The organism is Kitasatospora sp. GP82 (genome assembly GCF_029892105.1).
GTDB lineage: Bacteria > Actinomycetota > Actinomycetes > Streptomycetales > Streptomycetaceae > Kitasatospora.
Genome location: NZ_JARZAJ010000017.1, coordinates 1 through 57671, shown reverse-complemented (window position 1 = coordinate 57671; position 57671 = coordinate 1). Strand labels below are relative to the sequence as shown.

The following is a 57671-nucleotide window of genomic DNA, read 5'->3' as shown; positions in this document are numbered from 1 at the left end:
CTCAACCGCGTGCGGGGCGGTGGTGGGGAGGCAGTTTCACGAGCGCATCCGGACGACTACGGAGCGTGGCGGTCCGTTACCGGCAGGCAGGTGACACGGTTGGGTGGCCGGGCTCGGTACCATCGACACGCGCAGCAGAGTGCTGTCGCACACAGATGTCAGGAGAGACCGGTGACGGACGTCCGGGTAATCATCAACCGCGAACCCGATCGGGAAGAGCGCGTGGTGACCACGGGCACTACGGCCGCTGATCTCTTCGCCGACGACCGCTCGATCATCGCGGCCCGGGTCGCGGGCCAGCTGAAGGACCTCGCGTACGCCGTCCAGGACGGCGACGAGGTCGAGCCGGTCGCGATCGGCAGCAAGGACGGTCTGGACATCCTGCGGCACTCGACCGCGCATGTGATGGCGCAGGCCGTGCAGGAGGTCTTCCCCGAGGCCAAGCTGGGCATCGGCCCGCCGATCAAGGACGGCTTCTACTACGACTTCGACGTCGAGAAGCCGTTCCACCCCGAGGACCTCAAGGTCATCGAGAAGAAGATGCAGGAGATCATCAAGCGCGGGCAGAGGTTCTCCCGCCGGGTGGTCACCGACGAGGCCGCCCGCGAGGAGCTGGCCGGCGAGCCGTTCAAGCTGGAGCTGATCGGTCTCAAGGGCTCCGCCGCCACCGCCGGTGAGGGTGCCAGCGTCGAGGTCGGCGTCGGCGAACTGACCATCTACGACAACCTGGACGCCAAGACGGGCGAGCAGTGCTGGGGCGACCTCTGCCGTGGGCCGCACCTGCCCACCACCCGGAACATCCCGGCGTTCAAGCTGATGCGCTCGGCCGCCGCCTACTGGCGCGGCAGCGAGAAGAACCCGCAGCTGCAGCGGATCTACGGCACCGCCTGGCCGACCAAGGACGAGCTCAAGGCCCACCTCGACTTCCTTGAGGAGGCGGCCAAGCGCGACCACCGCAAGCTCGGCACCGAGCTCGACCTCTTCTCCATCCCGGAGGAGATCGGCTCCGGCCTCGCCGTCTTCCACCCCAAGGGTGGCATCATGCGCCGGGTCATGGAGGACTACTCGCGCAAGCGGCACGAGGAGGCGGGCTACGAGTTCGTCTACACCCCGCACGCCACCAAGGGCAGCCTCTTCGAGCTCTCCGGCCACCTGGACTGGTACGCCGACGGCATGTACCCGCCCATGCAGCTCGACGGTGAGACGGACTACTACCTCAAGCCGATGAACTGCCCGATGCACAACCTGATCTACCGCTCGCGCGGTCGGTCGTACCGCGAACTGCCGCTGCGGCTCTTCGAGTTCGGGACGGTCTACCGGTACGAGAAGTCGGGTGTGGTGCACGGCCTGACCCGCGCGCGCGGCTTCACCCAGGACGACGCGCACATCTACTGCACCCACGAGCAGATGCACGACGAGCTGGACTCGCTGCTCACCTTCGTGCTCAACCTGCTGCGCGACTACGGGCTGACCGACTTCTACCTGGAGCTGTCGACTCGCGACCCGGAGAAGTACATCGGCTCCGACGAGGACTGGGAGATCGCCACCGAGACCCTGCGGGCCGCCGCCGAGAAGCAGGGGCTTGAGCTGGTGCTCGACCCGGCCGGCGCCGCCTTCTACGGTCCGAAGATCTCGGTGCAGGCGCGCGACGCCATCGGCCGGACCTGGCAGATGTCGACCATCCAGGTCGACTTCCAGCTCCCGAACCGTTTCGACCTGGAGTTCCAGGGCGCGGACGGCAACCGCCAGCGTCCGGTCATGATCCACCGTGCGCTGTTCGGCTCGATCGAGCGCTTCTTCGCGGTGCTGCTGGAGCACTACGCGGGTGCGATGCCGCCGTGGCTCTCCCCGGTCACCGTGGTCGGTATTCCGATCACCGACGAGCACGTGCCGTACCTGCGCGAGGTCGCGGCCGAGCTGAAGAAGCACGGCATCCGGGTCGAGGTGGACTCGTCGGACGACCGCATGCAGAAGAAGATCCGCAACGCGCAGAAGCAGAAGATCCCGTTCATGCTGATCGCGGGCAACGACGACGTCGAGGCCGGTGCCGTCTCCTTCCGCTACCGCAACGGTGAGCAGAAGAACGGGGTGCCGGTCGCCGAGGCCGTGGCCGAGATCGTGGACGCCGTGGAGCGCCGCATCCAGGTGTGACGCACGGCAACGGTGCGGGGCAGGCTCTTCACGAGTCTGCCCCGCACTGCTCTGCGGGGTTGCTCGGGCGAATATGCTGATCAGCATGACGAGTGAGCCGGAACTGCAGCAGGGCGTCGGCGAGCCGGACGGTTTCCGGCGCCTGTGGACCCCCCATCGGATGGCGTACATCCAGGGCGAGAACAAGCCCACCGGACCGGCGCCCGACGACGGTTGCCCGTTCTGCTCCATCCCGTCGCTGAGCGACGAGGACGGGCTGATCATCGCCCGGGGTCGGGCCGTGTTCGCCGTGCTCAACCTCTACCCGTACAACGGTGGCCACTTGATGGTCGTCCCGTACCGGCACGTCGCCGACTACACCGATCTCGACGAGGCGGAGACGGCCGAACTCGCCGACTACACCAAGCGTGCGATGACCGCGCTGCGTGCCGCCTCGGGGGCGCACGGCTTCAACATCGGGATGAACCAGGGCACGGCGGCGGGTGCGGGCATCGCCGCCCATCTGCACCAGCATGTGGTCCCGCGCTGGGGCGGGGACACCAACTTCATGCCCGTCGTGGGTCACACCAAGGTGCTGCCGCAGCTGCTCGCGGACACCCGCAAGATGCTTGCCGAGGTCTGGCCGCAGGGCTGAACCCGGGGAGCGACGGGAAGCCGAAGGGCCCGTACCGGTGGTCTCCGGTACGGGCCCTTCGCGGCCCGGGATCAGCCCGCGTCGTAGACGTCGGCCTTGAACGGGCGGACGCCCTGCATCTCGGACTTGAGGATGCCGCCCCGGTTGGTGAAGCGGTCGACGTTGATGTCGTGCTCCTCCAGGAACTCGACGGTGGCGGCCAGGACCGCGTTGACCACCGGGGTGGCGCCGTAGATGACGTCGTCCGACTTGAAGCGGCTGGTCCACGTCCGGTCGGCCCAGGCCGCCCGGAGGGAGAACGGCTCCGGCAGGCCGACCTTGCCGCCCAGCCAGGTGAGCAGGGTGGGCAGTTTCATGAACGGTGCGCGGACGGCCTGACGGACCACCTCGTCGTTGTTGACGATGGGCAGTTGGACCGTCCGCTCCTCCCAGAACTTGCCCGTCTTGGCGACGGTGATCTCCTTGGGCTTGGGCTTGGCGCTGAAGAGCCCGTTGAGCGGGCCCAGGGCGTAGCCGGCCACCGAGACCCGCAGGGTGTTGCTGAGTACGGTGACGCCGACCACCATGGTGGCCACCAACTGGCCCTTGTGCAGCACGATCTGGGTGGCCAGGCGGTGCCGGGTGTCGGTGCCGAGGGCCTGCCGGTTGGCGATGGTCTGGATGGCGAAGTCGCGCATCCGGTAGCCGTCCATCTCGGCGCCGCCCGGGCGGCCGATCTCGTCTGCGCCCTCGGGGATGTCCACCACGACCCACTGCCGGATGGCCACGTGCTGCATACCGCCGTCGGCGATCTCGCTGCGGCCGAGGCCGCCCAGGCGGTCGGAGATGCGGCGGGTGAGGTCCCAGGGGTGGAAGGTACGGAAGTCGGTGTGGCCCTCGGCCGGGCGCAGGTCCTCGACGACCTCCCAGACGCCCCAGCGCATTCCGGCGCCGAGGATGCCCTTCGACCCGGCGTAGTGCTGGACGTTGGTGTCCTGCTCGGCCGTCAGGCGGTCCAGCTGGGCACGGAGCTCGCTGGCCTTCTTGTCCATGTCGTCACGGGGGACGGCCTTGGGTACCGTCGCCGCTATCGCGCTGCCCTCGACCAGGGCGCCCCAACGGGCCCGCAGGTCCTCGGTGCTGCGCAGGCAGATCCGCTTGGCGACGAACCAGCCGGCCACCGGTGCCAGCATCATCACCCGGAAATACACCGCCCACAGCCCGCTCACCGGCGGCCGCAGGGCGAACAGCAGAGCCACCGCGCCGACGACCAGCAGGGCCAGGGTGCCGTAGAAGCCCTCACGGGCCGGGTTCTGCTTCTTCAGCCAGGCGCGGCCCTGGAAGGCGGCCAGCCACAGCAGCGCTCCCGGCAGGAAGAGCAGCCCGCTGAGCAGGGTGACCAGGGTGAGCCTGCGGTCCCGGGCGTTGCGCAGCTCCTCGGCGGCGAGGCAGTGCTCGACCACCATGCGGGTGTCCGTGCCGAAGGAGGGGACCAGCGGGTTGCGCTTGGCGGCCAGTGTCCGGTCGATCACGGCCCGGCTGAAGGCTTCGCCGACACTTGGCTGGAAAAGAGCGAACCGACCCTTCTTGATCTTCAGGCCTTCGAGCTTCTCCAGGTCGTTGAAGTCGCTGTCGCGGTAGGCCGCCGAGGAGAGCAGTTGGGTGACTGCCGTCTGCGGTCCGACGTCCGTGCGGGGTATCTGTGCGCCCGGGGTCATGTCCAGCTTGGTCACGGCGGTGCCCCCTCCTCCCCTTGTCAGCCGCAGGGTACCGTGCCGCCGCCCTGCCGCGTGGATGATCGTCCGAACAGCCGTCACATCTGGCCAGGCGGTCGCGCTCCCCGCTATGGTGCCCACTTTCGGGCTGCTTTGATCCCATCAGTCTCGGCAGCGAGCCCGGTACGCGGCCCGGCGGCCGGATGAGGCAGGATCGAAGCATGGCTGAGGACACTGCCAAGGGCATCGCGAAGGACCCGGTACTGATCTTCGACGGGGACTGCGCCTTCTGTACGACCTGCAAGAACGCGGCCGAGCGCTACCTGCGCGCGAGCCTGGCCTCGGGCGGCTGGGAGGCGGAGCCGTTCCAGTTCGCCGATCTGGCGGCGCTGGACACGCGGGCCGGCGGCCGTGGTCTGGTGACCCGGGAGCGGGCCGAGCGGGAGGTCCTCTGGGTCACGCCCGGCGGACAGGTGTACGGCGGGGCGCAGGCCGCGGCTCGGCTGCTGATGCGCTCGGGGGGTGCCTGGGCCTACCTCGGTGGCCTGCTGGCGCTCCCGCCGGTCCGTCCGCTGGCGGCGGCGGTCTACCGGCTGATCGCCAAGAACCGCCACCGCATGCCCGGAGGGACCCCGGCCTGCGCGCTGCCGCAGCGCTAGACCTCGAACGGGTGGGTCAGTCGCACTCCCCAGGGGCTCGGGGAACTGCGCGAAACGGAAGGTGACCGCGTTCAGGTGAGCTCGGTGGGCCAGTTGCACCTCGTGACCTACCGGTGGGGCAGTGCACCTTGCCCTACGGAGGTCGGTGCGGCATCGGCGTCTTCCGTTTCGCGCAGTTCCCCGCGCCCCCCAAAAGCTCGCGCTTGCCCCGGAGGGTCTGAACGCTCGCGCTTGCCCCTGGAGGGTCAGGAGGCGTGTTCGTACTGGGCGGCGAGGTTGGCGGGCATTGGGGCGTGGCGGACGTAGGTGCGGGAGAAGTGGCCGGTGCCGTGTGAGAGGGAGCGCAACTCGACGGGGTAGTGGGCGAGTTCGAGTTCGGGGACTTCGGCGCGGACCAGGCTGAGGCCGGGGCCGCCGGGTTCGGTGCCGAGTACGTGGCCGCGCCGGGCGGAGAGGTCGCTGAGGACGGCGCCCTGATACTCGTCGGGGAGCAGGATCTGGATCTCGTCCACGGGTTCGAGCAGTCGGACGGTGGCGTGGGCGGCAGCCTCCCGCAGGGCGAGGGCTCCGGCGGTCTGGAACGCGGCGTCGGAGGAGTCGACGGAGTGCGCCTTGCCGTCGGTGAGGGTGACCCGCACGTCGACCATGGGGTATCCGGCCAGTACGCCGTGGGCGAGTTGGGCCCGGACCCCCTTTTCCACCGCGGGGATGAAGTTGCGCGGTACGGCGCCGCCGACGACCTTGTCGACGAACTCGAAGCCGCCGCCGGGCAGTGGTTCCACGGTGAGGTCGCAGATGGCGAACTGGCCGTGCCCGCCCGACTGTTTGACGTGCCGTCCGTGGCCGCTGGCCGCGGTGGCGAAGGTCTCGCGGAGCGCGACCTGGTACTCGACGGTGTCGAGGTTGACGCCGTAGCGGGTGCGCAGCCGGTCCAGGACGACGGCCTGGTGGGCCTCGCCGGTGCACCAGAGGACGAGTTGGTGGGTGTCGGGGTTCTGCTCGACGCGCAGTGCCGGGTCCTGGGCGGTCAGTCTGGCGAGGCTCTGGGCGAGCCGGTCCTCGTCGCCCTTGCTGTGGGCGGCGACGGCGATGGGGAGCAGCGGTTCGGGCAGCGGCCAGGGGTCGAGGACGCGCTGTTCGCCGGAGAGGGTGTCGCCGGTGCGGGCGGCGGCGAGTTTGGCGAGGCACACGAGGTCGCCGGGGAGGGCGTACGGGACGGGGCGTTGCTGTTTCCCGAAGGGGGAGCTGAGGGCGGTGACGCGCTCGTCGGGATGGCCGGCGAGGTGGAGGGTGGTGTCGGGGCGCAGGGTGCCGGAGAAGACTCTGGCCAGGCTGAGGCGCCCGACGTAGGGGTCCTCGCCGGTGTGCAGGATCTGGGCGGTGACGGGGGCCCCCGGGTCGCAGGGCGGGAGGTCGTCCTGGCGTTCCTCGGGGGTGGGCAGGATCTCGGTGATGAGGTCGAGCAGTTCGGTGGCGCCGACGGCGGGACCTGCCGGGTCGAGCGGGGGAGCGGTGGCGAGCACGGGGTGCAGTGTGCTCTGGAGGACTTCACGGCGAAGCGCTTCGGTGAGCGAGGCGGGGTCGAGGTCCTCTCCGGCGACGTAGCGTTCGAGCAGGGTGTCGTCCTCGCCGGCGATGGCCTCGACCAGTCGGCCGCGGGCTTCGTCGGCGCCGGGCACCTCGCCGCTCTCGCCGTAGCGGCGGCCGGTGAGCAGTTCGAGCGAACCGTGCGGGTGGCCGTCGCGCAGGATCGGCAGGTGGAGCGGGAGGACGGTGTCGGGGTGGCCGTCGCCGAAGGCGTCCTGGCAGGCGGCCAGGGTCTCGCCGAGGCTGACCCGGGCGGCGTTGAGGTGGGTGAGAACGATCACGGTGGGCAGCCCGGCGGCGCGGCACTCGCGCCAGAGGGAGAGGGCGGGCACACCGATCGGTTCGGCGGCGGAGAGGACGAAGACGGCTGCCTCCGCGGCGCGCAGTCCGGCCCGGAGATCGCCGGCGAAGTCGGCGTAGCCGGGGGTGTCCAGCAGGTTGATCTTGGTGTCGCGCCAGGAGAGCGGGAGCAGCGAGAGCTGGACGGAGCGCTGCTGCTGGTGCTCGATCTCCTCGTAGTCGCTGACGGTTGTGCCCTCCGGCACGGTGCCCGCCCTGGTGAGGGCGCCCGAGGCGAGAGCGAGGGATTCGGCCAGTGTGGTCTTGCCGGCGCCGCTGGGTCCGACCAGGGCGACGTTGCGCAGCTGGGCGGGTCTTTCGACGGTGGGCGCCGGTGCGTGCGGGGTTCCTCGGTCCGCCATGGCGTGCCTCCTGATACTCACTCGCGGGGGCGGCAGTTACGCCTCGTGTGCGTGGAAGTGCCCTGAGTGGTGGCCAGTTGGGCCGATTGCCGGCTCGCAGGCGTGGGGCGGCGGAGTGTGCGAGCGGCCTGGATACCATTGTCGAGCCGGGTGGGTCGATCCGCTCGGCCGCCCGGCGACTCACTGAGGCCGCGGGTGGACACCGGTGAGATCGGGGCGGTCCGGAAGGCCATGCTCAACAAGTACGCACGTGCCTTCTTCACACGTGTCCTGACGCCGTTCGCCGCGCTACTGCTGCGCTGGGGGGTGAGCCCGGACGCCGTGACGCTGATCGGTACGGCGGGTTCGGTCGCCGGTGCGCTGCTCTTCTTCCCCCGGGGAGAGTTCTTCTGGGGCACCATCACGATCACCCTCTTCATCTTCTCGGACCTGGTGGACGGAAACATGGCCCGCCAGGCCGGCAGTTCCAGCAAGTGGGGTGCCTTCCTGGACTCGACGCTGGACCGGGTCGCCGATGCGGCGATCTTCGGTGGCCTGGCGCTCTGGTACGCGGGCAAGGGCGACGACAACCTCCTCTGCGCGGTGGCGGTGTTCTGCCTGGCGAGCGGCCAGGTGGTCTCGTACACCAAGGCGAGGGCGGAGAGCCTGGGGCTGCCCTGCAATGTGTCGGGAGTGGTGGAGCGGGCCGAGCGCCTGGTGATCAGCCTGGTCGCGGCGGGCGTGGCGGGGCTGCACACCTTCGGGGTGCCCTATGTGGAGTGGCTGCTGCCGGTGGCGCTCTGGCTGGTCGCGGTGGGCAGTCTGATCACGGTGCTCCAGCGGATGCTGACCGTGCGCCGGGAGGCCATGGAGTCGATCGAGTCGCAGGGGCCCCGGTGAACGCGGAAACGGCGGCCGCGCCGAGCACCCCGAGCCTGAAGGACCGGGCGGCCGACGGTGCGTACGCGCTGGGCTGGGCGGCTCTGAAGTACCTGCCGGAGCCGGTGGCCCGCGGCCTGTTCAACCGGATCGCGGACACCGCCTGGCGGCGGCGCGGCAAGCGGGTCCGGCAGCTGGAGGCCAACCTGGCCCGGGTGCACCCGGACGCGGACGAGGCCCGGCTGCGCGAGCTGTCCCGGGCCGGGATGCGCTCCTATCTGCGGTACTGGATGGAGTCCTTCCGGCTGCCGACCTGGAGCCGCGACCGGATCGCCGAGACCATGCAGGTCAAGGGCATCGAGCAGGTGACCGGGGAGATCGACCGCGGACGCGGTGTGGTGATAGCGCTGCCGCACATGGGCAACTGGGATCTCGCGGGTGCCTGGATCGCCTCCACGGGGTACCCGTTCACCACGGTCGCCGAGCGGCTCAAGCCGGAGTCCCTCTTCGACCGCTTCGTGGCGTACCGCGAGGGCCTGGGCATGGAGGTGCTGCCGCTGACCGGAGGCCAGGTCTCGGTGGTCGGCACGCTGGCTCGGCGGCTTCGCGCGGGCAAGCTGGTCTGCCTGGTGGGCGACCGCGATCTGTCCGAGGCCGGACTGCCGGTGGACTTCTTCGGTGAGCAGACCCGGATGCCCGCAGGACCCGCCGCGCTCGCGCTGCGCACCGGCGCGGCGCTGCACCCGGCGACCCTCTGGTACGACGGCCCCTCGCTGCGGGTGGTGGTGCACCCAGAGGTGCCGGTGCCCGAGGAGGGCGACCACAACGCCAAGGCCGTCGCCATGACGCAGGCGATGGCCGACGTCTGGGCGGACGGCATCCGTGAGCACGCCGAGGACTGGCACATGCTGCAGAAGTTCTGGCTGTCCGACCTCGCTCGGCGCCACGATGCCTGAGGGGGCCGGGATGAAGATCGGAATCGTCTGCCCGTACGACTGGGACGTTCCCGGCGGGGTGCAGTTCCACATCCGCGACCTGGCCGAGCACCTGATCGGCCTGGGTCACGAGGTCTCGGTGCTCGCCCCGGCGGAGGACGAGTCGGCCCTGCCGCCGTACGTGGTCTCGGCCGGCCGGGCCGTCGCGGTGCCCTACAACGGCTCGGTGGCCCGGCTCAGCTTCGGCATCCTCTCCGCCGCCCGGGTGCGGCGCTGGCTGAACGAGGGCCGCTTCGACATCCTGCACGTCCACGAGCCGGCCTCGCCGAGCCTGTCGATGCTCGCCGCCTGGTCCGCCTCGGGCCCGATGGTGGGCACCTTCCACACCTCCAACCCGCGCTCGCGCGCCATGATCGCGGCCTCGCCGATCCTCCAGCCGGGGCTGGAGAAGATGAGCGCCCGGATCGCGGTCAGCGAGTACGCCCGCCGCACCCTGGTCGAGCACCTGGGCGGTGACGCCGTGGTGATCCCCAACGGTGTGGACGTGCGGTTCTTCGCCGACGCCGAGCCCGACCCGCGCTGGCAGGGCGGGGCGAGCGAGGGCGAGCCCGGCACGATCGGCTTCATCGGCCGGATCAACGAGCCGCGCAAGGGCCTGCCGACGCTGCTCGCTGCCCTGCCCAAGATTCTCGCCGGGCGTCCGGGCGTCCGGCTGCTGGTGGCGGGCAAGGGCGACGAGGAGGAGGCGGTCGCCGGCCTGCCGGCCGAGGCGCGGCGGCAGGTCGAGTTCCTCGGCATGGTCAGCGACCGGGAGAAGGCCCGACTGCTGCGCAGCGTGGACCTGTACGTGGCGCCGAACACCGGTGGCGAGAGCTTCGGCATCATCCTGGTCGAGGCGATGTCGGCCGGTGCCCCGGTGCTGGCCAGCGACCTGGACGCGTTCCGGCAGGTGCTGGACGGGGGAGACGCCGGCGAGCTCTTTCCGGTCGAGGACTCGGCGGCGCTGGCCGACACGGCGCTGCGTCTGCTGGCCGACCCGGGCCGGCTGGCGGAGCTGCGCAAGGCGGCGTCCCGGCATGTGCGGCGCTTCGACTGGGAGACCGTCGGAGCGGACATCCTCTCGGTGTACGAGACGGTCACCGACGGCATGCCGCCGGTTGCCGAGGACGAGCGGGGCACCTGGCGCGAACGCCTCCGGCTGGGCCGGGACTGAGGCCCACCCCCGATCGCCGGAGGGACTGATCCCCTTCCGCGATCGGGCGCGCGCCGCTGGGCGGTGCCCGGCTGGCCGGGTTCCGCCGCGCCCCTCGTGGCCGTCCGGCCGCGCGCAGTCCTAGGGTGGTGGTCCTGACGACCTGTCACCTGCCACCTGTCCTGGGGGGTTCCATGCCACAGATTTCCGTCGACTACTCGGACGGGGTGCTTCTCGACCCGGCCGAGTTCGTCCGCAACCTGCACTCGCGGGTCGCCAAGCTGATCGACTCGCCGGTGGACGACTGCAAGACCGTCTTCCGTCGGGCCGAGGAGTTCTTCGTCGGGCTCGGCGGCCCGAGGGCCGCCACGGTCTACCTGGAGATCAAGATCCTCTCCGGCCGCAGCCCGGAGGTGAAGAAGCGGCTGGCCGAGGAGGTCCTGACACTGCTGGAGCGTTCCGCCAGGCCCGGGCCGGGGGTGCGTGCGCATCTGGCCGTCAACGTGGTGGAGATGGACCGCGACTTCTACCGGAAGACGTCCCTGTAGCGTTCTGGTCCGTGACTACCTGGATCTGGGCCGCCGCCGCGGTCGTGCTGTTCGCCGTGTACCTGAGCTGGACGGCGGGCCGGCTCGACCGTCTGCACGCCCGGATCGACACGGCGCGGGCCTCGCTGGACGCGCAGCTCGTCCGGCGGGCCTCGGTCGCGCTGGAGCTGGCGACCTCCTCGCTGCTCGACCCCGCTGCCTCGATCCTGCTGTACGAGGCCTCGCACGCCGCCCGGCAGGCCGAGGACGAGCACCGGGAGGTGGCGGAGAGCGAGCTGAGCCTGGCCCTGCGCGCGGTCTTCGCCGAGCCGGAGCAGGTGGCGGCGCTGCTGGCGGCGCCGGGCGGCGAGGAGGCTGTGAGAGACCTCACGGCGGCGGTGCGCCGGGTGCCGATGGCACGGCGGTTCCACAACGACGCCGTCCGGGCGGCGCGCGCGGTGCGTGAGCACCGGCTGGTGCGCTATTTCCGGCTGGCCGGGCGGGCGCCGTTTCCGCTGGCCTTCGAGATGGACGACGAGCCCCCCGTGGCGCTCACGCCGCAGGGCGCTCCCGCGTGACGGCGTTACAGCCTGTTTGTCGTATCTCAGCATTCGGGCTGGACTAGGTGGCGCATGGGCAGGGGGCCGTTCGGGCCTACGATAGGGCGATAGCACTGGTACATCTTCGAGTGAGGTCTCACGTGTCCACCACCCCCATCACCGCAGACCAGCCGCAGATCGGCACCGCCCGCGTCAAGCGTGGCATGGCCGAGCAGCTCAAGGGCGGTGTGATCATGGATGTGGTCAACGCCGAGCAGGCGAAGATCGCCGAGGACGCCGGTGCGGTCGCCGTCATGGCCCTGGAGCGCGTGCCCGCCGACATCCGCAAGGACGGCGGCGTGGCCCGGATGTCCGACCCGAACATGATCGAGGAGATCATCGCGGCCGTCTCCATCCCGGTCATGGCCAAGTCCCGGATCGGTCACTTCGTCGAGGCCCAGGTCCTCCAGTCGCTCGGCGTCGACTACATCGACGAGTCCGAGGTGCTGACCCCGGCCGACGAGGTCAACCACTCCGACAAGTGGGCCTTCACCACCCCCTTCGTCTGTGGTGCCACCAACCTGGGCGAGGCCCTTCGCCGCATCGCCGAGGGCGCGGCCATGATCCGCTCCAAGGGTGAGGCCGGCACCGGCAACGTGGTCGAGGCCGTCCGCCACCTGCGCCAGATCAAGAACGAGATCGCCAAGCTGCGCGGCTTCGACAACAACGAGCTGTACGCCGCCGCCAAGGAGCTGCGCGCTCCGTACGAGCTGGTCAAGGAGGTCGCCGAGCTCGGCAAGCTGCCGGTCGTGCTGTTCTCCGCCGGTGGCGTGGCCACCCCGGCCGACGCCGCGCTGATGCGCCAGCTGGGCGCCGAGGGCGTCTTCGTCGGCTCCGGCATCTTCAAGTCGGGCGACCCGGCCAAGCGTGCCGCCGCGATCGTCAAGGCCACCACCTTCTTCGACGACCCGAAGATCATCGCGGACGCCTCCCGCAACCTGGGCGAGGCCATGGTCGGCATCAACTGCGACACCCTGCCGGAGACCGAGCGGTACGCCAACCGCGGCTGGTAGTCCCGTACGCGCTTTCGGGGCCTGTCTTCAGGCCCCAGGCCCGCCGCGCAGCAGTTGGGGCGCGGCGGGCCGCCGCGCGTATCCGCAGCACAGACTTCAGTGAAGACGAAGCAAGAGGTGGCAACCGTGTCCAGCAGCAACCCCGTCATCGGCGTCCTCGCGCTCCAGGGCGATGTCCGCGAGCACCTGGTGGCGCTGGCAGCCGCCGATGCGATCGCCCGCCCGGTGCGGCGCGCCGAGGAGCTTGCCGAGGTGGACGCGCTGGTGATCCCCGGCGGCGAGTCCACCACCATGTCCAAGCTGGCCCTGCTGTTCGGCGTCATGGACCCGCTGCGCGAGCGGGTGGCCGCCGGGATGCCGGTCTACGGCACCTGCGCGGGAATGATCATGCTCGCGGACAAGATCCTGGACGGCCGGGACGACCAGGAGACCGTCGGCGGCATCGACATGACCGTGCGCCGCAACGCCTTCGGGCGGCAGAACGAGTCCTTCGAGTCCGGGATCGACTTCGCGGGCCTGGCCGGTGAGCCGGTGCAGGGCGTGTTCATCCGCGCCCCCTGGGTCGAGGCGGTCGGTGCGGGCGTCGAGGTGCTGGCCGAGCTGCCGGCCGCCGACGGCCCCGAGAGCCGGATAGTCGCGGTCCGCCAGGGCAACCTGCTCGCCACCTCCTTCCACCCCGAGCTGACCGGTGACCACCGCGTGCACGAGTACTTCGTGCGCATGGTCGAGAGCGCCTGACGCCCGGCGCGCTCTGACCGAGTGCCAGGTGTCGGTTCGGACACCGGTAAGATCTCCTCTGTTCATTTCCATTTGGCGACGTAAAGGAGCTGGCGATGTCCGGCCACTCTAAGTGGGCTACCACCAAGCACAAGAAGGCCGTGATCGACGCCAAGCGCGGCAAGCTCTTCGCCAAGATGATCAAGAACATCGAGGTGGCGGCGCGCACCGGTGGCGGTGACCCGGCAGGTAACCCGACGCTCTACGACGCCATCCAGAAGGCGAAGAAGAGCTCGGTCCCGATCGACAACATCAACCGCGCCGTCAAGCGCGGTTCGGGCGCCGAGGCCGGCGGGGCCGACTACTCGACGATCATGTACGAGGGCTACGGCCCGAACGGTGTCGCGGTCCTCATCGAGTGCCTCACCGACAACCGCAACCGCGCCGCCTCCGACGTGCGCGTGGCGATGACCCGCAACGGCGGCTCGATGGCCGACCCGGGTTCGGTCTCGTACCTGTTCAACCGCAAGGGCGTCGTGATCGTCCCCAAGGCCGACGGCGTGGACGAGGACAAGCTCTTCGAGGTCGTCCTGGACCAGGACCCGGAGGAGATCAACGACCTCGGCGACAGCTTCGAGATCGTCTCCGAGGCGTCCAAGATGGTCGCCGTCCGCACCGCGCTGGTCGATGCGGGCATCGACTACGACTCGGCGGAGGCCAACTTCCTCCCCAGCATGCAGGTCGAGCTGGACGTCGACGGCGCCCGCAAGATCTTCAAGCTGATCGACGCGCTGGAGGACAGCGACGACGTCCAGAACGTCTTCGCCAACTTCGACATCAGCGACGAGGTGGGTGCGCAGCTCGACGCCGAGTGAGTCGGCTGCCTTTCCGGCCCGGTGGTCCCCTGGACTGCCGGGCCGGTGTCGTAGGTCCGCGTGTCGGAGGCGACCGGTAGCCTTCGCAGGTCGGACGAGAGGCGGGGTATTCCGTTGAAGGTGCTGGGTGTGGACCCTGGGCTGACCAGGTGCGGAGTCGGCGTGGTGGACGGTGCGCCGGGCCGCCCGCTGCGGATGCTCGGGGTCGGTGTGGTGCGCACCCCCGCCGAGGCGGAGATCGGGCAGCGGCTGCTGCTGATAGAGCAGGGCCTGGAGCAGTGGCTGGACGAGCACCGGCCCGAACTGGTCGCTGTCGAGCGGGTCTTCGCCCAGCACAACGTCCGTACCGTGATGGGCACCGCCCAGGCCAGCGCGGTCGCGATGCTCTGCGCCACCCGGCGCGGCATCCCCGTCACCCTGCACACCCCCAGCGAGGTCAAGGCCGCCGTCACCGGCTCTGGGCGGGCCGACAAGGCCCAGGTCACCACCATGGTCACCCGTCTGCTGCGGCTGGACGCCCCGCCCAAACCCGCCGACGCGGCCGACGCGCTGGCCCTGGCCATCTGCCACATCTGGCGCGGCGGCGCCCAGGACCGGATCGCCGCAGCGCTCGCCCGCAGCCCCCGTCCGGCTGCCCGTCAGGCCCCGGCCGCCCGGCCGGTCCCGACTGTCAGCCCGGCCCCGACCGTCAACCAGGAGAGCCGTCGATGATCGCCTTCGTCCAGGGCCCGGTCGCCGCCCTCGCCCACGGCACCGCCGTGGTCGAGGTCGGCGGCGTCGGGATGGCCGTCCAGTGCACCCCCGCCACCCTGGCCCGGCTGCGGCTCGGCGAGCACGCCAGACTCGCCACCTCACTGGTCGTCAGGGAGGACTCCCTCACCCTGTACGGCTTCGCGGACGACGACGAGCGGGCCACCTTCGAGATCCTGCAGGCCGCCCCCGGTGTCGGGCCGCGCCTGGCCCAGGCGATGCTCGGGGTGCACAGTCCCGACGCGCTGCGTCTCGCTGTCGCCGGGGGAGACGAGAAGGCGCTGATCGCGGTGCCCGGCATCGGCAAGGCCAAGGCCGCCAAGCTGCTGCTGGAGTACAAGGACAAGCTCGGCGCCCCGCACGGCAGCGTCCCCGCCCAGAAGCCGCTCGCCGCCGGGCCCGCGCCGTGGAGCGAGCAGCTGCACGCCGCTCTGGTCGGCCTCGGCTACGCCCCGCGCGAGGCGGACGACGCGGTCGTCGCCGTCACCCCCGAGGCCGAGGCGCAGGGAGCCACCGACATCGGCGCCCTGCTCAAGGCCGCTCTGCGCACCCTCAACCGCACTCGATAACCGCACTCGATGAAGCATCAGGAGCCCGCCGCGATGAGCCCGTACGACTCCGACCCCGCCGACCGCCTACCGGCTGATCGGGTGCTGGCGGCGGCCGCCGACGGTGAGGACCAGGCGGTCGAGGCGGCGCTGCGCCCCAAGCAGCTGGACGAGTTCATCGGTCAGGAGCGGGTCCGCGAGCAGCTCTCCCTGGTCCTCCAGGCCGCTCGCAAGCGCGGCGCCGCGCCCGACCACGTGCTGCTCAGCGGCCCGCCCGGGCTCGGCAAGACCACCCTGTCCATGATCATCGCAGCCGAGCTGAACGCCCCGATCCGGATCACCTCGGGCCCGGCCATCCAGCACGCGGGCGACCTGGCGGCCATCCTCTCCTCACTCACCGAGGGCGAGGTGCTCTTCCTCGACGAGATCCACCGGATGTCCCGGCCCGCCGAGGAGATGCTCTACATGGCGATGGAGGACTTCCGGGTCGACGTCATCGTCGGCAAGGGGCCCGGCGCCACCGCCATCCCACTGGAGCTGCCCCCCTTCACCCTGGTCGGCGCCACCACCCGGGCCGGTCTGCTGCCCCCGCCGCTGCGCGACCGCTTCGGCTTCACCGGCCATATGGAGTTCTACGCCCCGGCCGAGCTCCAGCGCGTGGTGCACCGCTCGGCCGCCCTGCTGGACGTGGAGATCGACCCGGCCGGTGCCGCCGAGATCGCCGGGCGCTCCCGGGGCACCCCCCGGATCGCCAACCGGCTGCTGCGCCGGGTCCGCGACTACGCCCAGGTCAAGCACGACGGCCAGGTCACCCAGGAGATCGCCGCCCAGGCCCTGCAGGTGTACGAGGTCGACGCGCGCGGGCTCGACCGCCTCGACCGCGCGGTGCTGGACGCGCTGCTGCGCCTGTTCGGCGGCGGCCCGGTCGGCCTGTCCACCCTGGCGGTCGCCGTGGGGGAGGAGGCCGAGACGGTCGAGGAGGTCGCCGAGCCCTTCCTGGTCCGCGAGGGCCTGCTGGCCAGGACACCGCGCGGCCGGATCGCCACCGCCGCCGCCTGGGCGCACCTCGGGCTCACCCCGCCGCAGACGCCGCCGCGCGGCGCGGTGCCGGCCCAGCCCGAACTGTTCAAAGGCGCGAGCGACGCGGGATGACGCGAGCGACGCAGGAGAAGACAGGCCGGTCGGAGGGTCGCCACTTTTGGCGGCAGGATGCGATGCTTGGCGTTGTCCGATCAGAGCGGGTCGCCTAGACTCCGCCGGACCGCCCCTCTCACCTGATGGGCCGACGACCACCACTGGCCGCCCAGGCGGGCGGCCCGTAAAGGACTCTGGCTGCTGTGTTTAACCTCCTTCTTCCCCTCGTCATGCTCGCCGTGCTGTTCATGCTGTTCCGCTCGAACAAGAAGCGGCAGGACCAGGCCTCGCAGATGCGCTCGGCGATGGAGCCCGGATCGGGAGTCCGCACCATCGGTGGTATGTACGCCCTGGTGAAGGCGGTCAACGAGGAGACCGTCGAGCTGGAGATCGCGCCCGGTGTGGTGACCCACTTCGCCAAGAGCGCCGTCGCCGCCGTCCTCGACCCGCAGGAGTACGACGCGATCATCAACGGTCGTCCCGGCGATGACGAGCCCGTCGACGAGTCCGCTGTCGAGGAGGAGGCCGCGGACTCGAAGCCGCTCAGCCTTGACAAGGACGTCCCCGAGGGCGTGTCGGACAAGGGCGGCGCCGACGGCGAGGCTCCTGCGAGCAAGTAACACGATCGGGCGACACCCCGGTCGAAGCGGCACCAGCCGCGAGCCCACAGAGGACCTCAGGGCCGCCGCGCCTCCCGTCCCTGTCCCGCCACAAGCCGGACCGGGCCGGTGGGCGGCGGCATGGACAGGGAGAAACGAGCAAGGTGGCAACACCAAAGTCGCGTCCGCGCGACGGTTACCCGGGACGGGCGCTGGCCCTGATCCTGGCGGTCACCGTCGGACTGGTCGCCCTCATGTTCTGGACGGGCCACAAGACGCCTCGTCTCGGGATCGACCTCGCCGGTGGCACCAGCATCACGCTGACCGCCAAGTCGGAGGACAAGGCCGCGATCAACAAGTCCAACATGGACGTCGCGGTCGGGATCATGGGGAAGCGTGTCAACGCTTTCGGTGTCTCCGAGGCGGAGGTGCAGACGCAGGGCAACGACACGATCATCGTCAACATCCCCAACGGCGGTGACCGGCAGGCCGCGATCGATCAGGTCGGTACCACGGCCAAGCTCTACTTCCGTCCGGTGCTGGCCCTCGCGCCGACGGGCGTGAAGGCTCCCACCCCGTCGGCCACCCCGAGCGCGACCGGCACCGGTTCGCCGTCCGCCGCGCCGTCCTCCTCCGCCGCTGCCGGCAGCGGCTCCGCCTCGCCGTCCGCGAGCGCCAGCAAGGCCGGCCGGGCCGTCAGCGACGCCCTGAAGGCCGACCCGACCGCTTCCGCCTCGGCCGCTGCCTCGTCCAGCGCGGGTGCCACGCCGCCCACCGCTCCGAGCGCGGCTCCGAGCGCCCCGTCCGCGGCCGACATGGCCAACGCGCTCACCCAGGGCACCGTCCCGCCCGAGCTGCAGCAGCAGTTCGCCGCGATGGACTGCTCGGCGCAGACCCAGCAGAAGGACTACCAGACCGACCCGGGCAAGAACTCGGTCGCCTGCAGCTACGACAAGGAGCAGGGCGTCTGGTACAAGTTCGCGCTCGGCCCGGTCGCCGTGAGCGGCGCGGACGTCTCCAAGGCCCAGGCGTACTTCGACACCCAGAACGGGTCCGGCTGGCAGGTCCAGCTGGGCTTCAACAACACCGGTTCCACGGCGTTCGCCTCCACCACCGGCAAGCTGGCCACCCAGGCCTCCCCGGCCAACCAGTTCGCCATCGTGCTGGACGGCAGGGTCGTCTCCCACCCGTACGTCAGCCAGTCGATCGCCGGCGGCAACGCGGTGATCTCCGGCAGCTTCACCCAGGACCAGGCCAAGGGCCTGGCCAACGTGCTGAGCTTCGGCGCCCTGCCGCTCACCTTCGAGAAGAGCGACGTCACCACCGTCTCCCCGCAGCTCGGCGGTGACCAGCTCCAGGCCGGTCTGGTCGCCGGTGCGATCGGCATGCTGCTGGTGGTCCTCTACTCGCTGGTCTACTACCGCGGTCTCGGTCTGATCTCCATCGCCGGTCTGGTCGTCTCCGCGGTGCTCACCTACGCGATCATGTCCCTGCTCGGCGCCGGTATCGGCTTCGCGCTGAACCTGCCCGCCGTCTGCGGCGCCATCGTCGCGATCGGTATCACCGCGGACTCGTTCATCGTGTACTTCGAGCGCATCCGCGACGAGGTCCGCGAGGGCGCCCCGCTGCGCCCGGCCGTCCAGCGCGCCTGGCCGCGGGCCCGCCGCACCATCCTGGTCTCGGACTTCGTGTCCTTCCTCTGTGCCGCCGTGCTGTACGTGGTGTCGGTCGGCAAGGTGCAGGGCTTCGCCTTCACCCTGGGTCTGACCACCCTGCTCGACATCGTGGTGATCTTCCTCTTCACCAAGCCGCTGATCACCCTGCTGGCCCGCCGGAAGTTCTTCTCCGAGGGCCACCCGTGGTCCGGTCTGGACCCGAAGCGTCTGGGCGCCCGCCCGCCGATCCGGGGCAGCCGTCGCCGCTCCGCCACTGCTGCCGCGAAGGAGGCCTGACGCCATGTCACGCTTCGGCAATCTCGGCCACCGTCTCTACCAGGGCGAGGTCAGCTTCGACTTCGTCGGCCGGCGCAAGCTCTGGTACAGCATCTCCGGCGTGATCGTGCTGCTCGCGGCGGTCGGTCTGGCGCTGGGTCTGCATCTGGGCATCGAGTTCAAGGGTGGTTCGGTCTACACCGTCACCAAGCCCGGGCTCACGGTTTCCCAGGCGCAGGACGTCGCCAACAAGATCACCCACGACTCGACCGCACTGGTGCAGTCGACCGGCAAGGGTGAGGTCAAGATCCAGGTCAGCTCCGAGGAGAAGGTCCCCGCGAGCGCCTTCATCGAGGGCCTCTCCAAGGACCTCAACGTCCCGACCCAGGACATCAACGCCCAGGTGATCGGCCCCAGTTGGGGACATGAGATCTCCCAGAAGGCCCTGCTGGGCCTGGTGATCTTCATGGTGCTGGTGACGGTCTACCTGGCCATCGCCTTCGAGTGGCGGATGGCCCTCGCCGCGCTGGTCGCCCTGATCCACGACCTCCTGATCACCATCGGCGTCTACGCCCTGGTCGGCTTCGAGGTCACCCCGGGCACCGTGATCGGCTTCCTGACCATCCTCGGGTACTCGCTCTACGACACGGTCGTCGTCTTCGACACCGTGAAGGAGAACACCAAGGGCATCACCAAGCAGAACAAGCAGACCTTCAGCGAGGCGGCCAACCACGGCCTCAACCAGACCCTGGTGCGGTCCATCAACACCACCGTGGTCGCCCTGCTGCCGGTCGCCGCACTGCTGTTCATCGGTGGCGGCCTGCTCGGTGCCGGCACCCTGAACGACATCTCGCTCGCCCTGTTCATCGGTCTCGCGGCCGGTGCCTACTCCTCCATCTGCGTGGCCACCCCGCTGTACGCGCAGCTCAAGGAGCAGACCCCGGAGATGCGGGCGCTGGCCAAGAAGGTCCTCACCCGCCGCGAGGCCGACGCCAAGGCGGCCGCCGAGGCCCCCGAGGATGCCGCAGCGCAGGCCGTGGAGGACGAAGTGACAGCGGGTATGGTCGGACAGCGCAACCAGCCGACCGGGCGGTCCCGTTCCAAGGGCCGCCCGTCCGGCAAGCACTGATCCCACGCCGTAGAGGAACCCCCGTGACCGTCGCCGACCTTGCCCTTGCCGAGCTGCTGAACAGCAGGATCCGGGACGTTCCCGACTACCCGAAGCCCGGTGTGCTGTTCAAGGACATCGCACCGCTGCTCGCCGACGCGGTGGCCTTCGCGGCACTCACCGACGCACTGGCGGGCCGGGCCAAGGCACTCGGCGCGACCAAGGTGGTCGGTCTGGAGGCGCGGGGGTTCGTGCTGGCAGCCCCGGCCGCCTATGCGGCCGGGCTCGGCTTCGTGCCGATCCGCAAGAAGGGCAAGCTGCCCGGCGAGGTGTACGGCCAGTCGTACGAGCTGGAGTACGGCTCCGCGACGCTGGAGGTCCAGTGCGACGCCTTCGTCCCGGGGGAGAAGGTGCTGGTGGTCGACGACGTCCTGGCCACCGGCGGCACCCTCGGCGCCTCGCTGGACCTGGTCCGGCGCACCGGCGCCGAGCTGGCCGGCGTGGTCGTGCTGATGGAACTGGGCTTCCTGCCCGGCCGTGAGCGGCTCACCGAGCACCTCGGCGGCGCCCCGCTGGAGGCGCTCGTCCTGGTCTGAGAACACCTCGCAGGGGCGGTGATCACTTTCCGTGGTCGCCGCCCCTGCGAGTTTTCCCGGGGTCGAGGGGCTGACCGGTCACCGGCCCAGCAGGACGTCCGGGGTGGCGGGAAGGTCGCGGACTCGGATGCCGGTGGCGTGGTGGACGGCGTTGGTGATGGCGGCGGCGGTGCCGACGATGCCGAGCTCGCCGATGCCCTTGGAGCCCATCGGGTTCAGGTGCGGGTCCTCCTCCTCGATCCAGTACGCCTGAACGTCCGTCACATCCGCATGGACGGCCACCTGGTACGAGGCGAGGTCCCGCTCCGCGTGGTCGCCGAACTCCGGGTCCAGGGTGCTGTGTTCGGACAGTGCCATGGACTGGCCCATGATCATCCCGCCGAGCAGCTGGGCGCGTGCGGTCCGCGGGTTGAGGATGCGCCCGGCGGCGAACACCCCGAGCAGCCGGCGGACCCTGGTCTCGCCGGTGTCCATGTCCACCTGCACCTCGGCGAACTGGGCCCCGAAGGCATGCCGGGCGAAGGACCGGCTCGCCGCGAGGTCCTCCGCGCCCGTGGCCGCCCGGGCCGCCAGCCCACCGGCGGGAACCTCGCCGTGCCGGGCCAGGTCCTCGCGCAGCGCGGTCGCCGCCCGGTGGACGGGCCACCCCCACGAGGCGGTGCCGCTGGAGCCGCCGGCCAGTGAGGCAGGCGGGAGATCGCTGCGCCCGATCTCCACCCCCACCCGGTCGGTGGCGACACCCAGCACGTGCGCGGCGATCTGCGCCAGCACCGTCCTGGCGCCGGTCCCGATGTCGGTGGCGTTGATCAGCACCGTGAAGGAGCCGTCGGCCTCGGCTCGGACCTCCGCACTGGACGGCGCGACGTACACGGGGTAGGTGGAGGCGGCGACCCCGGAGCCGATCAGCAGGCGGCCCCGACTGCGACGGCGCGGCTCGGGGTCCCGTGGGTACCAGCCGAAGCGCCGCGCCCCCTCGCGCAGGCAGTCGGTGAGATGGCGGCTGCTGAACGGCCGGCCGCTGTCGGGTTCGAGCTCGGGCTCGTTGCGCAGGCGCAGCTCGATCGGGTCCAGGCCGCAGGCCTGCGCCAGCTCGTCCATCGCCGACTCCAGGGCGAACATGCCGGGGCACTCGCCGGGCGCCCGCATCCACGACGGGGCGGGGACGTCCTGGCGGACCACGCGATGGGTGGTGCGGCTGTGCGGCGACGCGTACATCACCCGGGCGGGTACGGCGGCCTGCTCGACGAACTCGCTCAGCGTGGAGCTGCGGGTGAGCACCTCGTGGGCCACTCCGTGCAGCCGCCCGTCCGAGCGGGCGGCCAGCCTGACCCGCTGGACGGTCGGCGCCCGGTGGCCGACGACGGCACAGAGCTGCGCGCGGGGAAGGGCCAGCTTGACCGGCCGCCGTACGGTCCTGGCGGCCATCGCGGCGAGGACGGCCTGCGGGCGGGCGGTGCCCTTGGAGCCGAAGCCGCCGCCGACGTGTTCGCTGATCACCAGGATCTGGCTGTGCGGCAGCGCGAACAGGGTGGCCAGTGTCTGCTGGACGCTGTTGCCGCCCTGGCAGGAGTCGTACACCGTGAGCCGGTCGCCGTCCCATACGGCGGTGGCGGCATGGGGTTCCATCGGATGGTTGTGGAGCGGTCCGATCCGGTAGACGGCGTCGGTGCGGACTTCGGCGCTCTCGAAGGCGGTGTCGAAGTCGCCGCGCTCCCGGTCGGCCGGGTACCCGGCGTTCGCCAGCTCGGGTGCGTAGATTCCGGGGTGATCGTCCGTCAGGACGACGTCATGGCGCTCGGACCGGTAGCTGATACGGAGTTCGGCGGCGGCCGTCCTGGCGGCCTCCAACGTCTCGGCGACCACCAGGGCAACGTACTGGCCCCGGTAGGCGACCTGTGGCGACTGCAGCAGGGCGAGGGTGGGATCCTCGGCTTCGGCGAGGGGTGGTGCGTTCAGGTGGGTGAGGACGGCGAGGACCGCCGGATGGGCCAGTGCCTGTCGGTCGTCGATCGCGGTGATCTCGCCGCGCGCCACGGTGGCCGGCACCGGCCAGGCGAAGACGCTTCCGGGTGGCGTGTGGTCGTTGGCGTAGCGGGCCCGGCCGGTCACCTTGTCGCGGCCTTCGAGCCGGGCCAGCGGTGCGCCGAGAGCGGCCTTCGGGTCGGTCATCGGGTCTCCCGTCGCGGTGCCTGCTCGCCGGTGGCCAGGTCGGTCAGCAGGCGGGTGGCCAGATTGCGGGCCAGCGGGACCTTGAAGCCGTTTCCGGGAAGCGGCTCGGCGGCGGTGAGCTCCAGGTCGAGTGCGCGGCCGAAGGCCGCCTCGGTCGCCGGGCCGCCCAGCAGGGCCTGCTCTGCCGTCGTGGCCCGCCAGGGTTTGGCGGCCAGCGCGCCGAGGGCCAGTGCGACGTGGGTGACCCGGCCGTCCTCGACCGCCAGGACGGCGGCGGCCGAGGCGAGGGCGAAGGCGAACGAGGCGCGGTCGCGGACTTTCCGGTACCCCGACCTGGTGTCCGGCGCGGGCGCGGGCAGCCCGACGGAGAGGATCAACTCGCCGGGCAGCAGGCGGTGTTCGTGGTCGGGATGGTTGCCGGGCAGCCGGTGCAGCCGGTTGATGGACAGGGTGCGCGGCCCGGTTGCCGAGAGGGTGTCGACGGTGGCGTCCAGCGCGGCGAGGGCGACCGCCAGATCGGAGGGGTGAGTGGCGACGCAGTGCCCGGAAGCGCCGAGGACGGCCAGGTCCCGGTGGACGCCCGTCCGGGCGGGGCACCCGGTGCCGGGCAGCCGCTTGTTGCAGGGCTTGGTGACGTCCTGGAAGTAGAGGCAGCGGGTCCGTTGCAGCAGGTTCCCGCCGACGGTCGCGGCGTTGCGCAGCTGTCCCGAGGCGCCGGACAGCAGGGCCTGCGACAGCACGGGGTGGTGGGCGCGGACGTACGGGTGGGCGGCGAGGTCGCTGTTGCGTACGCCCGCCCCGATGCACAGGCCGCCGTCGGTCAGCGGCTCGACGGTGGTGAACGGCAGCGCGCCCAGGTCCACCAGCAGATCGGGGGTCTCCACCCCGAGTTTCATCAGGTCGACCAGGTTGGTACCGCCGGCCAGGTAGCGGGCGCCGGGCGACTGGGCGAGCAGGGCCACGGCCGAGGCGGCGTCGGTGGGGCGGTGGTAGGCGAACTCCTTCACGAGGCGGCCTCCATGACGGCGCGTACGATGCCGGGGTAGGCGCCGCACCGGCACAGGTTGCCGCTCATCCGCTCCCGGATCTCCGGTCCGTCGAGGGGCACCGGAGGGTCCTCGGCCGGATCGGTGACCGCGCTCGGCCGGCCCGCCCGCGCCTCCGCCAGCGCACCGACTGCCGAGCAGATCTGGCCGGGTGTGCAGAATCCGCACTGGTAGGCGTCGTGGTCCAGGAAAGCCTGCTGGACGGGGTGCAGCGTGTCGCCCTCGGCCAGTCCCTCGACGGTGGTGACCGAGCGACCGTGCTGGGCGACCGCCAGCAGGAGGCAGCTGTTCATCCGCCGGCCGTCCACCAGTACGGTGCAGGCGCCGCACTGTCCGTGGTCGCAGCCCTTCTTGGCGCCGGTCAGCCCGAGTCGCTCGCGCAGCACGTCCAGCAGGGTGGAGCGGTTGTCCAGCAGCAGCGCATGATCCTCCCCGTTGACCCGCAGCGCGACCTCGGTCGAGAACGTGTACTCCATGGGTGTGGCCCTCCCTCGGCGTCCGGCGGCCGGTGGGGCGTTCCCCGCGGCGGGCGTCACGACACCGCGGCACGGCGGACTTCACCTGACCGGACCCGGGGCCGGGTCCCGGATCGCGGGCCGGGTGGTCGAACGTCCTGATCCCGGGCTCGGTACCATGAAGATTCATCCCTTCCCTCTCGCGCGAAGGGAAGACACCGCGCCCCGAGGAGTGTCCTTGCCCGACGAGGCCCAGCCCACGGCCGAGGCCGCAGCCCCTGACAGCCGGCCCACGCCCTCGGGGGCCAGCCCGGTACGTCCGGGACCGCCCGCTGCATCCAGGCTTCCCTCCTCCGGCGGTATGCGCGCCCGTCTGGCCCGCTTCGGCGGCCAGCGCGGCACGGTGCTCAACCCGGTGCTGGAGCCGCTGTTCCGCACCATCAGGGCCAACGACCCCAAGGCCGACCCGGCGCTGCTGCGCGACATCGAGCGCGCGTACGTCGTGGCCGAGAAGTGGCACCGGGGCCAGAAGCGCAAGAGCGGCGACCCGTACATCACCCACCCGCTCGCCGTGGCCACCATCCTGGCCGAGCTGGGCATGGACGCCCCGACCCTGATGGCCGGGCTGCTGCACGACACCGTCGAGGACACCGACTACGGCCTGGAGACGCTGCGCCGCGACTTCGGCGACTCGGTGGCCCTGCTGGTGGACGGTGTCACCAAGCTGGACCGGGTCAAGTTCGGCGAGGCCGCGCAGGCCGAGACGGTGCGCAAGATGGTCGTCGCGATGGCCAAGGACCCTCGCGTCCTGGTGATCAAGCTCGCCGACCGCCTGCACAACATGCGCACCATGCGCTATCTCAAGCGGGAGAAGCAGGAGAAGAAGGCCCGCGAGACGCTCGAGATCTACGCCCCGCTGGCGCACCGGCTGGGTATGAACACCATCAAGTGGGAGCTGGAGGACCTCGCCTTCGCGATCCTCTACCCCAAGATGTACGACGAGATCGTGCGTCTGGTGGCCGAGCGGGCGCCCAAGCGGGACGAGTACCTGGCCACCGTGATCGACCAGGTGCAGGGCGATCTGAAGGGGGCTCGGATCACCGCCCAGGTGACGGGCCGTCCGAAGCACTACTACTCGGTCTACCAGAAGATGATCGTGCGAGGCCGCGACTTCGCCGAGATCTACGACCTGGTCGGCATCCGGGTCCTGGTCGACACCGTCCGCGACTGCTATGCGGCGCTGGGCACCATCCACGCGCGGTGGAACCCGGTGCCGGGGCGGTTCAAGGACTACATCGCGATGCCGAAGTTCAACATGTACCAGTCGCTGCACACCACGGTGATCGGTCCCGGCGGCAAGCCGGTCGAACTCCAGATCCGCACCTTCGACATGCACCGCAGGGCCGAGTACGGCATCGCCGCCCACTGGAAGTACAAGCAGCGCGCGGTGGCCGGTGCCTCCAAGGTCCGTACCGACACGCCGACCCAGGTGCGCAAGGACGACAAGGCCGGGGCCGTCAACGAGATGGCCTGGCTGCGGCAGCTGCTGGACTGGCAGAAGGAGACCGAGGACCCGAGCGAGTTCCTGGAGTCGCTGCGCTTCGACCTCTCCAACAACGAGGTCTTCGTCTTCACCCCCAAGGGTGATGTCATAGCGCTCCCGGCGGGTGCCACCCCGGTGGACTTCGCCTTCGCGGTGCACACCGAGGTCGGGTACCGCTGCATAGGGGCGCGGGTCAACGGCCGGCTGGTGCCGCTGGAGTCCACCCTGGAGAACGGTGACACCGTCGAGGTGTTCACCTCCAAGGCGGAGAACGCCGGTCCTTCCCGGGACTGGCTGAGCTTCGTCAAGTCGCCGCGCGCCCGGAACAAGATCAAGGCGTGGTTCTCCAAGGAGCGCCGCGAGGAGGCGATCGAGCAGGGCAAGGAGGCCATCGCGCGGGCGATGCGCAAGCAGGGCCTGCCGATCCAGCGCATCCTCACCGGGGACTCGCTGGTCACCCTGGCGCACGAGATGCGCTACCCCGACATCTCCTCGCTCTACGCGGCGATCGGCGAAGGCCATGTCGCGGCGCAGAACATCGTCCAGAAGCTGGTGCAGGCGCTCGGCGGCGAGGAGGGCGCGACCGACGACCTCGCCGAGACCGCCACCCCGACCACCCAGGGCCGGGCCGCCCGCCGTCGGGCCAAGGGCGATCCCGGTGTGATCGTCAAGGGCGTCGAGGACGTCTGGGTCAAGCTCTCCCGCTGCTGCACACCGGTGCCGGGCGACCCCATCGTCGGCTTCGTCACCCGTGGCAACGGTGTCTCGGTGCACCGCTCCGACTGCGTCAACGTCGAGGCGCTGACCCAGCAGCCCGAGCGGATGATCGAGGTCGAGTGGGCCGCCACCCAGTCCTCGGTCTTCCTGGTGGCCATCCAGGTCGAGGCGCTGGACCGCTCGCGCCTGCTCTCGGACGTCACCCGGGTGCTCTCCGACCAGCACGTCAACATCCTGTCGGCGGCGGTCCAGACCTCCCGCGACCGGGTGGCGATGAGCCGCTTCACCTTCGAGATGGGCGACCCGAAGCACCTGGGCCACGTCCTGAAGGCCGTCCGCGGCGTCGAGGGCGTGTACGACGTCTACCGGGTCACCTCAGGTCGGAAGTAGCCCGTCCGAGGTGCATGGGGCCTCCCGTAGCGAGAGGCTGTGATGAACGATCGCAGCGACGGGAGGCCCCATGAACCTCAAGCTGACGACTCTGGCCGTACTCGCCTGTGCCGCTCTGACGGCGGGAACCGTGGGGTGCGGCGATCGCACCCCGGCAGCGGTCGGCATCTCCGCCGCCGCTTCGGCGTCACCCACGCCGAACGGCGTCGAGAAGCTGCCGCCGAAGGACATCGTCACAGCCTCGATCAACGCGCTCAAGCAGGGACAGGCGGCCCACGTCAACGGCCGGCTGGACGACGGCACCGTGGTGGTGACCCTCGACCTGTCGATGGACGTCGCGGGCGACTGCACCGGCTCCGTGGGCGTCACCAGTCTGGGTACCTTCCAGCTGATCAAGGTGGGTGACCAACTCTGGATCAAGCCCGACCAGGCCTTCTGGCAGAACCACGGCGGTGCGGCGGCGTCCGCCCTGATCGGAGACAGATACCTGAAGACCACGAGCGCCAACCCGGACTACGGCGTGCTCGGCTCGGTCTGCGACCTGTCGGCCCTCGCCGACTCGCTGAACCCGCAGGGCGTCTCGCTGAGCGGTGGTCCCCAGAGCACGGTGAACGGCACACCGGCGGCCACGGTGCTGGGTGCCAAGGGGCCGGAGAAGGGCACGCTCGCCGTGGCCATGCTGGGCAGCCCCTACCCGCTGCACTTCGACCGGGCCGGCGGCGTCGGCGGCGAAACACTGGACTTCAAGGACTTCACCGTGCCGGTCTCGCCCACGACCCCCCGCCCGGACCAGAGCATCGACGTCGACCAACTCGGCCAGCTCACCAGCCCCGGCGCCTCTCCGACGAGCGTCTGACCCGGCGCGGGGCTGTGGGGGGTTCGCGCAGTTCCTCGCGCCCCTGAAGGGCGGCCCCTGGTGGGTGGCTGCGCGACGGGCCCCCGACCACGTAGGGGTCGAGGGCCCGTTCGTAGGGGCGCAGGGTCAGCCGCTGAACTCCTGGAGGCTCTTCTGGGCCTGGTCCAGCAGGGCCTGGCGGCCCGCCAGCTCGGACTCCAGCTTGGCCACCTTGTTCGCGTTGCCGGCGGCGCGGGCCTTGTCCAGGTCGCCCTGGATCTTGTCCACGGCGGCCTGGAGCAGACCGGTCATACCGGCCGCACGGGCCTTGGCCTCCGGGTTGGAGCGCTTCCACTCGGCGTCCTCGGCCTCGCGGATGGCCCGCTCGACCGCGTTCAGCCGGCCGTCCAGCTTCGGCCGGGCGTCGCGCGGTACATGGCCGATCGCCTCCCAGCGCTCGCTGATGTCGCGCAGCGCGGCCTTGGCGGTCTTGAGGTCGGTGATCGGCAGGATCGCCTCGGCCTCGACCAGCAGGGTCTCCTTCAGCTTCTGGTTCTCGCCCTGCTCGGCGTCCCGCTCGCTGAAGGCGGCGGCGCGGGCCTGGAAGAAGACGTCCTGCGCGCCCCGGAACCGGGCCCACAGCTCTTCCTCGGCGTCCCGCTGCGCGCGCCCGGCGGCCTTCCACTGCGCCATCAGGTCGCGGTAGGCGGCTGCCGTGTCGCCCCACTCGGTGGAGCTGGAGAGCGCCTCGGCCTCGGCGACCAGCTTCTCCTTGGCCGTACGGGCCGACTCACGCTCCGCGTCCAGGGTCGCGAAGTGCGCCTTGCGGTGCTTGGAGAACACCGAGCGGGCGTGCGAGAAGCGGTGCCACAGCTCGTCGTCGCTCTTGCGGTCCAGACGCGGCAGGCCCTTCCAGGTGTCCACCAGCGCGCGCAGCCGGTCGCCGGCCTCCCGCCACTGGGTGGACTCGGCGAGCTGCTCGGCCTCGGCGACCAGCTTCTCCTTGGACGTGCGGGCGTCGTCCTGCGCCTTGGCGCGGGCGGCCTTGCGCTCCGCCTGCCGGGACTCGATCTCGCCGCTCAGCGTTTCGAGACGCTTGGCGAGCGAGGCCAGGTCGCCGACCGCGTGTGCCTCGACCACCTGCTCGCGCAGGTGCTCCAGCGCGGTCTGGGCGTCCTTGGCGGCCAGGTCGGTCTTGCGGACGCGGTGCTCCAGCAGGCCGATCTCGGCCTCCAGGCCCTGGTACTTGCGCTCGAAGTAGGCGAGGGCCTCGTCGGGGGAGCCCGCCTGCCAGGAGCCGACGACGCGTTCGCCCTCGGCCGTCCTGACGTAGACGGTCCCCTGCTCGTCGACACGGCCCCACGGGTCGCTGCTCACAGCGCCTCCTCCACATGACGTCGCGCCCACGGGAGTGTGGTGCGCGTACGTCGTCCACAGTTGATGTGCGGCGGACCGATGGAGTCCGCCGTCCGAGCCGTCGAGTTGTGCGCCGAGGGTGACGGCCGACGGTCAGGGCACCCTATACAACAGCAACATAGGCGACCAGCGCCGGTGCTGTCCGCATCCGGGCCGGGCGATTTCTGCGGCGCTGCGCCCCGGCCGCTTCCAGACAGGCCGGGGCGCAGCGCCGAGTTGGATCAACTCTTGTCGGTGGTAACGGAGTTGAGGACCACGTTGGCGACCGGTGCGCCATCGCCGCCACCGCCCTGGACACCGCCCGCGGCGATGTTGGTCAGGACGTCGAGACCGCCGGTGATCTTGCCGAACGGGGTGTAGCTCGGGGGCAGCTGGGTGTCCCTGTAGACCAGGAAGAACTGGCTGCCGTTGGTGCCGGGGCCCGAGTTGGCCATCGCCACCGTGCCCGCCGGGTAGGTCGCACCGGTCAGGTTCTCGTCCGCGAACTGGTAGCCGGGGCCGCCCGATCCGCCGGGGTTGGTGGCACTGGCCGTCGGGTCGCCGCACTGGAGCACGTAGATGCCGGCGGTGGTGAGGCGGTGGCACTTGACGTGGTCGAAGTACTTCTCGCCGGACAGGAAGGCGAAGGAGTTGACCGTGTGCGGCGCCTTGGCGGCGTCCAGGTCGATGGTGACCTTGCCGCAGCTGGTGTCCAGCGTGGCGGTGTACTTGGCGTTGGTGTCGATCGACATCGCCGGCTCGGTCTTCCACTGCTTGCCGTTCGGCTGGCCGGGGGCCGGGTCGGTGCAGCCCTTGACCGGCTTCGCCGCAGCGGTGGGGGTCATGGGAGCCGTCGGGGTCGGCGCGGCCTGCGCCGTCTGGTCCTTGGACGTGTTCTTGGCGTCGAAGGCGCCGCCCGCCCAGGCACCGCCCGCAGCGATCACCACGACGGCCACGACGGCGGCGCTGACGATGGCGTTTCGGCGCCTGGCCTTCTGCTGGGCTTCGACCCGGCGCTCCATCTGCCGCTCGTACTTCTCGCGGGCGAGCTGCCGCCGCCGCTGTTCGCTGGTGACCACCGGCCGTGTCTCCTGATGTCGTGCTTGATGATGTCGGGCGTTGGACTTCTCGGGAACGTCGATTCGGATCATCGCACCCAATGGCGGCCAAGTGTAAGGACCTCGTCCGTAAGTACGGGATCAACCGTGAAAGTCGGCGGTCACGATTTCCGCGGCTCCTTGGAGCGACCCGCGCCCGCGACCGCCGGTCGGGCTCGGGGCAGACTCACCGCCATCTGGTTCGCAACCGGTGCCGTGCCGCCGGTAGGCTGCGGTAAGACCAGCGGTGACGACTTGAGTCAGGGGCACCGCCACCCGATTGATAGAGGATCTCGCGTGTTCGTCGCCGGATTTCCAGCCGGAGCCTGGGGCACCAACTGCTACCTGGTCGCCCCGGCGGCCGGCGAGGAGTGCGTGATCGTCGATCCCGGCCACGAGGCGGCCCGGGGCGTCGAGGACCTGATCCGCGAGCACCGGCTCAAGCCGGTCGCGGTGCTGCTCACCCACGGGCACATCGACCATGTCGCCTCGGTGGTGCCGGTCTGCGGCGCCCGGAACGTCCCGGCCTGGATCCACCCCGAGGACCGCTACATGCTCGCCGACCCCGAGCGCGCGCTCGGCCGCTCGCTCGGCCAGCAGCTGATGGGCTCGATCACGGTCGGAGAGCCGGACGACGTACGGGAGTTGAAGGACGGCAGCGTCCTGGAACTGGCCGGTCTGAGGCTCACCGTCGACCATGCCCCCGGCCATACCGGGGGGTCGGTGACCTTCAGGACGCCTTCGCAGAACGACATCCCTCCGGTGCTGTTCTCGGGCGACCTGCTCTTCGCCGGCTCCATCGGGCGCACGGACCTCCCGGGTGGTGACGCCGCGGCGATCATGCAGTCGCTGGCCCGGGTCTGCCTGCCCCTCGACGACGCCACCGTGGTCCTCTCCGGCCACGGCTCCCAGACGACCATCGGCCGTGAGCGCGCCACCAACCCCTACCTCAAGCAGGCGGCTGGAGCGGCGGACGCTCCGGCTGCCCCGCGACGAGGAATGTGACGGAAGAGAAGTTGAGCATCTTCACCGCCCCCAAGGGCACCTACGACCTGCTGCCGCCCAGCTCCGCGACCTTCCTGGCGATCCGCGAGCGTCTCTCGGCGCCGCTGCGCCGGGCCGGTTACGGCTACATCGAGACGCCGGTCTTCGAGGACGTCAAGCTCTTCTCGCGCGGTGTCGGCGAGTCCACCGACATCGTCACCAAGGAGATGTTCTCCCTCACCAAGCGCGGCAAGGAGGACCTCGCGCTGCGCCCCGAGGGCACCGCCTCGGTGGTCCGTGCCGCGCTCCAGGCCAACCTGCACAAGCTGGGCAACCTGCCGGTCAAGCTCTGGTACTCCGGCTCCTTCTACCGCTACGAGCGCCCGCAGGCCGGCCGCTACCGCCAGTTCGCCCAGGTCGGCGCGGAGGCGATCGGCGCCGAGGACCCGGCGCTCGACGCCGAGCTGATCATCCTGGCCGACGACGCCTTCCGCTCGCTGGGCCTGAGCAACTACAGCCTGCTGATCAACAGCCTCGGCGACAAGCAGTGCCGTCCGGTCTACCGCGCCGCCCTGCAGGAGTTCCTGACCGGCCTGGAGCTGGACGAGGACACCCGCCGCCGGGCCGAGATCAACCCGCTGCGCGTCCTGGACGACAAGCGCGATTCGGTGCAGGCCCAGCTGACCGACGCGCCGATGCTGCGCGACTACCTCTGCGAGGACTGCAAGGCCTACGACGAGCAGGTCCGCCAGCTGCTCACCGCTGCCGGGGTGGCCTTCGTGGACGACCCCAAGCTGGTCCGCGGGCTCGACTACTACACCCGCACCACCTTCGAGTTCGTGCACAACGGCCTCGGTGCGCAGTCCGCGATCGGCGGCGGCGGCCGCTACGACGGGCTGTCCGAGATGCTCGGAGGCCCCGCGCTGCCGTCCGTCGGCTGGGGCCTCGGGGTGGACCGCACCTACCTCGCCATGGAGGCCGAGGGCGTCGTCCTCGACCTGCCCGCCAGTACCTCGGTCTACGCCGTGGCGCTCGGCGAGGAGGCCAAGAACGTGCTCTTCGCCAAGGTGATCGAGCTGCGCCGGGCCGGCGTCGCCACCGACCTCGCCTTCGGCGTCAAGGGCATCAAGAACGCGATGAAGTCCGCCGACCGCTCCGGGGCCCGCTTCGCCCTGGTTGCCGGGGACCGAGACCTCGCCGAAGGCGTCGTCCAGCTGAAGGACATGACCACCGGCGAGCAGACCCCCGTCGCCCTCGAAGCACTCGTATCCACCCTGAAGGAGAAGCAGCTGTGATCCGCACGCACGACGCGGGCACGCTCCGCGCGGAGCACGCCGGAACGACCATCACCCTGGCCGGTTGGGTCGCCCGCCGCCGTGACCACGGCGGTGTCGCGTTCATCGACCTGCGCGACGCCTCCGGCACCGTGCAGATCGTGGTCCGCGACCTCGACTCGGTGCACGGCCTGCGCGCCGAGTACTGCGTCAAGGTCGTCGGCGAGGTCCGGGTCCGTCCCGAGGGCAACGAGAACCCGGAGATCCCGACCGGCGCCGTCGAGGTCGTCGTGAGCGAGATCGAGGTGCTCTCCGAGGCCGCCCCGCTGCCGTTCCCGGTCGCCGAGTACGAGCCCGGCACGGTCAACGAGGAGGTGCGGCTGCGCTACCGCTACCTCGACCTGCGCCGTGAGGGCCCGGCCAAGGGCCTGCGCCTGCGCTCCAAGGTCAACAACGTCATCCGCCGGGTGATGGAGGAGAACGACTTCCTCGACATCGAGACGCCGTACCTCACCCGCTCCACCCCCGAGGGCGCCCGCGACTTCCTCGTCCCGGTCCGCCTCCAGCCCGGCCACTGGTACGCGCTGCCGCAGTCGCCCCAGCTGTTCAAGCAGCTGCTGATGGTGGCCGGCATGGAGCGCTACTACCAGATCGCCCGCTGCTTCCGCGACGAGGACTTCCGCGCCGACCGGCAGCCGGAGTTCACCCAGCTGGACATCGAGGCGTCCTTCGTGGACCAGGAGGACATCCTGGCCCTCGGTGAGAAGATCATCGGTGCCATCTGGCGCGAGGTGCACGGCTACGAGATCCCGAACCCGCTGCCCCGGATGACCTACGCGGACGCCATGTCCCGCTACGGCTCCGACAAGCCGGACGTCCGCTTCGGGCAGGAACTCGCCGACCTCACCGAGTACTTCAAGGGCACCGAGTTCCGCGTCTTCCAGGCCCCGTACGTCGGTGCGGTCGTCATGCCCGGCGGCGCCTCGCAGCCGCGCAAGCAGCTGGACGCCTGGCAGGACTGGGCCAAGGCGCGCGGCGCCAGGGGCCTGGCGTACGTCCTGGTGGACGCCGAGACCGGCGAGCTGCGCGGCCCGGTCGCCAAGAACCTCTCCGAGGAGCACCTGGCCGGCCTCGCCGCCGCTGCCGGTGCCAAGCCGGGCGACGCGGTCTTCTTCGCCGCCGGCAAGAAGGCGGCCTCGCAGGAGCTGCTCGGTGCGGCCCGTCTGGAGATCGGCCGCCGCTGCAACCTGATCGACGAGTCGAAGTGGGCCTTCCTCTGGGTGGTCGACTTCCCGATGTTCGAGCCGATCGAGGACGACAAGGGCCAGTTCCAAGGCTGGCACGCGGTGCACCACCCCTTCACCGCGCCGACCGCCGAGTCGCTCGCCACCTTCGACACCGACCCGGGCGGGGCGCTCTCCAACGCCTACGACCTGGTCCTCAACGGCTCGGAGCTGGGCGGCGGTTCGATCCGTATCCACCAGCGGGACGTGCAGAAGCGGGCCTTCGACGCGATCGGGCTCTCCGAGGAGGAGGCCACCTCGCAGTTCGGCTTCCTGCTGGACGCCTTCAACTACGGCCCGCCGCCGCACGGTGGCGTCGCCTTCGGCCTGGACCGGATCGTCACCCTGCTCGGCGGGTACGACACCATCCGGGACGTGATCGCCTTCCCGAAGACCTCCACCGGTGGCGACCCGCTGACCGGCGCCCCGACCCCGATCACCCCGGCGCAGCGCCGGGAGGCCGGTGTCGACGCGCAGCCCCGGACTGCGGGAGAGGCCAAGGTCCGTGAAGAGGCCAAGTCCGAGACCTCGGACGAGGGCTGAGCTCTCCAGAGCGGACCGACGAAGAATAAGTAGCATCACCTTCACGGCCCCGGCCCGGTGTGACGACACCGGGCCGGGGCCGGTCCACAACGGTGTGCGACTCGCGAAGGACCAACCATGACCGTACGTACCAGAGTTGAGCAGCCCTCGGACGCCCGGGCGACCAGACTTGTGCACATGGCCGCCTTCCCGGGCCCGGACGAGGCCGACCTGGTGGACGCGCTGCGCCGTGACCCGTCCTGGGTGGACGAGTTCTCCGTGGTCGCCGTCGCCCCCGTGGACCAGCGCGAACTCGTCGTCGCCCACGCCCTGTTGACGCGCCTTCGGATCGGCCAGGGCCAGGGCCTGGCGCTCGCCCCGGTGGCCGTCGCGCCGGAGTGGCAGCGCAAGGGTGTCGGCAGGCTGGTGGTGCGGGCCGCCCTGGACGCGGCGGACGCGGCGGGGGAGCGGCTGGTGGTGGTACTCGGCGACCCGGACTACTACGGCCGCTTCGGCTTCACCCCCGCGTCCCGGCACGAGGTCACCGGGCCCTTCCCGGTGCGCGACGAGTACTTCCAGGCACTGCCGCTCAGCGCCTACGACGGCAAGCCGCGCGGCCTGTGCCGTTACCCGGCGCCGTTCGACGGCGTCTGAAGCAGCTCATGGGCGCACGGGGAACTGCGGCTTCCAGGTGGGCGCGGAACCGTGGTTTCAAGGGGTGCGGGGAACCGTGCTTCTAAGGGGCGCGGCGAACCGCGCGAACGACCCTGCACCTCCGTAGAGTGCCGGCCGCGCACGCAGTTGATCAAACAGATCCCTGCGCCCCTGGGGGCTGCATGGCTGAGCGCGTGGCCAGCCGCGCAGCGCCGTAGAGGGCCTCAGCCGATCTGGACGGTCTCCTGGCAGCTGCGGATGAACGCCGCCATCGCGGGTGTCACCGGCTGGTCGCGGAGCCAGTACAGGCCGACCTGGCTGGGGCTCAGTCCGCGGACCGGGCGGTACGCCACGTCGGGTCGCGAGGCCAGACGCCGCATCGACTCGGGGGCGAATCCGATGCCCTGCCCGCAGGCCACCGCCGCCAGCCACTCGTCCGCGTTGTGCGCCACCGCGGCGATCCGCGCCGGACGGCCGCCGCGTTCCTGGGCGCCGAGCCAGTAGTCCCGCCAGGCGCCCGACTCCTGCGGGATCGCGACGAAGGGCTCGTCCAGCAGATCGGCGAAGTCCAGGACCTCGTGGGCGGTCAGCGGATGTTCCACCGACAGGGCCGCCCAGCGCTCCTCCGTGCCCAGCTTGGCAGTTGCGAACTCCTCGGCGGTCGAGGACGGGGCATGCCACAGCGCCAGGTCGATGTCCCCGGTGGCCAGCCCAGAGGTGGGGTCGAACCAGTTGTTCTGGCGCATCCGCACCTGCCAGCCCGGCATCCGGCGGCTGAACTCCGCCATGGTGCGCAGGCCCACCAGGTTGATGGTGCTGCCCTCGAAGCCCACCCGCAGCGTGCCGCCCGCCTTGTCCGCCGTCTGCCGGGTGGCCCGCAGTGCGTTCTCCCAGCCCGCCAGCAGTGCCGCCGCGTGTGCGGCGAGCGCGCACCCGGCGGCAGTGGGGGTCACGCCGTCCCGGGAGCGCCGGAAGAGCTGTACGCCGAGCTGGCTCTCCAGTCGTCGGATCTGCTTGGTCAGGGTCGGCTGGGAGATGAACAACCGGGCTGCTGCGGCGGTGAGCTGACCCTCTTCGCAGACCGTCGTGAAGTAGCGCAGCAGCCGGGTGTCGATATCCATGCCCCAAGGCTATGGAAAGGGCTATTGGACCTGGGCGGCGGGGCAGGGCACAGTTGATCATCCGCTGGGCGGGTCGGTACCGGCAGTGCAGGGGGCTGCCGGTCCCACGACCCGCCTGCGGCCCGAGTTCGGCCCGAGGACCGGGCATCCGCACGACCTGCGGGTGCGGTGAAACGCCCGTAGCGTGATTGCTCATCGGCAATCCGGCGAGCGGAGGGCACAGTGGCGGCGGTATCCGGGCGGCTTCCCAGGAAGGCGTACGAGAAGGAACTCCTGAGCCTGCAGAGCGAGTTGGTGAAACTCCAGGAGTGGGTGCGGGCCGAGGGCGTCCGGCTGGTGGTGGTCTTCGAAGGCCGGGACGCGGCCGGCAAGGGCGGCGCGATCAAGCGGGTGGCGGAGTATCTGAACCCGCGTGTCGCCCGGATCGCGGCCCTTCCCGCACCGACCGACCGCCAGCGTGGCCAGTGGTACTTCCAGCGGTACGTCGAGCAGCTGCCCGCAGCCGGTGAGATCGTGCTCTTCGACCGCAGCTGGTACAACCGGGCCGGGGTGGAGAAGGTGATGGGCTTCTGCACCCAGGAGGAGTACTGGCAGTTCGTGCACCAGTGCCCGATCTTCGAGCGGATGCTGATCGAGGCGGACATCCTGCTCCGCAAGTACTGGTTCTCCGTCAGCCTGGAGGAGCAGGAGCGGAGGTTCCGCTCACGCCTGGAGGACCCGATGCGGCAGTGGAAGCTCTCGCCGATGGACACCGAGTCGATCACCCGCTGGGAGGAGTACTCGCGGGCGAAGGACGAGATGTTCGTCTACACCGACATCCCCGAGTCGCCGTGGAACGTGGTGGAGAGCGACGACAAGCGGCGGGCCAGGATCAATATGATCGCCCACCTGCTCTCCACCGTCCCGTACCGGGAGATCGACAAACCGGTGGTCCAGCTGCCGTCCAGGCCGCCGTCCAAGGGGTACCAGCGCCCGCCGCGCGATCTGCAGAAGTACGTGCCCGACCATGCGGCGCGGCTGGAGGAGCCGGCGCGCAAACCCCGCAAACGGCCCTAGCTAGACCGTGTTCAGGGCCCCGCGCACCGGGCAGTGCCGGTCAGGTGGACTGGCCGGCGGCTGCGCCGGTGGCCAGGTCCGGGCCCCAGCGCTCCAGTGACTCCTCCAGGTCGAGCGGGCCCGGACGTACGCCGGAGTCCGCGCTCGGCCAGTCCTCGCGGGGGACGCGCCACATCAGCTCGAACTCGTTGCCGTCGGGGTCCTTGGCGTAGAAGGACTTGGAGACCAGGTGGTTGCTGGCGCCGACCAGGGCGCCGAGCTGGTTCAACTTGACGCCGAGGTCGGCCAGTTCGCCGAGCGTGCCGACCTCCCAGGCCAGGTGGTAGAGGCCGACCCGGCCCTGCTCGGGTCCGGGGGCGTCGGCGCCGAGCGCGAACAGCCCCAGGTCGTGGTCGTTGAGGCTGTCGGGCGCGCTGAGGAAGGCGGCCCGGCCGGGGATCAGGTGGTCGACCCGGAAGCCGAAGACCTCGGTGTAGAACGCCACCGAGCGGTCGATGTCGCGGATCCAGAGCACCGCGTGGTTCAGGCGGCGGACAGGCATGATCGGGTCTCCCGGGGTGGTTCGTGCTGGTGGTGTCCAGCGTACGCCCGCTTCCGTTCAAATTCGAACTAAAGCATCGGGCGAGGCTGTCGGTGCCCTCGCATAGGCTTCACGCGTGGACGAACCGGACCTCTTCACCGCAGCCGCCGAGGAACGTCAGGCCAAGGAGCCCGGCCGGGCCCCGCTCGCCGTGCGGATGCGCCCGCGCACCCTGGACGAGGTCGCCGGCCAGCGTCAGCTGCTCAAGCCCGGCTCGCCGCTGCGCCGCCTGGTCTCCGGTGCCAAAGGGCCCGCCGCCACCAGCTCGGTGATCCTCTGGGGCCCGCCGGGCACCGGCAAGACCACCCTCGCCCACGTCATCAGCCAGGCCGTCGAGGGCCGCTTCGTCGAGCTCTCCGCGATCACCGCCGGAGTGAAGGAAGTCCGGGCCGTGATCGACGGTGCCCGGCGCGCCGTGGGTATGACCGGCCGGGAGACCGTGCTCTTCCTGGACGAGATCCACCGCTTCTCCAAGGCCCAGCAGGACTCCCTGCTGCCCGCCGTGGAGAACCGCTGGGTCACCCTGATCGCCGCCACCACCGAGAACCCCTACTTCTCGGTGATCTCCCCGCTGCTCTCCCGCTCCCTGCTGCTCACTCTCGAATCGCTCACCGACGAGGACATCCGGGCCCTGCTGCGCCGGGCGGTGGCGGACGAGCGCGGCCTCGCGGGCAGTGTCGAGTTGAGCAGCGAGGCCGAGGACCATCTGGTCAGGCTCGCCGGGGGTGACGCCCGCCGGGCGCTCACCACCCTGGAGGCGGCGGCCGGTGCGGCACTGGAGAAGAACGAGGAGACGCTCACCCTCGCCACCACCGAGACGGCCGTCAACCAGGCCGCCGTCCGCTACGACAAGGACGGCGACCAGCACTACGACGTCGCCAGCGCCCTGATCAAGTCGATCCGGGGCAGCGACGTGGACGCCACCCTGCACTACCTGGCCCGGATGATCGAGGCGGGCGAGGACCCGCGCTTCATCGCCCGACGCCTGATGATCTCCGCCAGCGAGGACATCGGCCTGGCCGACCCGACGGCCCTGCCGACCGCCGTCGCCGCCGCCCAGGCGGTGGCGATGATCGGCTTCCCGGAGGCGCGGATCATCCTCTCCCACGCCGCCATCGCCCTCGCGCTGGCGCCCAAGTCCAACGCCGCCTACCTGGCGATCGACGCGGCACTGACCGACGTCCGGCAGGGGCTGGCGGGTGCCGTTCCGCCGCACCTGCGGGACGCGCACTACGGCGGCGCGGGCAAGCTCGGCCACGGCCAGGGCTACCAGTACCCGCACGACCTGCCGGGCGGCATCGCCGCGCAGCAGTACGCGCCGGACTCCGTGCACGGCAGGGAGTACTACCACCCGAGCAGGCACGGCGCCGAGGCGCGCTACGCGGACACCGTCGAGTGGACGAGGGGCAGGCTCAAGGGCGAGTAGGCCGGGCCTGTGCTCTCCGAGGGGTCGGGGTGGCTCCTCGACGGTTCGGTGGGTGGGTGATCGGCGGGTATACTCGGTCGGAGTGCCATGTCTCGGGTACGGCAGCGGGTGTGAATCCGACTGACCGGCCGCACCAGCGGGACAGTGGCCCGAAGCTCCCCTCGTGGGGGTTTCAGGAGCGTTGCGCACCGGTTTCGGTGTCGCGGGCAGCCCACCATCCTGGCGGCGGTGGGCCGTACGTGTGCAAGCACAGTTGTGCCCGGCCTCGGAGAGCGGCTGATCACCCCCGGGTGGTTTTTCTCCGGGTCGCGAGGAGCGACCTCCGTCAACACCTGGTGAAGCCGTATTCGCAAAGCAAGAGAGGTTTGGTTCATGGCGAACCAGAAGCGCCCCAAGGTCAAGATTGCCCGTGCGCTGGGCATCCCGCTGACCCCGAAGTCCGTCAAGTACTTCGAGGCCCGCCCGTACCCGCCCGGCCAGCACGGCCGTGGCCGCAAGCAGAACTCTGACTACAAGGTCCGTCTGACCGAGAAGCAGCGTCTGCGCGCGCAGTACGACCTCAGCGAGAAGCAGATGGCTCGCGCCTTCGACCGTGCCAAGAAGGTCGAGGGCAAGACCGGTGAGGCGCTCATCGCCGAGCTGGAGACCCGTCTCGACGCCATGGTTCTGCGTTCGGGCATCGCCCGTACCATCTACCAGGCCCGCCAGATGGTCGTCCACGGCCACATCGAGGTCAACGGTGGCAAGGTCAACAAGCCGTCGTTCCAGATGAAGCCGGGCTACGTCGTCACCGTGCGCGAGCGCAGCAAGACGAAGACCCCGTTCGAGATCGCCCGTGAGGGTGGCAACGCGGGCGAGGGCCAGACCCCGAAGTACCTCGAGGTCAACCTCAAGGCCCTGGCCTTCCGCCTGGACCGCGCCCCGCAGCGTCGTGAGATCCCCGTGGTCTGCGACGAGCAGCTCGTCGTCGAGTACTACTCGCGCTGACCCGCGAGCGCGGTCCCGATTCGTTCGGGCACTGCGGCACCGAGCCCCCACAGCCTTCGGGCTGTGGGGGCTCACCCCTTTTCAGCGGGCGGGCACCGGCCACGGCGGCACCGGACGCGGGCCCGGCAGCCCGCTTTCGCCAGGAGGGCCCGGAAGTCCGCCGCCGAGCGCCCGGTGGACCGCCGCGTCCAGATCGAGACCGGCCCCCAGCTCGAACGCCTCGGCGAACTCCTGCTCGGTCAGCCCGGCCCTGGCCCGGGCCGCGCACTCGGAAGACGACTGCGGTCAGCTGGACCCACTGCGCTCGTAGCACCTCGTGACTTCCCGGTGAAGCGGTGCAACTTGCTCTGCAATTGGGCCAGTGGGCACTGGTACCTTCCGATTCGCGCAGTTCCCCGTGTCGGCGACGGGTGAATCGAGGTTCTGGATCACTTTCCGTGCTGATATGACGGACCGTCACCGACCGTGGGCGGACCGGGTGCCGGTCACGCGGCAAGGAGCACGCGCTTGCGCAGGAGGTCCAGGCCCGCGCGGCCGAACATCTGCCGCTTCAGCATCTTGATCCGGTTCACCTGCCCCTCCACCGCCCCTGAGCTGAACAACAGACTCAACCCCGACACCACCGCCCCAAGATCAGAACCGATCCCGTTGACGAACGACACCAACGACTTGCGATCACTTTCGATGCTCTCCGGCTCGATCAGTGCCGCATCCGTGATGATCAATGGCCGTGAACAACCTGGATGCTGAGGCAGTCCTGTTCCCGGATCTGGACGACCTGGAGATAGCGAACATCGGGATCGGCGGCGACACCGTGACCGTCGCGGCCTGCGCGTGTGCGCCTGAAGCGCTCTGCCCGGCCTGCGGCGCCAGATCACGTCGGGTCCACAGCCGGTACGAGTGCCGGCTGGCGGACTCGGCAGTCGGTGGCCGACGGGTGGTCGTGAAGCTGCAGGTCCGACGCTTCCGCTGCCCCACGGCATCGTGTCCCCAGGCGACATTCGTCGAGCAGGTCGCCGGGCTCACCTTCCGCCACGGGCGGCGGAGCCTGCGGCTGCACACGATCCTGCAGGCGGTGGCGCTGATGCTGGCCGGCCGAGCCGGCGCCCGACTGTCCGACGCCCTCAGCTCGAAGGTCAGCCGCTCGACCCTGCTGCGGCTGATCCGCGCGATGCCCGACCCGCAGACAACGACACCACGAGTGCTCGGAGTTGACGACTTCGCCCTGCGCAAAGGACACGTCTACGGCACCGTGCTGATCAACATCGAGACCCGCCGTCCGGTCGACCTGCTGCCCGACCACGAGGCCGCCACCCCCGCCCGCTGGCTGACCGAGCACCCCGGCGTCGAGGTCATCCGCCGAGACCGCGCCACTGGCTACGCCGAAGGCGCCCGCCTCGGCGCACCGAACGCGTCCAGGTCGCTGACCGTGGGCACCTGTTCCACAACCTCACCGAAGCCGTGGAACGCTGCGTCACCCGACACCCCACCCAGCTGCGCGAACCCGCCCACGTCCCCACCCCCGAGGAATCCGCGGCAGCCCTCGCCGAACTGGAGAAGATCACCACAACGGCGAAAGCGGACCGGGGCGCCCACCGATACACGGACCGCACCCGCGAGCGGCACCAGGCCGTGCACACTCTCCTCGATCAGGGTCTGTCCGGGCGGGAGATCAGCCGCCGGCTGGGCCTGGCCCGCGGCACAGTGCGCAGGTTCGCCCGCGCCGCCGCCCCCGGCAGGGCGTGTACTCACATCGAGGGGAAGTCCCTTCCCTGCGAACCGATGGTTCGTGGGCGGGATCCTGTCCGCTGCCGCCGCCCTGGGCTGTCGGTACCAGGGATGCCCCGGGCCTTGATGTGGCGGAGTCGGGGAGAAAGTTCAGAGATGAAGCCAAAGCTGGAGGGCGCCGTTTCAGCATGATCGCAGGCGTGTGCTAACGTCTGATCATTGTTATGCATGCATCTGTTCACGGGGGTATCCGATGCAGCTCGTACCAGAAGTCGGCTCTGCCGCATCCTTCGGGCCGGTAGTCGTCCGCCGAGGCGGATGACAAGCCTTCACCGTTCATTCAACAGGGCAGCGGGTCATTTTTCCCGCCCTCCGCAACTGTTTCTTTCGTTGAATCCTGGCGCTGATGCCGGCTGAAATAGCCCGCCAGGGGAGAACGGCTGCCGACTGCCGTGCGCTGTGAGCGCCCGGTTCGGTCGGTGTCGGATCGATTCGTACGTTGCCGCCCTGTGGTCCGTCATTCCCGGTTCTCCGACCCGAACCGGCAGGCGATCCATTCATGCCCGGAGTAATTCAGTCATGCCCGGAGTGATTCAGTGCCATCGTTCTCGATCCTAGTTCCATTTGTGCCGCGACGGCCCGAACAGTTGGCCACATACGCGGCGCTGGTGCATTGGACCCGGGCTGCGCGTCTGTGGCAGGGGCAGTCGCTGGCGGTCGAGGCACACCAGGGATTCGCACATGCGGCGGGTACGGGCTTCGGCGTGCCGACGGGGCTGGGTGTCAGCCTCATGCCGTTGCGTCACCCCTATGAAGCAGCCATGCAGGCCCGCTCGCTGGCGCTCTCCACCGGGCACTCGGTGCTCGCGGGTTTCGGTCCCGGCAGGCCCTCCCTGCAGCGCGCCATGCGCGGTGAGCCCTACGCCAGCCCGCTGACCGCAGCCGAGGAGTACGTCACCATCGTCCGTGGACTGCTGCAGGGCCAACTGCTCGATTTCAGCGGCGAGTACTACCACTGCGAAGGCGCTCTTCCGCCCTCCCCCGCGCCAGAGGTGCAGGTCGGGCTCGGGGTGCTGCGACCGGGCATGGCGCGTCTCGCCGGCCGCGTGGCGGATGCCGCCATCACCTGGCTGACGCCCGCGTCCTATCTGCGGGAGACGGTGCTTCCCGCCCTGCGCGAAGGGGCCGAGGCGGTGGGCCGCCCCCTTCCACGGGTGGTCGCGATGGTGCCGATGGCACTGCCGCTGCCCGATCAGGACGTCGAGGCCGTCGTGGTGGCCAGTAGCGGTTCGCACATGCAGGCGCCGCACTACGCCGACATGCTGAAGCGCGCCGGAATCGACGTCAGCAGCAGCGACCCCCTGGTGAATGCGCGATCCCTGATCGAGGGCGGTGCCTTCCTGATGGGTGAGGTCGATGAGCTCGTGGGGCAGATCAAGACCTTCTGGAATTCCGGCGTGGATGAAGTGGTCATCAATGTGACCGGTGTGGCGAATGTCCGGGGGCCGCAGGCGGCCATGCGTCAGATCAAGACGATCGTCACTGCGCTGAGTGGCATGGAGGAAACGCGATGAGCGGTGAAATGCGCGATCTGATGGCTTGGGCCACCGGCAGCCGGGGCCCGGGCCGGGTCATTGTCCTGGAGGACTTCCGGCATGTCGGGGAGGTGAAGGAAATGGTCGGCGCGGAGTCCGAGGACCGCCACCACCGGATCTTCGCCCCGGGCGACCGGATGGACCTCGGCGAAAATCTGGTCGGCTACGGCGGGTCCTTCCGCGAGTGCAACGCCGAGGCGTCCCTGGGGGACGACTTCTATCTCCAGGTGCAGAATTACAGTATTAGCCAGTACGTTTCAGTGATCGGGCCGACGCTGGCCCGCATTGCGGACGAAGCTGATTTCGAGGTGTGGCTGGGGGACGCCGACACCGCTCGTGAGAAGGGCGAATTCGCCGAGTTCCTGGCGAATCCCGCGCTGCTGCTCGCGGATCTCCCGGGGCTGGGCGCGCCGCTGGACGGAGCCGGCCCACGGCACCGGCTCTACATCCGGGCCGGTGGCGAGGTGACGGTCTCACCGTACGGTTCGGCGCTGGGGAGGTTGGGCGACGACCTGGAGGACCTTGAAGCCGTCTGGCAGCAGGCGAACGCCGCCGGCGTGCACCCCTGTGCCGTCACCCTCGCCACCGCGGTCCCCGAAGCGCGGCGTGCCGCGGCGCTGGAGAGCCGGCCGTGGCTCACCGAGTACCTCCTGGCCGTGGACGCGCTGCGGGACCTGCGATCTCGCGGCGTCCTGCGGGTGCGCGTCTCCGGCTTCGGTGGACGCCTGCGGCCGGAGAACCACATCGCCGAACCGGTTCGGACACCGGCCCGGCACCTGGTGCTGTGGACCGACGAATCCGCCTACCTCTACACCTCCGAGGGATCCCGGCTGTTCGAACTCAACCGTGCTGCGGGGGAACTCGCCGAGTTGCTCCTCTGCCAGGGATCGGTCGAGGCGGCCGCTCAGCACGCCCAGCGGGCCGCGCTCCTGAAGGTGCAGCAGTTCTTCGAGCGGGCGGGGGTCGTCCTGTGAGTGCGGACCTGAGGGCCGCCGTTCCCGGCCAGGCCGGTGCGCTGCTGGCCGAACTCGGCGACAAGGCCGTGCTCCACGACCTGTATGACGAGGCGGGCGCGTCGGTCTACCACGCGATCGCAGGCAGCTCGCCCCTCGAAGTGCGCGAGCTGGTCGGTGCGCTGCGCTCGACCGTCGGCCCCATCCTCGAACTGGCCGCCGGTTCGGGCCGGCTGACGATGCCACTGCTCACCCTGGGGCGCGAGCTGGCCGCCCTCGAACTGGCGCCGGGCATGATCCGGATCCTGGAGGAGCGCCTGCAGACCGTACCCGTCGCGCGACGCAGTCGCTGCACCGTCGTCCCCGGCGACATGAGCGCCTTCGACCTGGGCCGGGAGTTCGGAGCGATCGTGCTCGGTGCAACCTCCGTCTCGCTGTTGGACGCGACCGGCCGGGCCGGCCTCTACCGGTGCGTCCGCCGTCACCTCGCTCCCGGGGGGAAGTTCCTGCTCACCGCGGTGGACGTGCAGGACTTCGGCAGCTCCACCACCGAGCAGGTGATGGACGTCGACGGTGCCGACGGCACCCGGTTCCGCATGTACGAGCACTGGACCGAAGGCGCCGACGTGCGCACGGTCACTGTCTTCCCGCATCCCCTCGAGACGGCGGAGCCTCCGATCACGGTGTGCACCACCCGGATCGGGGTTTTCCCGGTGGCGCAGCTGGAGGCCGAGTTGGCGCAGGCCGGTTTGGTGCTGACGGACTGCCAGCCGCTCCCGCCGACCGGCAGCCACCACCACGACGTGCTGCTCGTCGCGGAGGTCGCCGCATGAACGCCGTGTGGCCCTCTCTGCTCGCCCCGAGCCGGCACGGCCGTGACGAGCTGTGCGCGGTCTCGGCCCATGGGGTGCGGGTGCGCTTCGCGGACGGCCGCGAACTGCTCTGCGGATCCAGCGGCCTGTGGAACACCGCTCTCGGCTACGGCAACGAGGTCATCGCCGACGCCATCGCCCGGGCTGTCCGCGACGCGTCGTACCTGAGTGTGTTCCGCTACGAGAACGCCTATGCCCGCCGGGCCGCCGAGGCACTGGTCGACCTGTGCGGCAGCGACCACTTCAGCCGGGTGCTGTTCTCCACCTCCGGCGGTGCGGCCAACGACCTGGCGATGAAGCTCGCCCGCCAGCTGCACGCCCTGCGCGGCGAGCCGCAGCGAACCCTGGTCGTCGGTCTCCGTACGAGCTACCACGGCCTCACCTTCGGCGGCTTCGCGCTCTCCGGTGGTGACATGGGGCAGCGGATGTACGGGGTGGACCAGCGGCTGATCCGCCACGTCAGTCCCAACGCGGTCGACGAGCTGAACGCGCTGTTCGCCCGTCAGGGCGGGCAGATCGCCGCCGTGGTCGTCGAACCGGTGCTGGGCAACGGAGCGGTGCCGCTCGACGAGGAGTTCCTTGCGGAGCTGCTGCGCCTGCGCGAGCAGCACGGCTTCCTGCTCGTCGCCGACGAGGTCGCCACCGGCTTCGCCCGTACCGGCCCGTACTTCGCCTCCAGCCGGTGGCCCCGGCAGCCGGATCTCCTGATCCTCTCCAAGGCGCTGACCAACGGCACCTGCGCCGCTGCCGCGGTCCTGGTCGCCCGCGGGGTCGACGCGGCCTTCACCGACGCCGACGCGGTGTTCGTCCACGCCGAGACCCAGGCCGGAACTCCGATGACCTGCGCGGCGATTCTGGCGACGCTGGAGGAGATGCGGCGGCTGGACGCGGAGGCACTCAGCCACCGCCTGTCCTCCCGTCTGGACGCGGAGTTGAAGTCCCTCGGTGACCGACTGCCCCTGCTGACCGTGACCGAGGGCGTCGGCTGCTTCCGATACCTCGGCTTTGGTGCGCCTGGCGGCGGGCCCCTGACGGCGGAGAACGTCGCCGACCTGGTGGCGGCCATCCGGGAGGCCGGCGCGATCGTCCACCCCGGCCCGCAGGGCGTCCAGCTCATCCCCGCGCTCATCTACACCGACGAGGACCTGGACGAACTGCTGGACTGCGTCGCCCGCGGCGCCGAGACGTTCTTCGCAGGCCTCGGCACATCGGCGGGAGGCGGCCGGTGACCGGCGGATGGCAGCAGCCCACCCGAGTGCTGTACAGCGCGGCGGAGTTCACCGAGTGGGCGGCCCGGCGGGCCTCCGGGACCTCCACGGTCCTGCTCGTCGACGCCCGTCTCACCGGGAGCGCGATCGCCGCGCTGGTCTCCCGGGCCCTGCCGGTCCACGAGGTGATCCCCCTGGACGGGCCGGGCGCTCTGGAGTCCGTCGCCGAACTCGCCGACCGCCTGCGGCACGGCCCTGGCCGGCTGGTCGCCGCCGTCGGAGGGGGAAGCCTCCTGGACCAGGCGAAGCTGGCGACCGCACTGGCAGGTGACCCCGGTGTGCTTCCCCGGCTGACCGCTCCGCAGCGCAGCGGGCTGCTCCTGCTGCCCGGGGAGAGGGCCCGGCCCCTGCCGCTGCTCGCCGTTCCCACCACGCTCGGCACCGGCGCGGAGGTCAGTCGCGTCGCCTGTCTGCGCACCGCGCAGGGCAAGCGGCTGGTGGCAGGCCGTTCGCTGGCACCGGAGCTTGCCGTGCTCGACCACCTGGCCACGGCCGGGCTGCCCGCCGAACTCGTCGTCGAGGGCGTACTGGAGGCGTTGTTCCGGGTAGCCGGGGTCTACGTGGGCGACCTGCAGGACCGTCCGGTCGAGGACGCGCTCGCCGTGACGGTCGCCGCCCAACTCCTCATCCTGGGCTACCGGGCCGTAGGGGACGGCCCGGGAGACCAGGTCCGCGGAGCGGTGGCCAGGATCAGTGCCCTCACCCACAGCGACTGGCTGCAGCTGGACCGCGATCCCTTCGCCCTGCGGGGCTGGTACATCGCCAACGAGTTGTCCACCGCCCTCGGTGTCCGCAAGATGACGGCCGTCGCGGCCCTGCTCCCGACGCTGTTCCAGCGTACTGCCGCCGGTGATCGGCGACTTGGCTCGGCCGAACGACTCGAACGTCTGTGGAAGGGGCTGCGTTCCGCCGCCCCGCGGCCGCTGCCCGCCGAGCCGTCGGCCGGCATCGCCGCTCTGCTGGAGCACTGGGGCGTCGAGCGCCGTCTGACGGCGCACCCCGCCGACCTGGACGCGATCGCACAGCGCACGGTCCGCGCCTGGGGAGCAGGACTGCCTGCCCTGGGCGGCCTGACGCTCGGAGACGTCCGGGCAGTGCTCGGGGACGCCGTGCGCACACCCGAGCCCGGGGCGCACTGAGCAGCCCGAGCGGCGCACCACGAAAGCTTCCGGTCCACCACCGCGTACGGATGTGGACCGGACGACCCTGACCGTCCCCGACCGTCGGAGAGGAGGAGAACACAATGCAGGAGAACATCAACAGCTCGCTGGAGCTGGAGCTGGGCATGCAGGACCTGGAGCTTGACATGCAGGAGCTCGAGGGCATGGACGCCCCGTTCAACTGGAGCAACGCCGTCTGGAGCGTTGCGACCGTCAGCATCGGCAGCGTCATCGTCGCGACCTGATGGCATGACACCAGGCGGTGCCGGGACGCGGGGAGCCTTCCCCGTATCCCGGCACCCGCTCCTCACCTCGGCTGCGGCCAGGTCCCGGAGCGACGTGAGGGAGAGACCTTGACCAGCGATACCGCCGTTGCCCCGCAGGAGGGGAACGGAACGGACAGCGAGTACATCAGCCGCCCCCGGCTCGCCGACAACGTGTCCGTCCATCCGCCGACCAGCGCGGACGCACCGTGGATCATCCAACGCGGCGAGCACTACCTGCGGGTGGGGGCCGACTTGGCGCACCTGGCCCGGGCCGCCGACGGCACCAGAGGACACGAGGAACTGGCTGCCGTCCTCGGCGCTCGCTGGACCACCGCCGTGGTGGATACCGCTGTGCGCAGACTGATTGTGGCCAAGGTGTTCCACGGCGGTGCCGACACGAATCGCAGTGCGCCCCGGCGGGTTCCCCGCCTGAAGTTCGTACCGCCGCTGACCGTGCAGCTGACCGTCGTCCACCCGCAGCGGCTGCTGTCCGGAGTGCTTCCCGCCATGGCCCTCCTGGGGCTGAAGCGGTGGGGCGTCATCGGCGCGCTCCTGGCCGCCGGCGGCCTGGCTGCGCTGGCGGCGCTCGGCCCCGAACTCTCCGATGTCCTCGGACGACCACTGCCGCTGAGCGTGTACGCCGGCGTCATCGTCGCCATGCTCGTCGCCAGCGCACTGCACGAGCTCGCCCACGCGGCGGTCCTCGCCTACTACGGCGGACGGCCGAGCCGCATGGGCGTGATGCTGTTCTACCTCTCGCCCGCCTTCTTCTGCGACGTCTCCGACGGCTGGCGGCTGTCCCGCAACGAGCAGCGCGTCCGGGTCGCCCTGGCCGGCATCGCCACCCAGTGGGTCATCGCCGGCTCCGCGGCGCTGGCCGCGCTCGTTCCGCCGCCGGGCCGGTGGCAGGACGGGCTGCTGCTGTTCGCCGCGGCAGGCTACCTCGCCGGAACGGTCAACCTGCTGCCGGTGGTCCGACTGGACGGCTACCTGGCCCTGATGAGCCACCTGGACATCCCGCACCTGCGTGACCGGGCGATGACCGACGCCCGCCACCGGATCGCACGACTGCTCTACGGCGGCCGGTACCGACCGGAGCTGCCGCAGCTGCGGTGGGCCTTTCCTTTCGGCCTCGTCTGCATGGCCGCCCCCTTGTTCATCGTGATCCCGGCGCTGGGCACCTTCGCCTCGCTGCTCCAACGGATGGGCACCGCCGGAGCGATCCTGATGGTGTGCGCATCGGGCTACCTGATGTGGCTCCTGGTACGCGGCGCGGTGCGCACGGCCGCCGAAGCCCGCACGGCCGGCGCCACCCGGTGGCGGATCGCCCTGTCGGCCACCGCGTTCACAGCCGCCGTGGTCTGCGCCCTGCTGTTCGTCCGCATCCCCTGCACCGTGGCCGGCGGCTACACCGTACGCGACGACGGGCAGCTGGAACTGCTCCTACCGCCCTCGGCCGACCGTTCCGCCATCCACGCGGGAACGGCCGTACACCTCTACCGCGCCGGGTTGATGCGACACACCACGACGGGCGAGGCCGTGATCGGGTCCGAGCGGAGCACGGCCACCACCGCGCCGCTCTCCGCATTCGCCCCCATGACCAGCACCACCCTGTCGCTGCCCGCCACCGCTTACCCGCTCACCACCACCCGGGCCCCGTCGGACCGCACCGGCAGCGCCCAACTCACGCCGGGGAAAAGCACGCTGGCCCACTGGCTGTACGACACCTATCTGGCTCCCTGCTGGCGCTGAGCCGCTCCGCCACCCGACCTGACCCTGGAAGCACACGGTGTTCCTCCACTACATCCAGCACTGCCAACCGGACAGCCCGTACTTCGACCTCCCGTCACAGGACCATGCGGCGGCCGACTACCCTGCTGCCCGCGAGCCGCTTCCCGACGGCTGGACACGTGAACTCAACCCCCACTGGTCCTTCCACGCCCCCCAGGGCTGCCGGCTTCCGTCGCAGGGGTGGAAGATCCACGTCTCGACGGCGCCGGACCGGGCCGAACCGGTCCTGGCGACCGCCCGCGCCTTCTGCGAGGCCCGGCGGATCCCCTTCAAGTTCATCCGCAACCCCCACATCCTCACGAACCGCAACAGCAAGTACGGCGACCGCAGCAGCAGCGGCAAGTTCATCACCGTCTACCCGCTCGACGAGCAGCAGTTCACGACCACTCTCACCGAACTCGGCGAGCTGCTCGACGGCGAGCCGGGGCCCTACATCCTCAGTGACCTGCGCTGGCGCAACGGCCCCCTGTACGTGCGCTACGGCGGTTTCGTCCTACGGAGCATCACCGACGCACGCGGCCGGCAGATCCCCTGCATCGAGGATCAGGACGGTCGCCTGGTGCCCGACAGGCGCGGCCCCGGCTTCCACCCGCCCGCCTGGGTGACCCTGCCGGAATGCCTCAACGAGGCCGTGGCCGCCCGCAGCGCCGGCACCACCCGCGGTCTGCCCTTCGCGGTGCGCAGGGCCCTGCACTTCTCCAACGGCGGCGGAGTCTACGAGGCGACGGAACTGGCGACCGGTCGCACCGTTCTCGTCAAGGAAGCCCGGCCGCTGGCCGGCCTGGACGCCCAGGGAACGGACGCGGTCACCCGCCTGGAGCAGGAGCGCTGGGCACTGCAGACGCTGGCCGGGATCCCGGCCGTTCCGGAGCTCATCGACTACCGCAAGGGTCACGAGCACTACTACCTCACGCGTGAACTCGTCGACGGGATCGCGCTGAGCCGCGGCGGCGGCATGGTCAATCCATGGGTGGAGGGCACGCTCGACGACCGAAGCGGCCGCCGGTACACCGCCTGGGCGCTCGACATCCTCGAGCAGACCGAGCAGACGATAGACGCCATGCACGACCGCGGCGTCGTCTTCGGTGACCTGCACCCCGGAAACGTTCTCGTCCGGCCCGACGGCACCGTCGCGTTCATCGACCTGGAGACCGCCACTCCGATTGCGGCCGCAGCACCCCAGGTCATCGGTGTCCCCGGGTTCCGCGCCCCGAACCACTACCGCGGTGTGGCGCTGGACCGCTACGCCCTGGGCTGCCTGCGGATAGCCCTCTTCGCTCCGATGACCGCCCTGCTCGACCACTCACCGCAGAAGCTGGACCAGCTCCTTTCCCTCATCACAGCCCGCTTTCCGGTCCCCGACGACTTCGAGCAGCAGGTGCGTCGTGACCTCGGCATCGGGCAGGAAGTCGGACCGACGGTGACCGACCGGACCCGGCAGGCACCCACGGAGCCGTCGGAACCCTCGGCAGCGACCTGGCCCACGCTGCGGGAGGCCATCGTCGGCGGCATCCTGGGCAGTGCGACCCCCGACCGCAGCGACCGCCTCTTCCCCGGGGACATCGAGCAGTTCACCGTCCCGGGCGGCGGAGCAGCCTTCGCCCACGGTGCGGCCGGGGTGCTGTGGGCCCTGGCCGAAACCGGAGTCGACATCCCCGACGCCCACATCCGCTGGCTGGACGACGCGGTTCACGCCATAGCCGAACCACGCCTCGGCTTCTACGACGGCCTCACGGGTATCGCCTTCGCCCTGCACCGGCTCGGCCGCACCGACCGGGCCCGCGAAATCCTCGAACGAGTGGTCACTTCCGGGCTGGACCACCTCGACCACAGCCTGTTCGCCGGACACGCCGGCATCGGACTGGCCCTGCTGCACTTCGCCCGGTGCACCGGCGAGAAGGAACTGTTCGTCCGCGCCCGGGCACTCGGTGACCAGCTGGCCGGCGGCATCACCGGAGCATCACGGCCTGGACTGCTGCACGGACGTTCGGGCGCGGCGCTCTTCCTGCTGCGCCTCGCCGAGGAGACCGGTGACCGCTCCCTGCTGCCGGCCGCCGCCGAGGCCCTCCGCCACGACTTCGCCGACCTCGGCCTCACCGAACCCGGACCCAGATCCGACGAGCCGTCCGAAGCACGGCGGCGTGTGCCGTACCTGGGTGTCGGCAGCGCCGGCCCGGCCCTGGTCGCCGACCGGCTGCTGCCGCACCTGCCCAGCCCCGACCCCCGCCTCACCCGCGCACTGGAACGCAGCCGCACCGCCTTGACCATGGAGTTCCATCCCCGGGCCGGCCTGTTCACCGGTCGTGCCGGCATCGTCGTGGCGCTACGGCAGCTGCATCGCGGCACGGCGGACGACACTGAGGCCCTGCGCCGCCACCTCGCGGCCTTCGACTGGCACGCCGTCCGCACCGGGCAGCACACGGAGTTCTTGGGCGAGCACTCCCTGCGCCGCTCCAACGACTTCGGCACCGGATCCGCCGGGGTGCTCCTCGCCCTCGACGCCGCGCTGGGCGCCGGTAGCACCACCCTGCCGTTTCTGGAGAGCCGCCGATGAACCGCGCCCTCGGGCAGCCGACTCACCGAGCACGGTCCGCGGGGCCGACTCCTCGCTCGCATGGGCTGGCCGCCCGGGCGTGCACCCCGCACCCTGCGGGCCCGCGGCGCCGGGAAGGCCGGTCACCGGGACGTAGGTGACGTCGCGGCGCCGGTAGTACTTGCTGCTGGGACGGCACAGCAGCAGGGCCCCGCGGTTGCCGGCGGCCAGGGAGAGCCCCTCCTGGAGGGTGTGGACGGTCGGACCGGGCGGGATGGGCAGGCCACCGGGGGTGCGGGTGGGGGCCTGGGCCTGGCGCTAGTGGCGGTGTCCTCGGTCTCCTCTGGGGTCTCGGGCACGGGGAGCGTGTTGCGCACCTGCCCGGAGCCCGAGTTGACGTCGAGCCAGACGGCGGTGCCCGCGGCGATGCCGACCTTCAGATCACCGCACGCGGTCCCGAGCACGACCGAACCGCGGGCCACCTGGCCGAGGCGAATGCTGCCGTTGGACGTTGAAGTCCAGATCGGGCAACCGGCCGCCCTTGGCGTGGCCGCAAGCGCCAGTACTCCGACTCAAGACCGAGCCTGTGCTTGCGTCCACGTCTTGCCATCAACACGCCCATCATGATCAAGGGGGTGTTGCGACAAACGCCAGAACCCGCCCGACCCAAAGCGGGTCACGGTTCGGTTCAGCCGCCGCCGACAACGAGTTGCCCCCTGCTCTCCGGTAGCTCCCGTTTCGCGCACGCAGTCGATCGAGCAGCGCCTCGCGCCCTTGAGGCGTACCCGATTGCCCGTGGACGGCCGACCTGTGACCAGGATCTGCCGGAGGAGGAATCCGGTCGGGAAAGTGCATGTGATCACGGTAGGGTTCCCCTTTGAGGAAGTTGCAAGGCGAGGGAGCGCGCAAGGTGTCCGTGGGAGAGCTGGCCGGCCTGTTGGTGGCTGTGTTCTGGGCGGTCCTGGTCACCCTGCTCGCGGTGGTGCTGGTCCGGCTCTCGCGGGTGCTGAAGGAGGCCACCGTTCTGGTCTCCGCCGTGACCGAGCAGGCCGTTCCGCTGCTGGTAGACGCGGGCGCAGCCGTCCGCAGCGCCAACGAGCAGCTGGAGCGGGTGGACGAGATCACCGCCAACGTCCAGGACGCCGCGGCCAACGCCAACGCGCTCTCCTCCACCGTCGCCGCCACCATCGGCGGTCCGCTGGTCAAGGTCGCCGCGTTCAGTTACGGCGTCCGCAAGGCGGTCGGCCGTCAGCAGGCCGGGCCGAGCGTTCCGCAGCAGCCGAGCGAGCGGGAGGAACTGGCCCGGCTGATCCGGGCCGAGGTCCGTGCGGCCACCGCGCCGCGCAGCGGCCTGCTCTCCCGTGTCCGCCGAGCCGTGAGGGGCTGACCATGGTGCGACGTATCTTCTGGATGGCGGTCGGCGCCGGCGCCACCGTCTGGGCCATGAACAAGGCCAACGAGGCCGTCCACCGGCTCACTCCGGACAGCCTGTCGGGCACCGCCGCCCGCAGCGCCCTGCACCTCGGCGACGCGGCCAAGCGCTTCGCCGCCGACGTCCGCGCCGGGATGGCCGAGCGCGAGGAGCAGCTGAAGTCCGACCTCGGCCTCGACGGCACCGCCGTGGTCGAGCCGCCGCGCCGCCGTATCGGCGCCCACCGGGTGACTGACGGTCGAGCGCTGCGCGGCGAGCCCCGGTACCGAGCTATCTCGGCGGCCCCGGGCTCCCCGGCCGCCGCCCTGCCCTCGTCCGACAGTCTTCGCACCACCCCCCAAGGCACCACCCCACAAGCCATTGATGCAACGCCCAGGCGGCTCGAAGAGCTGCCGGGCAGCACACCCAACCGGAAGGACCACTGATGGAGTCGGCAGAGATCCGCCGCCGCTGGCTGCGATTCTTCGAGGAGCGCGGGCACACTGTCGTTCCGTCGGCGTCCCTGGTCGCCGACGACCCCACCCTGCTGCTGGTCAACGCAGGCATGGTGCCCTTCAAGCCGTACTTCCTCGGCGAGGTCAAGCCCAGCTTCACGCGCGCCACCAGCGTGCAGAAGTGCGTCCGCACCCTGGACATCGAAGAGGTCGGCAAGACCACCCGCCACGGGTCCTTCTTCCAGATGTGCGGCAACTTCTCCTTCGGCGACTACTTCAAGGAAGGCGCCATCAAGTTCGCCTGGGAGCTGCTCACCTCTCCCGTCGCGGACGGCGGCTACGGCCTGGAGAAGGAGAAGCTCTGGATCACCGTCTACCAGGACGACGACGAGGCCGAGCAGATCTGGCGTGAGGTCATCGGCGTTCCGTCCGAGCGCATCCAGCGCCTCGGTATGAAGGACAACTTCTGGTCGATGGGCGTCCCCGGCCCCTGCGGCCCGTGCTCGGAGATCAACTACGACCGCGGCCCCGCCTACGGCGAGGAGGGCGGACCCGCCGTCAACGGCGAGCGCTACCTGGAGATCTGGAACCTGGTCTTCATGCAGTACGAGCGCGGCCACGGCGACGGCAAGGACGGCTTCGAGATCCTCGGCGACCTGCCGAGCAAGAACATCGACACCGGTCTCGGCCTGGAGCGCCTCGCCGCGATCCTGCAGGGCGTCGACAACCTCTTCGAGATCGACACCAGCCGCATGATCCTCGACCGGGCCGCCGAGCTCACCGGGCACGCGTACGGCGCGGACCACAAGTCGGACGTCTCGCTGCGCGTGGTCACCGACCACTTCCGCACCGCGATCATGCTGATCGGCGACGGCGTCACCCCCGGCAACGAGGGCCGCGGCTACGTGCTGCGCCGCATCCTGCGCCGCGCCATCCGCAACATGCGCCTGCTGGGCGCCACCGGGCCGGTGGCCAAGGAGCTCGCCGACGTCACCATCAAGGCGATGGGCCCGCAGTACCCGGAGCTGGAGGCGGACCGCAGGCGCATCGAGACCGTCGCGGTCGCCGAGGAGACCACCTTCCTGCAGACCCTGCGCACCGGCACCAACCTGCTGGAGACCGCGGTCACCGAGACCAAGCAGGCCGGCGGCGCGGTGCTCTCCGGTGAGAAGGCCTTCCAGCTGCACGACACCTACGGCTTCCCCATCGACCTCACCCTGGAGATGGCCGAGGAGCAGGGCCTCAAGGTGGACGAGGCCGGCTTCCGCCGCCTGATGCAGGAGCAGCGGGACAAGGCCAAGGCCGACGCCAAGGCCAAGAAGATGGGCCACGCCGACGTCGCCGCCTACCGCGAGGTCGCCGACAAGTCCGGCGCCAGCGTCTTCACCGGCTACACCAACGTCGAGGGCGAGGCCACCGTGGTCGGCCTGCTCGTGGACGGTGTGCCCGCGCCGGCCGCGACCGAGGGCGACGAGGTCGAGATCGTGCTCGACCGCACCCCGTTCTACGCCGAGGGCGGCGGCCAGCTCGCCGACCAGGGCCGGATCCGTCTCGACTCCGGCGCCGTCGTCGAGATCCGCGATGTGCAGCAGCCGGTGCCGGGTGTGACCGTGCACTCCGGTTCGGTGCTCTTCGGCGAGGTCGTGCTCGGTGCCTCCGCGTACGCCACCATCGACGTGGACCGCCGCCGGGCCATCGCCCGTGCGCACTCGGCCACCCACCTGACCCACCAGGCGCTGCGCGACGCGCTCGGCCCGACGGCCGCCCAGGCCGGTTCGGAGAACGCCCCGGGCCGCTTCCGCTTCGACTTCGGTGCCCCCGCGGCCGTGCCCGGCAGCGTGCTCACCGACGTCGAGCAGAAGATCAACGAGGTGCTGACCCGCGAACTGGACGTCACCGCCGAGGTCATGACGATGGACCAGGCCCGCAAGGCCGGCGCCATCGCGATGTTCGGCGAGAAGTACGGCGACTCGGTCCGCGTGGTCACCATCGGCGACTTCTCCAAGGAGCTGTGCGGCGGTACGCACGTCGGCAACACCGCCCAGCTGGGTCTGGTGAAGCTGCTCGGCGAGTCCTCGATCGGCTCCGGCGTGCGCCGGGTCGAGGCGCTGGTCGGTGTGGACGCGTACAAGTTCCTGGCCCGCGAGCACACCGTGGTCTCCCAGCTCACCGAGCTGGTCAAGGGCCGCCCCGAGGAGCTGCCGGAGAAGATCTCGGGCATGCTCGCCAAGCTCAAGGACGCGGAGAAGGAGATCGAGCGCTTCCGCGCCGAGAAGGTCCTCGCGGCCGCCGCCGGTCTGGCCGAGTCGGCCGAGGACGTGCACGGTGTCGCCGTGGTCTCCGCCCGGGTGGCCGACGGCACCGGTGCGGACGAGCTGCGCAAGCTGGTCCTGGACGTCCGCAACCGTCTGGGCTCGCGCCCGGCCGTGGTCGCTGCCTTCACCGTGGCGAACGACCGTCCGCTGACCGTGATCGCCACCAACGAGGACGCCCGCTCACGCGGCGTCAAGGCCGGCGAGCTGGTCAGGACCGCTGCCAAGACCCTCGGCGGCGGCGGTGGTGGCAAGGACGACGTCGCCCAGGGCGGCGGCACCAACCCGGCCGCCGTGGACGAGGCGATCGCCGCCGTCCGCGCCCTGGTCGCGGAGCGCGCCAACTGATGGAAGCCGCACCGATGGACGAGGGGTCCGCGAAGGTCTTCCGGCGGGGCCGCCGGATCGCCGTGGACGTCGGCGACGCCCGGATCGGGGTCGCGTCCTGCGACCCCGACGGGCTGATCGCCACGCCCGTGGAGACGGTCCCCGCCGGGGGCCGGTCCCAGGCGCGGCTCAAGGAGATCGTCGAGGAGTACGACGCGATCGAGGTCGTGGTGGGCCTGCCCCGCTCGCTGAGCGGCAAGGAGGGCCCGGCCGCGGCCAAGGTCCGCGCGTACGCAGGGCGGCTGGCCGCGCTGGTCGCGCCGGTGGCGGTCCGTCTGGTGGACGAGCGGATGACCACGGTCACCGCCGCCCAGGGGCTGCGGGCCTCGGGGCGCAGCTCCAAGAAGGGCCGCTCGGTCATCGACCAGGCGGCGGCGGTGGTCATCCTGCAGAGCGCACTTGAGACCGAGCGGGTGAGTGGCCGTGCCCCGGGAGAGAGCGTCGAGCCGTTGATCTGACCGGCCTGGTCTAGCGTCCCTGAGGGGGCCCGGGGGGGCGCGGGCGCCCCGGGCCCCCCGCCGGAGTGTGCCGGCCGATATGGCCCCCGGACCCAACCGTAAACCACCCCCCGGCTGTCGCCCCGGCACCACCGGGCCCC

The 57671-nt window shown here is 70.7% G+C and carries 50 protein-coding genes; 40 read left to right on the top strand and 10 right to left on the bottom strand.

All coding sequences use genetic code 11. The features are described 5' to 3' along the window. Positions 1 to 171: 171 nt before the first annotated feature. Both thrS and P3T39_RS19510 read left to right on the top strand, forming a co-directional pair. Positions 172 to 2151 carry a threonine--tRNA ligase gene (gene thrS, locus P3T39_RS19515; RefSeq protein ID WP_280699452.1) on the top strand — a complete coding sequence of 660 codons (1980 nt, stop codon included), beginning with the start codon at positions 172 to 174 and terminating at the stop codon, positions 2149 to 2151. A 73-nt stretch (positions 2152 to 2224) separates the two neighbouring features. Further along, positions 2225 to 2785, top strand: a complete 561-nt coding sequence (locus P3T39_RS19510; protein WP_280699449.1) for an HIT domain-containing protein — start codon at positions 2225 to 2227, stop codon at positions 2783 to 2785. Between the two features lie 71 nt (positions 2786 to 2856). On the opposite strand, the gene P3T39_RS19505 is transcribed toward P3T39_RS19510, so the two are convergent. Continuing rightward, positions 2857 to 4497, bottom strand: coding sequence for a hypothetical protein (locus tag P3T39_RS19505; protein WP_280699448.1), 1641 nt, complete (start codon positions 4495 to 4497; stop codon positions 2857 to 2859). A gap of 203 nt (positions 4498 to 4700) precedes the next feature. On the opposite strand from P3T39_RS19505, the gene P3T39_RS19500 reads away from it, so the two are divergent. After that, complete coding sequence (locus P3T39_RS19500; RefSeq protein WP_280699446.1) at positions 4701 to 5138, top strand: DUF393 domain-containing protein; 438 nt, start codon at positions 4701 to 4703, stop codon at positions 5136 to 5138. A 245-nt stretch (positions 5139 to 5383) separates the two neighbouring features. On the opposite strand, the gene P3T39_RS19495 is transcribed toward P3T39_RS19500, so the two are convergent. Next, entirely contained in the window at positions 5384 to 7426 is a 2043-nt protein-coding gene (locus P3T39_RS19495; protein ID WP_280699444.1) for an elongation factor G-like protein EF-G2, read from the bottom strand. Positions 7427 to 7657: 231 nt separating this feature from the next. Here P3T39_RS19495 and pgsA point away from each other — a divergent pair, with 231 nt between their 5' ends. From pgsA to P3T39_RS19420, 15 genes are all read left to right on the top strand, one after another. Next, positions 7658 to 8305, top strand: a complete 648-nt coding sequence (gene pgsA / locus P3T39_RS19490; protein WP_280699692.1) for a phosphatidylinositol phosphate synthase — start codon at positions 7658 to 7660, stop codon at positions 8303 to 8305. Between the two features lie 35 nt (positions 8306 to 8340). Beyond that, entirely contained in the window at positions 8341 to 9240 is a 900-nt protein-coding gene (locus tag P3T39_RS19485) for a phosphatidylinositol mannoside acyltransferase (protein WP_280699690.1), read from the top strand. A gap of 10 nt (positions 9241 to 9250) precedes the next feature. Continuing rightward, positions 9251 to 10432: a glycosyltransferase family 4 protein gene (locus P3T39_RS19480; RefSeq protein ID WP_280699442.1), complete on the top strand. Its 1182-nt coding sequence runs from the start codon at positions 9251 to 9253 to the stop codon at positions 10430 to 10432. Between the two features lie 173 nt (positions 10433 to 10605). After that, the gene (locus P3T39_RS19475) at positions 10606 to 10959 is read left to right on the top strand and encodes an isomerase (protein ID WP_280699439.1); all 354 of its coding nucleotides are present in this window, start codon (positions 10606 to 10608) and stop codon (positions 10957 to 10959) included. An 11-nt stretch (positions 10960 to 10970) separates the two neighbouring features. Beyond that, the gene (locus P3T39_RS19470) at positions 10971 to 11516 is read left to right on the top strand and encodes a hypothetical protein (protein ID WP_280699437.1); all 546 of its coding nucleotides are present in this window, start codon (positions 10971 to 10973) and stop codon (positions 11514 to 11516) included. A 122-nt stretch (positions 11517 to 11638) separates the two neighbouring features. Further along, entirely contained in the window at positions 11639 to 12550 is a 912-nt protein-coding gene (gene pdxS, locus P3T39_RS19465) for a pyridoxal 5'-phosphate synthase lyase subunit PdxS (protein WP_280699435.1), read from the top strand. 126 nt (positions 12551 to 12676) lie between these two features. Next, complete coding sequence (gene pdxT, locus P3T39_RS19460; RefSeq protein WP_280699432.1) at positions 12677 to 13288, top strand: pyridoxal 5'-phosphate synthase glutaminase subunit PdxT; 612 nt, start codon at positions 12677 to 12679, stop codon at positions 13286 to 13288. 95 nt (positions 13289 to 13383) lie between these two features. After that, a complete protein-coding gene (locus tag P3T39_RS19455) occupies positions 13384 to 14142 on the top strand; it encodes a YebC/PmpR family DNA-binding transcriptional regulator (RefSeq protein ID WP_280699430.1) in 759 nt (252 codons plus the stop codon). A 114-nt stretch (positions 14143 to 14256) separates the two neighbouring features. Continuing rightward, the gene (ruvC, locus tag P3T39_RS19450; protein ID WP_280699429.1) at positions 14257 to 14853 is read left to right on the top strand and encodes a crossover junction endodeoxyribonuclease RuvC; all 597 of its coding nucleotides are present in this window, start codon (positions 14257 to 14259) and stop codon (positions 14851 to 14853) included. Continuing rightward, on the top strand, positions 14850 to 15461 hold the full coding sequence (gene ruvA / locus P3T39_RS19445; RefSeq protein ID WP_280699427.1) for a Holliday junction branch migration protein RuvA: 612 nt from the start codon (positions 14850 to 14852) through the stop codon (positions 15459 to 15461). The genes ruvC and ruvA overlap by 4 nt, the downstream gene beginning before the upstream one ends. A gap of 33 nt (positions 15462 to 15494) precedes the next feature. Then, positions 15495 to 16592: a Holliday junction branch migration DNA helicase RuvB gene (gene ruvB, locus P3T39_RS19440; RefSeq protein WP_280699688.1), complete on the top strand. Its 1098-nt coding sequence runs from the start codon at positions 15495 to 15497 to the stop codon at positions 16590 to 16592. 185 nt (positions 16593 to 16777) lie between these two features. Then, the gene (gene yajC / locus P3T39_RS19435) at positions 16778 to 17194 is read left to right on the top strand and encodes a preprotein translocase subunit YajC (RefSeq protein WP_280699425.1); all 417 of its coding nucleotides are present in this window, start codon (positions 16778 to 16780) and stop codon (positions 17192 to 17194) included. A gap of 233 nt (positions 17195 to 17427) precedes the next feature. Further along, a complete protein-coding gene (gene secD / locus P3T39_RS19430) occupies positions 17428 to 19125 on the top strand; it encodes a protein translocase subunit SecD (protein WP_280699687.1) in 1698 nt (565 codons plus the stop codon). A 4-nt stretch (positions 19126 to 19129) separates the two neighbouring features. After that, entirely contained in the window at positions 19130 to 20233 is a 1104-nt protein-coding gene (gene secF / locus P3T39_RS19425) for a protein translocase subunit SecF (RefSeq protein WP_280699423.1), read from the top strand. 23 nt (positions 20234 to 20256) lie between these two features. Further along, the gene (locus P3T39_RS19420) at positions 20257 to 20808 is read left to right on the top strand and encodes an adenine phosphoribosyltransferase (protein WP_280699421.1); all 552 of its coding nucleotides are present in this window, start codon (positions 20257 to 20259) and stop codon (positions 20806 to 20808) included. Positions 20809 to 20886: 78 nt separating this feature from the next. On the opposite strand, the gene P3T39_RS19415 is transcribed toward P3T39_RS19420, so the two are convergent. Genes P3T39_RS19415 through P3T39_RS19405 form a run of 3 tightly spaced genes read right to left on the bottom strand, consistent with a single transcriptional unit; the run spans position 20887 to position 24499 of the window. Next, positions 20887 to 22977, bottom strand: coding sequence for a xanthine dehydrogenase family protein molybdopterin-binding subunit (locus P3T39_RS19415; RefSeq protein WP_280699419.1), 2091 nt, complete (start codon positions 22975 to 22977; stop codon positions 20887 to 20889). Beyond that, positions 22974 to 23984, bottom strand: a complete 1011-nt coding sequence (locus tag P3T39_RS19410; RefSeq protein WP_280699417.1) for an FAD binding domain-containing protein — start codon at positions 23982 to 23984, stop codon at positions 22974 to 22976. The genes P3T39_RS19415 and P3T39_RS19410 overlap by 4 nt, the downstream gene beginning before the upstream one ends. Further along, positions 23981 to 24499 carry a 2Fe-2S iron-sulfur cluster-binding protein gene (locus tag P3T39_RS19405; RefSeq protein WP_280699414.1) on the bottom strand — a complete coding sequence of 173 codons (519 nt, stop codon included), beginning with the start codon at positions 24497 to 24499 and terminating at the stop codon, positions 23981 to 23983. The genes P3T39_RS19410 and P3T39_RS19405 overlap by 4 nt, the downstream gene beginning before the upstream one ends. Positions 24500 to 24656: 157 nt before the next feature. Here P3T39_RS19405 and P3T39_RS19400 point away from each other — a divergent pair, with 157 nt between their 5' ends. Both P3T39_RS19400 and P3T39_RS19395 read left to right on the top strand, forming a co-directional pair. Continuing rightward, positions 24657 to 27128 (top strand): bifunctional (p)ppGpp synthetase/guanosine-3',5'-bis(diphosphate) 3'-pyrophosphohydrolase, encoded by a 2472-nt coding sequence (locus P3T39_RS19400; protein ID WP_348534360.1) that lies wholly within the window; start codon positions 24657 to 24659, stop codon positions 27126 to 27128. 70 nt (positions 27129 to 27198) lie between these two features. Beyond that, entirely contained in the window at positions 27199 to 27984 is a 786-nt protein-coding gene (locus tag P3T39_RS19395; protein ID WP_280699411.1) for a hypothetical protein, read from the top strand. Positions 27985 to 28110: 126 nt separating this feature from the next. Here P3T39_RS19395 and P3T39_RS19390 read toward each other — a convergent pair whose 3' ends face one another. Together P3T39_RS19390 and P3T39_RS19385 are read right to left on the bottom strand one after the other, a co-directional pair. After that, entirely contained in the window at positions 28111 to 29340 is a 1230-nt protein-coding gene (locus P3T39_RS19390; protein ID WP_280699409.1) for a DUF349 domain-containing protein, read from the bottom strand. A 260-nt stretch (positions 29341 to 29600) separates the two neighbouring features. Further along, positions 29601 to 30437: a peptidylprolyl isomerase gene (locus P3T39_RS19385; protein WP_280699407.1), complete on the bottom strand. Its 837-nt coding sequence runs from the start codon at positions 30435 to 30437 to the stop codon at positions 29601 to 29603. A 315-nt stretch (positions 30438 to 30752) separates the two neighbouring features. On the opposite strand from P3T39_RS19385, the gene P3T39_RS19380 reads away from it, so the two are divergent. The 4 genes from P3T39_RS19380 to P3T39_RS19365 all read left to right on the top strand — a co-directional run bounded on the left by P3T39_RS19380 (position 30753) and on the right by P3T39_RS19365 (position 35172). Then, on the top strand, positions 30753 to 31460 hold the full coding sequence (locus P3T39_RS19380) for an MBL fold metallo-hydrolase (protein WP_280699405.1): 708 nt from the start codon (positions 30753 to 30755) through the stop codon (positions 31458 to 31460). 11 nt (positions 31461 to 31471) lie between these two features. Continuing rightward, positions 31472 to 32734: a histidine--tRNA ligase gene (hisS, locus tag P3T39_RS19375; protein ID WP_280699403.1), complete on the top strand. Its 1263-nt coding sequence runs from the start codon at positions 31472 to 31474 to the stop codon at positions 32732 to 32734. Next, complete coding sequence (gene aspS / locus P3T39_RS19370; RefSeq protein WP_280699401.1) at positions 32731 to 34539, top strand: aspartate--tRNA ligase; 1809 nt, start codon at positions 32731 to 32733, stop codon at positions 34537 to 34539. The genes hisS and aspS overlap by 4 nt, the downstream gene beginning before the upstream one ends. Positions 34540 to 34656: 117 nt before the next feature. Further along, on the top strand, positions 34657 to 35172 hold the full coding sequence (locus tag P3T39_RS19365; RefSeq protein WP_280699399.1) for an N-acetyltransferase: 516 nt from the start codon (positions 34657 to 34659) through the stop codon (positions 35170 to 35172). A gap of 224 nt (positions 35173 to 35396) precedes the next feature. On the opposite strand, the gene P3T39_RS19360 is transcribed toward P3T39_RS19365, so the two are convergent. Next, positions 35397 to 36293: a LysR family transcriptional regulator gene (locus P3T39_RS19360; RefSeq protein WP_280699397.1), complete on the bottom strand. Its 897-nt coding sequence runs from the start codon at positions 36291 to 36293 to the stop codon at positions 35397 to 35399. 222 nt (positions 36294 to 36515) lie between these two features. Between P3T39_RS19360 and ppk2 the strand changes: the two genes are divergently transcribed. Further along, positions 36516 to 37349 carry a polyphosphate kinase 2 gene (ppk2, locus tag P3T39_RS19355; protein WP_280699395.1) on the top strand — a complete coding sequence of 278 codons (834 nt, stop codon included), beginning with the start codon at positions 36516 to 36518 and terminating at the stop codon, positions 37347 to 37349. A gap of 40 nt (positions 37350 to 37389) precedes the next feature. Here ppk2 and P3T39_RS19350 read toward each other — a convergent pair whose 3' ends face one another. Then, positions 37390 to 37890 carry a VOC family protein gene (locus P3T39_RS19350; RefSeq protein WP_280699393.1) on the bottom strand — a complete coding sequence of 167 codons (501 nt, stop codon included), beginning with the start codon at positions 37888 to 37890 and terminating at the stop codon, positions 37390 to 37392. A gap of 115 nt (positions 37891 to 38005) precedes the next feature. Here P3T39_RS19350 and P3T39_RS19345 point away from each other — a divergent pair, with 115 nt between their 5' ends. Beyond that, complete coding sequence (locus P3T39_RS19345; RefSeq protein WP_280699391.1) at positions 38006 to 39355, top strand: replication-associated recombination protein A; 1350 nt, start codon at positions 38006 to 38008, stop codon at positions 39353 to 39355. 372 nt (positions 39356 to 39727) lie between these two features. Beyond that, complete coding sequence (gene rpsD, locus P3T39_RS19340; protein ID WP_280699389.1) at positions 39728 to 40342, top strand: 30S ribosomal protein S4; 615 nt, start codon at positions 39728 to 39730, stop codon at positions 40340 to 40342. A 485-nt stretch (positions 40343 to 40827) separates the two neighbouring features. Here the strand turns inward: rpsD and P3T39_RS19335 are convergent, their stop codons facing one another. Continuing rightward, a complete protein-coding gene (locus tag P3T39_RS19335) occupies positions 40828 to 41067 on the bottom strand; it encodes a hypothetical protein (RefSeq protein ID WP_280699707.1) in 240 nt (79 codons plus the stop codon). Positions 41068 to 41072: 5 nt separating this feature from the next. On the opposite strand from P3T39_RS19335, the gene P3T39_RS37595 reads away from it, so the two are divergent. The 13 genes from P3T39_RS37595 (at position 41073) to ruvX (ending at position 57531) form a co-directional block, all read left to right on the top strand. Further along, positions 41073 to 42197 (top strand): ISL3 family transposase, encoded by a 1125-nt coding sequence (locus tag P3T39_RS37595; RefSeq protein ID WP_348534359.1) that lies wholly within the window; start codon positions 41073 to 41075, stop codon positions 42195 to 42197. Positions 42198 to 42717: 520 nt separating this feature from the next. After that, on the top strand, positions 42718 to 43644 hold the full coding sequence (locus P3T39_RS19320; protein WP_280699387.1) for an LLM class flavin-dependent oxidoreductase: 927 nt from the start codon (positions 42718 to 42720) through the stop codon (positions 43642 to 43644). After that, entirely contained in the window at positions 43641 to 44639 is a 999-nt protein-coding gene (gene mpaB / locus P3T39_RS19315) for a daptide biosynthesis RiPP recognition protein (RefSeq protein WP_280699385.1), read from the top strand. Before P3T39_RS19320 ends, mpaB begins: the two co-directional genes overlap by 4 nt. Further along, a complete protein-coding gene (gene mpaM, locus P3T39_RS19310; RefSeq protein WP_280699383.1) occupies positions 44636 to 45451 on the top strand; it encodes a daptide-type RiPP biosynthesis methyltransferase in 816 nt (271 codons plus the stop codon). The genes mpaB and mpaM overlap by 4 nt, the downstream gene beginning before the upstream one ends. Continuing rightward, positions 45448 to 46719 carry a daptide-type RiPP biosynthesis aminotransferase gene (gene mpaD / locus P3T39_RS19305; RefSeq protein WP_280699381.1) on the top strand — a complete coding sequence of 424 codons (1272 nt, stop codon included), beginning with the start codon at positions 45448 to 45450 and terminating at the stop codon, positions 46717 to 46719. Before mpaM ends, mpaD begins: the two co-directional genes overlap by 4 nt. After that, complete coding sequence (gene mpaC / locus P3T39_RS19300) at positions 46716 to 47897, top strand: daptide-type RiPP biosynthesis dehydogenase (protein ID WP_280699379.1); 1182 nt, start codon at positions 46716 to 46718, stop codon at positions 47895 to 47897. The genes mpaD and mpaC overlap by 4 nt, the downstream gene beginning before the upstream one ends. A gap of 104 nt (positions 47898 to 48001) precedes the next feature. Next, positions 48002 to 48163 (top strand): daptide-type RiPP, encoded by a 162-nt coding sequence (locus P3T39_RS19295; RefSeq protein WP_158515584.1) that lies wholly within the window; start codon positions 48002 to 48004, stop codon positions 48161 to 48163. Positions 48164 to 48271: 108 nt separating this feature from the next. Beyond that, positions 48272 to 49936 (top strand): daptide biosynthesis intramembrane metalloprotease, encoded by a 1665-nt coding sequence (gene mpaP, locus P3T39_RS19290; RefSeq protein WP_280699376.1) that lies wholly within the window; start codon positions 48272 to 48274, stop codon positions 49934 to 49936. Positions 49937 to 49973: 37 nt separating this feature from the next. Next, positions 49974 to 52529 (top strand): class III lanthionine synthetase LanKC, encoded by a 2556-nt coding sequence (lanKC, locus tag P3T39_RS19285; RefSeq protein ID WP_280699374.1) that lies wholly within the window; start codon positions 49974 to 49976, stop codon positions 52527 to 52529. An 889-nt stretch (positions 52530 to 53418) separates the two neighbouring features. After that, positions 53419 to 53895: a DUF948 domain-containing protein gene (locus tag P3T39_RS19275; protein WP_280699372.1), complete on the top strand. Its 477-nt coding sequence runs from the start codon at positions 53419 to 53421 to the stop codon at positions 53893 to 53895. A gap of 2 nt (positions 53896 to 53897) precedes the next feature. Next, positions 53898 to 54365 carry a DUF6167 family protein gene (locus P3T39_RS19270; RefSeq protein ID WP_280699370.1) on the top strand — a complete coding sequence of 156 codons (468 nt, stop codon included), beginning with the start codon at positions 53898 to 53900 and terminating at the stop codon, positions 54363 to 54365. After that, the gene (gene alaS / locus P3T39_RS19265) at positions 54365 to 57034 is read left to right on the top strand and encodes an alanine--tRNA ligase (protein ID WP_280699369.1); all 2670 of its coding nucleotides are present in this window, start codon (positions 54365 to 54367) and stop codon (positions 57032 to 57034) included. The genes P3T39_RS19270 and alaS overlap by 1 nt, the downstream gene beginning before the upstream one ends. Next, complete coding sequence (gene ruvX, locus P3T39_RS19260; RefSeq protein WP_280699367.1) at positions 57034 to 57531, top strand: Holliday junction resolvase RuvX; 498 nt, start codon at positions 57034 to 57036, stop codon at positions 57529 to 57531. The genes alaS and ruvX overlap by 1 nt, the downstream gene beginning before the upstream one ends. Positions 57532 to 57671: the final 140 nt, after the last annotated feature.

Excerpts from the sequence above, each read along its gene's own strand:
- P3T39_RS19510 (WP_280699449.1), top strand. The coding sequence starts at position 2,225 with ATGCTGATCAGCATGACGAGTGAGCCGGAACTGCAGCAGGGCGTCGGC.
- P3T39_RS19500 (WP_280699446.1), top strand. The coding sequence starts at position 4,701 with ATGGCTGAGGACACTGCCAAGGGCATCGCGAAGGACCCGGTACTGATC.
- P3T39_RS19495 (WP_280699444.1), bottom strand. The coding sequence starts at position 7,426 with ATGGCGGACCGAGGAACCCCGCACGCACCGGCGCCCACCGTCGAAAGA.
- pgsA (WP_280699692.1), top strand. The coding sequence starts at position 7,658 with ATGCTCAACAAGTACGCACGTGCCTTCTTCACACGTGTCCTGACGCCG.
- P3T39_RS19480 (WP_280699442.1), top strand. The coding sequence starts at position 9,251 with ATGAAGATCGGAATCGTCTGCCCGTACGACTGGGACGTTCCCGGCGGG.
- P3T39_RS19475 (WP_280699439.1), top strand. The coding sequence starts at position 10,606 with ATGCCACAGATTTCCGTCGACTACTCGGACGGGGTGCTTCTCGACCCG.
- P3T39_RS19455 (WP_280699430.1), top strand. The coding sequence starts at position 13,384 with ATGTCCGGCCACTCTAAGTGGGCTACCACCAAGCACAAGAAGGCCGTG.
- ruvA (WP_280699427.1), top strand. The coding sequence starts at position 14,850 with ATGATCGCCTTCGTCCAGGGCCCGGTCGCCGCCCTCGCCCACGGCACC.
- ruvB (WP_280699688.1), top strand. The coding sequence starts at position 15,495 with ATGAGCCCGTACGACTCCGACCCCGCCGACCGCCTACCGGCTGATCGG.
- secD (WP_280699687.1), top strand. The coding sequence starts at position 17,428 with ATGTTCTGGACGGGCCACAAGACGCCTCGTCTCGGGATCGACCTCGCC.
- secF (WP_280699423.1), top strand. The coding sequence starts at position 19,130 with ATGTCACGCTTCGGCAATCTCGGCCACCGTCTCTACCAGGGCGAGGTC.
- P3T39_RS19415 (WP_280699419.1), bottom strand. The coding sequence starts at position 22,977 with ATGACCGACCCGAAGGCCGCTCTCGGCGCACCGCTGGCCCGGCTCGAA.
- P3T39_RS19405 (WP_280699414.1), bottom strand. The coding sequence starts at position 24,499 with ATGGAGTACACGTTCTCGACCGAGGTCGCGCTGCGGGTCAACGGGGAG.
- P3T39_RS19400 (WP_348534360.1), top strand. The coding sequence starts at position 24,657 with ATGAAGATTCATCCCTTCCCTCTCGCGCGAAGGGAAGACACCGCGCCC.
- P3T39_RS19395 (WP_280699411.1), top strand. The coding sequence starts at position 27,199 with ATGAACCTCAAGCTGACGACTCTGGCCGTACTCGCCTGTGCCGCTCTG.
- P3T39_RS19365 (WP_280699399.1), top strand. The coding sequence starts at position 34,657 with ATGACCGTACGTACCAGAGTTGAGCAGCCCTCGGACGCCCGGGCGACC.
- P3T39_RS19360 (WP_280699397.1), bottom strand. The coding sequence starts at position 36,293 with ATGGATATCGACACCCGGCTGCTGCGCTACTTCACGACGGTCTGCGAA.
- P3T39_RS19350 (WP_280699393.1), bottom strand. The coding sequence starts at position 37,890 with ATGCCTGTCCGCCGCCTGAACCACGCGGTGCTCTGGATCCGCGACATC.
- rpsD (WP_280699389.1), top strand. The coding sequence starts at position 39,728 with ATGGCGAACCAGAAGCGCCCCAAGGTCAAGATTGCCCGTGCGCTGGGC.
- mpaB (WP_280699385.1), top strand. The coding sequence starts at position 43,641 with ATGAGCGGTGAAATGCGCGATCTGATGGCTTGGGCCACCGGCAGCCGG.
- mpaD (WP_280699381.1), top strand. The coding sequence starts at position 45,448 with ATGAACGCCGTGTGGCCCTCTCTGCTCGCCCCGAGCCGGCACGGCCGT.
- P3T39_RS19295 (WP_158515584.1), top strand. The coding sequence starts at position 48,002 with ATGCAGGAGAACATCAACAGCTCGCTGGAGCTGGAGCTGGGCATGCAG.
- P3T39_RS19270 (WP_280699370.1), top strand. The coding sequence starts at position 53,898 with ATGGTGCGACGTATCTTCTGGATGGCGGTCGGCGCCGGCGCCACCGTC.
- alaS (WP_280699369.1), top strand. The coding sequence starts at position 54,365 with ATGGAGTCGGCAGAGATCCGCCGCCGCTGGCTGCGATTCTTCGAGGAG.
- ruvX (WP_280699367.1), top strand. The coding sequence starts at position 57,034 with ATGGAAGCCGCACCGATGGACGAGGGGTCCGCGAAGGTCTTCCGGCGG.